This is a genomic window from Streptomyces sp. NPDC026575, assembly GCF_055567415.1.
This window is the reverse complement of sequence record NZ_JBVHQM010000027.1, coordinates 1-57,671: the sequence shown is the minus strand read 5'-3', so window position 1 is coordinate 57,671 and position 57,671 is coordinate 1. Positions and strand designations below refer to the sequence as shown.

Genomic DNA, 57,671 nt, shown 5'->3' with positions numbered 1-57,671 from the left:
GCGAGATCCATGACCGTCTCTACTGACGACGTACTGCTTGTCCACGGCGGCACCCCGCTGGAGGGCGAGATCCGGGTTCGCGGTGCGAAGAACCTCGTACCCAAGGCCATGGTCGCCGCCCTGCTCGGCAGTGGTCCCAGCCGCCTGCGCAACGTCCCCGACATCCGGGACGTCCGCGTGGTGCGCGGGCTGCTGCAGCTGCACGGCGTCACGGTCCGCCCGGGTGACGAGCCCGGCGAGCTGGTCCTCGACCCCTCGCACGTGGAGAGCGCCAACGTCGCCGACATCGACGCGCACGCCGGCTCCTCGCGGATCCCGATCCTCTTCTGCGGCCCGCTGCTGCACCGCCTCGGCCATGCCTTCATCCCGGGCCTGGGCGGCTGCGACATCGGCGGCCGCCCGGTGGACTTCCACTTCGACGTGCTCCGCCAGTTCGGCGCGAAGATCGAAAAGCGCGCCGACGGGCAGTACCTCGAAGCCCCGCAGCGGCTGCGCGGCTGCAAGATCCGCCTGCCCTACCCGTCGGTCGGCTCGACCGAGCAGGTGCTGCTGACGGCCGTTCTGGCCGAGGGCGTCACCGAGCTGTCGAACGCCGCCGTGGAGCCGGAGATCGAGGACCTGATCTGCGTCCTGCAGAAGATGGGCGCGATCATCTCCATGGACACCGACCGGACCATCCGGATCACCGGTGTCGACAAGCTCAACGGCTACACCCACCGCGCCCTCCCCGACCGCCTGGAGGCCGCCTCCTGGGCGTCCGCGGCGCTGGCCACCGAGGGCAACATCTACGTCCGCGGCGCGCAGCAGCGGTCGATGATGACCTTCCTCAACACCTTCCGCAAGGTCGGCGGCGCCTTCGAGATCGACGACGAGGGCATCCGCTTCTGGCACCCGGGCGGCTCGCTCAACGCCATCGCCCTGGAGACCGACGTCCACCCCGGTTTCCAGACCGACTGGCAGCAGCCCCTGGTGGTCGCGCTGACCCAGGCGTCGGGGCTGTCGATCGTCCACGAGACGGTCTACGAGTCCCGGCTCGGCTTCACCTCCGCGCTCAACCAGATGGGCGCGCACATCCAGCTCTACCGCGAGTGCCTGGGCGGCTCCGCCTGCCGCTTCGGCCAGCGCAACTTCCTGCACTCCGCGGTCGTCAGCGGCCCGACCCGGCTCCAGGGCGCCGACCTGGTCATCCCCGACCTGCGCGGCGGCTTCTCGTACCTGATCGCGGCGCTGGCCGCCCAGGGCACCTCCCGGGTCCACGGCATCGACCTGATCAACCGCGGCTACGAGAACTTCATGGAGAAGCTGGTCGAGCTCGGCGCCAAGGTGGAACTGCCGAACGGCGCGCTGCGCAGCTAGCGGCCCGCCGGCCGACGCCGCACGAGGGGCGGTCACCCGAGCCGGGTGGCCGCCCCTCGCGCGTCCCGGGACGCCGTCCGACGGTCTCGCGGCGGGCGCCGGGGACGTCCGGCGTTGCGGGTGCGACGGGCCGGACGGCCACGCGCGGCGCGCCCTGCCCGGCGAGGGCCGCAGCGCGCCGCACGGCGGTCCCGGCCGCCCCTGGTGGCCCGCCGCCTCCACGGCGCCCGGCCGCGCCGCCCAGACGGCCGTGGCGGGCTCGGAGGGGGGCGCCTCCCCGGCGGACCGACCCGCCCCCGCGTATGCACAAGGGCGGCCACCCCTGGAAGGGGTGGCCGCCCTGTTGTGCCGTGCGGAGGGCCTTACTTGCCCTTGGCGGCTTCCTTGAGCTTGGAGCCCGCGGAGACCTTCACGCTGTAGCCGGCCGGGATCTGGATCGGGTCGCCGGTCTGCGGGTTGCGCGCGGTGCGAGCGGCACGGTGGGTGCGCTCGAAGGTGAGGAAGCCGGGGATGGTGACCTTCTCGTCGCCCTTGGCGACAACCTCGCCGGTCACCTCGGCGAGGGCGGCCAGAACGGCGTCGGCGTCCTTGCGGGTCACCTCGGCGCGATCGGCCAGAGCGGCCACCAGCTCACTGCGGTTCATGTTTGTACTCCCGTGTTCTTCTTGCCAATGAGGCGTGCCACGCGGCATGAGCCGCATGTAGGGCACAGCGAAGCCGATGCTGCCAGGGTCCTCGGACACTCTCCGGACCCAGGTCTGGTGCCAGACCCTCTCGCCCGGTTACGCATCCTGCCCCTACCTGCGGCGGTAAAGCCAATCCGGCACCCAGCAGGGTCACACGAAAAGCGCCACTGACTGCACGTGGTGACGCTCCGTGCCGATCCCGCTCCGTACCGGCCCCAGAAGGCGGCGGCCACACATTTGTCCGCCACACCCTATGGGGCCCCCAACGAGGGCGTGTCGCGCGACGCGCCGTTCTCAGAGCGCCGTGGTGGCCGTCACAGCCGCGTCGCCGCCCTTGGCCGCGTTCCGCACCGCACCGGCCACCGCGCCCGCGACCTTCTCGTTGAAGACGCTGGGGATGATGTAGTTCGGGTTGACCTCGTCCTCCAGGACGACGTCCGCGAGGGCGCCGGCCGCGGCCAGCATCATCTCGGTGTTCACCGTACGGGAGTGGGCGTCGAGCAGGCCCCGGAAGACGCCGGGGAACACCAGGACGTTGTTGATCTGGTTCGGGAAGTCGGAGCGGCCGGTGGCCACCACGGCGGCGGTCTGCCGGGCGATGGCGGGGTCGACCTCGGGGTCGGGGTTGGCAAGTGCGAACACGATCGCGCCGTCGGCCATCTTGGCGACATCGTCGCCGTCCAGGACGTTGGGCGCGGAGACGCCGATGAAGACGTCCGCGCCGACCACGGCCTCCTTGAGGGTGCCGGTGACGCCCTCGGGGTTGGTGTTGTCGGCGATCCAGCGCAGCGGCGAGTCGGGGTCGGCGTCGACCAGGTCCGTGCGGCCGGCGTGCACCACGCCGTGGATGTCGGCGACGACGGCGTGCCGGACGCCGGCGGCGAGCAGCAGCTTGAGGATGGCGGTGCCGGCCGCGCCGGCGCCGGACATCACGACGCGGACGTCCGCGATCTTCTTGCCGACGACGCGCAGCGCGTTGGTGAGCGCGGCGAGCACCACGATGGCGGTGCCGTGCTGGTCGTCGTGGAAGACCGGGATGTCCAGGGCCTCGCGCAGCCGCGCCTCGATCTCGAAGCAGCGGGGGGCGGAGATGTCCTCCAGGTTGATGCCGGCGAAGCCGGGGGCGATGGCCTTGACGATCTCCACGATCGCGTCGGAGTCCTGGGTGTCCAGGCAGATCGGCCAGGCGTCGATGCCGGCGAAGCGCTTGAAGAGCGCCGCCTTGCCCTCCATGACGGGCAGCGCGGCCTTGGGGCCGATGTTGCCCAGGCCCAGCACCGCGGAGCCGTCGGTGACGACCGCGACGCTGTTGCGCTTGATGGTCAGGCGGCGGGCGTCCTCGGGGTTGTCGGCGATGGCCTGGCAGACCCGGGCGACGCCGGGGGTGTAGATCATGGACAGGTCGTCGCGGTTGCGGATCGGGTGCTTGGACGACATCTCGATCTTGCCGCCGAGGTGCATCAGGAACGTACGGTCGGAGACCTTGCCGAGCGAGACGCCCTCGATGCCGCGCAGCTGCTCGACGATCTCGTCGGCGTGGGCGGTGGAGGTCGCCGCGATCGTGACGTCGATGCGGAGCTTCTCGTGTCCGGACGCGGTGACGTCGAGGCCGGTCACCGAGCCTCCGTGGGACTCTACGGCCGTGGTGAGCTGGGAGACCGCGGTTCCGCTCGCGGGCACCTCCAGCCGGACCGTCATCGAGTAGGAGACGCTGGGCGCCGTTGCCATGGCCGACTTCCTCTGCTTTCACCGTGTCGCTGGATCGCGTCCGATCGTCGCACCTACCGCTGAGTACGTGGTAGCCGCCCCGTATTGCGAACGTTTTGTTCGCGCGCGGTAGGTGTAGCCGGAAAACGACTTCCACCATACGAGAGATGATCGGGCGGACGGAACCCCTCCGAGGCAGGCGTGAGTTCCGCCACGCGAAACATCAGCACCGCCACGCGAAAACGCGCGAAAACGGCTGCGGGCGCCTCTCCCAGTGGAGAGACGCCCGCAGCCGACGTTGGCGACACCGACCCGCCATGCTCGCCTCGCGGCAAGTGGTCGCTCGTAGCGACGATGGTTGGGCCCGGGGGCTTGGATCGAGCCGGTGCCGTCACCCAGGCTAACAAACCATCTCCGGAAGCGAATCCCGTCGCGGGGCACCGATTTCAAGACCGCCCGTACGGCGGTCCGCACCCCTAGGGCCTGTCCGATGGGTCCTGGCCGGGCCCGCAACGCCTGGCACGGCACCTCGCGGCGTTGCCGAATCATCCCGACAGCTCCGCTATCGAGACGCTCCGGCGCCTTGCGATGCACCGCACCAGACGCCGCGGCCTTTCCGACCCCGACCCATCGGACAGGCCCTAGTCCCGCAGCAGGTCGGGCACCCCGGCCGCGTCCGGCTGGTCGCGGTCGACGGAGAGCACGGTCAGCTGCCGGGTGGCCCGGGTGAGCGCCACGTAGAGCACCCGCAGGCCGGCCGGGGACTCGTCGGCGATCTCGGCCGGCGAGACCACCAGCGTGGCGTCGTACTCCAGGCCCTTGGCCTCCAGGGAGCCCAGCGCCACCACGCGGTCGCCCAGCGGGGCCAGCCAACGGCGGGCCTGCTCGCGGCGGTTCATCGCCACCACGACGCCGACCGTGCCGTCCACCTCGCCCAGCAGCCGCTCGGCCTCCGCCACCGTGGCCGACGCCAGCGCCTCCTCTGCGCCGCGGCCCGCCCGGTCCCCGTCCGCGGCGACCGCGAAGCGGGGCTCGATACCCGTGGAGCGGACCGCCTTGGGCGACTGCATGCCGGGCATCGCCAGCGCCAGCACCCTGCCGGCCAGGTCGGCGATCTCCGCGGGGTTGCGGTAGTTCACGGTGAGCGTGAAGCGGCGGCGCGGGCGGGTGCCGAGCGCCTCGCGGCGGGCGAGGTCGGCCTCGTCCGGATCGGACCACGACGACTGCGCCGGGTCGCCGACGACGGTCCAGGTAGCGTGCCGCCCGCGGCGGCCGACCATCCGCCACTGCATCGGCGTCAGGTCCTGCGCCTCGTCGACGATGACATGGGCGTAGTCGGTGCGCTCCTCCTCCAGCCGCTCGCGGCGGCCGCGGCCGCCGCCGCTGCGGTCCGCGAAGGTCGTCAGCTCCTCCAGGCCCGACAGGTGGTCCAGCGGGTCGGCCTCGCGCGGGCGGGGCGGGCGCGCGGGCGCGCCGAGGATCAGCTGCAGCTCGTCCAGCAGCGCGATGTCGTGCACCGACAGCGGGCCCTGGCCCCGCTCGTCCAACCGCCGCAGGGAGCGGGCGAGTTGGCGCACCTCGCGCGGGTTGAGCAGACGGCGCGCGAAGCGGCCCAGCAGCCGCTCGTCGGCCATCGACGCCAGTACCGCGCGCGGGGTCAGCTCCGGCCACCAGGACTGGAGGAACTCCTGGAAGTCCGTCTCGGCGGTGATGTCCTCGTCGAAGCCCTCACGGGCCTCGGCGGCCAGCTCGGGGTCGGTGTAGCGGCGGCCGGCGCCGGACTTGGCCCACAGGGCGTCCAGGATCAGCCGGCGGGCGCGCGGGCGCAGCAGGTTGACCGGGGCGGTGCCGCCGAGGGCCGACTGCCGGATGGCGTGCAGCTCGTCGGCGTCCAGCTCGATACGGCCGCCGAAGGCGACGACCCGCAGCCGGGCCGGGGCGGGCCGGGCGGATCCGCCGCGGGTGCGGCGGCCCGGGGCGGCCTCGGGGGCGGCCGCGGCCAGGTCCTCCAGGGACAGCTGGGCGCCGCCCGCGGCCGGTGCCGGCTCCGCCGCCGGTGCCGCCAGCTCCAGCGCCCCGCGGGCGGCCTTGCGCAGCAGCTTCTGCATCCGCGAGGAGCCCTTGACGCGGGCGACCGCCGGCGGGTCGTAGGCGGTCGCCTCGGCGCCGTCGACGAGCGAGCCCAGCGCCCGGATGGCCACCTGGCCCTCCTCGCCGAGGGAGGGCAGCACGCCTTCGGTGTAGGCGACCAGCAGCGGCGTCGGGGAGACGATCAGGATGCCGCCCGCGTAGCGGCGCCGGTCCTGGTAGAGGAGGTAGGCGGCGCGGTGCAGGGCGACCGCGGTCTTGCCGGTGCCGGGCCCGCCCTCGACCTCGGTGACGGAGGCGGCGGGGGCGCGGATGACCATGTCCTGCTCGGCCTGGATGGAGGCGACGATGTCCCGCATGGTGTGGCTGCGGGCCCGGCCGAGCGCCGCCATCAGCGCGCCGTCGCCGATCGCCGGCAACTCCCGGCCGTCCAGCGTCGCGGTGACCTCCGGGCGCATCAGATCGTCCTCGACGCCGAGGACCCGGCGGCCCTTGGAGCGGATCACCCGGCGGCGGACGACCCGGCCGGGGGCGACCGGGGTGGCGCGGTAGAAGGGCGCGGCGGCCGGCGCCCGCCAGTCGATGACCAGCGGGGAGTAGTCCGCGTCGAGCACGCCGAGGCGGCCGATGTGCAGCGTCTCGGCGATCTCGGCGCGGTTGTCCTCGATGGCGCCGTCGGCGGGCTCGACGGAGGTGTAGGCGCCGTCCGGGCCCTTCTTGCCGTCCTTGCCGAGGAGCAGGTCGATCCGGCCGAAGAGGAAGTCCTCGTACTCGGAATTGAGGCGGTGGAGATGGACGCCGGCCTGGAAGACCTGCGCGTCGCGCTCGGCGAGCGCGCCGGGCGTGCCGACCTGGCCGCGCTTGGCGGCGTCGTCCATCAGGAACTCCGCCTCGTGGATCTTCTCCTCAAGGCGCCGGTAGACGCGGTCCAGATGCGTCTGCTCGGCTTCGATCTCGCGGTCGCGAACGGAATCCGATGCGTGATCCGGTGCGTGCGTGGCGTTCTGCGCGGCCACCCAGGCCCCCTTCTGCTGTGCGTAGGGCAGCCGTCAACCGTACGCGAACCAGGGACCGCGCGCACCTGGTGAAAGGGACAAAGTCGGGCGGATTTGGTCGGATGTTGATTCAGGCCGGTACATCGGGCGCCTCAGACCTTCACGGTGGCCAGCCGCCTGCCCTCCAGCGTGTTGATCTCGAAGTGGTCGATGTCGCCGCGGCCGAGGGCCGCGCCGCCGGCCGCGTAGAGGGGCTCGCGGTTCCACTTCGCGGCGCTGCCCTCGATGCCGTAGCCGCCCTTGGGGACCGCCCAGGTCGTGACGGTCTGCCGGCGGCCGTCCTTGCCGACCGCGACCAGGTCGCAGCTGAGCGGCCCCTTGACGTTGGCGAGTTCGAGGACGACCTGGGTGCCCCAGGTGCGGGGCGCCATGGACACGCCCGCCGAGACCTTGGTGACCGGGTCGACGGAGCGGACCTGCTCGCCCTCGGCGTACTGGGCCCGGACGGCGCTCGCCAGCGGCGGCGCCGGCTTCTCCGGCTCGCCGCCCTTCAGGGAGAGCGCGGCGAGCGGTCCGCCGACGATCAGCACCGCGGCGGCGGCGACCAGGAACAGCCGGCGCCGGGCGCGGCCGCGGCGCGCCACGGTGACCTCGTCGAGCAGCCCCTCCAGCACTCCGGGGCCGGGCACCGCGGTGATCGTCTCCACAGTGGGGGCGGACGCCTTGAACTCGGCCAGCACCGGCGGCAGGCCCATCAGCTCCTCCAGTTCGGCGGCGCACCGGTCGCAGCCGACCAGATGCGCCTCGAACCGTTCCGCGTCGGCGGCGTCCAGGACGCCCAGCGCATAGGCGCCGACGTCGGTGTGCCGGTCCGGCTGCGTGGGCGGGGTCACTCCGTCACTCCTCGTTCCTCAAGCGAGAGCCGCAGGGAGCGCAGCGCGTAGAAGACCCGGGACCGCACGGTCCCGGCCGGCACGCGCAGCACCTCCGCCGCCTCGCTGACCGTACGCTCCTTGAAGTACGTCTCGACAAGGGCCTCTCGGTGCGCCTGGCTCAGGTCGCCCAGCGCCTCGGAGATCGTCATCAGCCGCAGCGCCCGGTCGATCACATCGGTGGCGGGCATCATCTCCAGTGGCGTCGGATCGACCTCCTGGGGCCTGGCCTTGCGGCTGCGGTGCCCGTCGATCACGATCCGCCGCGCGACGGTCACGAGCCAGGGCCGGATCGAGCCGGTGGCGCGCTGCAGCTGCTCCGCGTTGCGCCAGGCCCGCACCAGCGTCTCCTGCACCACGTCCTCCGCGCGGTGGCGGTCGCCCGCCACCAGACGCAGGACGAAGGCGAGGAGCGGGCCCGCGTGCTCGTCATAGAGGGCTCGCATGAGCTCCTCGTCAGGTGTCGTCCTGTCTGCCACGACGGCATCCTTACGCACTCCAACTCCCGGGTCGATAGCGCGGATCGCCCAAGATCGCCGGGGACCTGGCCATGAATCGGACTTGCGGTGAGGAGTACGGACGCTACGGGCGGGGTGTTCAGCGGTCGGCCGAAATATTTCTCGCGGCGGGGGCGGGGGCGGGGACCTCGGCCCGGGACGGTGCGGCGGGCGGTGCGGCGGGTGCGGTCTCGGTCCGGCGCACCCTCGTGCGCCGGCGGTGCCGCGCCACCCGCGCCCGGTTGCCGCAGACCTCGCTGGAGCACCAGCGGCGGCGCCGGCCGCGCGAGGTGTCCAGGTAGACCAGCGAGCAGCTCTCGCCCGCGCACTGGCGCAACTGCCCGCGCGCCGCCGCGTCGGTCAGCAGCCCGACCGCGTCGCGGGCCACCGCGGCCAGCAGCCCGGCGCAGTCCGGCGGGCCGGTCAGCGCACGGGCCAGGGCGCCGTCGGCGGTGCGCACGGCGCGGGCGGCGGGCGGCTGCCCGGAGGCGGCCGCGGAGTTGAGCAGCGTCAGGTCGCCGTCCGCCGCCCGGCCCCGCAGTTCGTCGTGCACCACCCGGCGCAGCAGAGCGCGCAGCGCCCGGAAGCGGGCGACCCAGCGGCCGTCGACGCCCTCCAGCGGCGCGCCGGGCGGCACCAGCCCCGCGCCGACCAGCCAGGCCGCCAACTGCTCGGGGCCGGTGAGGCGTTCGGCCGGGGCACCGCCGGCCGTGGCCACCAGATCCAGGCAGATCCGCCCGCAGTCGAACCGCAGGTCGCAAGGCGCCGCCATGTGCCTGTCACTCCTTAGGGCCTACTCCGGCGGGCCGGGGCCGAAACCGGGCCCGGGAACCCGCCACGCGTGTGCTCCCAGAGTGCCCGGCGCGCGGTCCGGCCGGAACCCTCCGGAAGGCGGCCGCCGCCCGGCCGCCGCGACGGCGCCCCGCCGCGGGCGGACGACGGGCCGTTCGCGCAGGCGCCCCCGCAGATCGGCGAGACGCCCCCTACGCGCCGTCGTACTTGTCGGTGTCGGCGTGCGGATCGACCGACAGCCGGTAGCCCCGCTTGACGACCGTCTGGATCAGCTTGGGCGCGCCCAGCGCCACCCGCAGCCGGGCCATCGCGGTCTCCACCGCGTGCTCGTCGCGGCCCGCGCCCGGCAGGGTGCGCAGCAGCTCGGCGCGGGAGACCACCCAGCCCGGTCGGCGGGCCAGCGCGCGCAGCAGCGCCATCCCGGCCGGCGGCACCGGCCGCAGCGCGCCGTCCACCACGGCGGCCCGCCCGCGGATCTCCAGCCGCCGCCCGGCCACCGGCAACGGCCGTACCCGGCCCGGAAGTTCCCGGCACAGCAGCTGCACCAGCGGCCCGAGCCGGAAGCGCTCCGGCTGGAGGGTGGCGACGCCGGCCGCCTCCAGCGGCAGCCCGGTCACCGGCCCCACGCACGCCGGCAGCACCTCCTGCCGCAGCGCCGTCAGCACCTCCGGCTGGATGCCGCGCTCCGCGGCGCGGTGGAGCAGCGAGACGGCGGCCGGCGCGCTGGTGAAGGTCACCGCGTCCACGGCGCCGCAGACCACCGCGTCCAGCAGCCGGTCGACCGGACCGATGTCCTCCGGCGGCATCCAGCGGTAGACGGGGACGCCGACCACCTCCGCGCCGCCGGCCCGCAGCGCCTCGACGAACCCCGGCAGCGGCTCCCCGTGCAGCTGGACGGCGACCCGGCGGCCGCCCACTCCCTGGGCCAGCAGCCGATCGAGCACCTCGGCCATCGACTCGGAGGCCGGTGACCACTTCTCGGTCAGCCCGGCGGCCCGGATCGCGCCGCGCACCTTCGGTCCGCGCGCCAGCAGCTCCACACCGGCCAGCCGGTGCAGCAGCGCCTCGCCCAGGCCCCAGCCCTCCGCGGCCTCGATCCAGCCGCGGAAGCCGATGGCGGTGGTCGCCACGACGACGTCGGGGGCGCGGTCGATCAGGTCCCGGGTCGTGGCGAGCAGTTCGGCGTCGTCCGGCAGCGGGACGATGCGCAGCGCGGGGGCGTGCAGCACCTGCGCGCCGCGCCGCTCCAGCAGCGCGCCCAGCTCCTCGGCCCGCCGGGCGGCGGTCACCCCGACCGTGAACCCGTCCAGCGGCCGGACCGCCGTCCCCGCCTCCGGCTCCGTCCGCCCCTGTTCGTCCTGCTTGTGCTGCTGATCGTGCATGGTGGCCCGCTCCGCCCAGAGAGGTTGTGCTGCGTGCTCGCGCACCGGCCGCCGCGGCTCGGGCGGCACGGCGTGCCAGGGTGCCAAGGCTGCCAACGGCACGTGACAGGCTCGGTCCTCCAGTATTTCCCCGCGGTTACGTACGCGGCGCGCGGCGGCCGGCCGCGCGCCGCGTACAAGGCCCCGCGAGGGGCGCGACACGGCGGCCTGGATACGACCGCCGACCGCGCCGACCGGCTCAGACCTCCGCGTAGACCGGGCGCCGCTCCCCGTCGGCGGCCGCCGCCGTCGCCGCCGGTGCCGTACGCCGTGCGCGGGCCGCGGGGCGCAGGTAGACCGCCCAGGTCACCGCGGCGCACACCACGTAGCAGGCCAGGAACGACACGAACGCGGGCGTGCCCGAACCGGTCGCCGCGAACGACTGGCGGAAGGCGAGGTTGATGCCCAGCCCGCCCAGCGCGCCGACCGCCCCGATCAGCCCCATCGCCGCGCCCGACAGCCGCCGCCCGTGGGCCTCGGCCGCCTCGCCCACCAGTCCGCGCCGCAGCGCCTGGCCCTGGAAGATCCCCGGGATCATCTTGTACGTGGAGCCGTTGCCGAGGCCCGACAGCACGAACAGCGCGATGAACCCGACGAGGAACACCGGCAGCGACCGCGCCGCCGAGGCGTAGATCACCACGCCGGTGGCCAGCCCCATCGCCGCGAAGTTCCCCAGCGTGATGCGGGCGCCGCCGAACCGGTCCGCGAGCCGCCCGCCGACCGGCCGGATCAGCGACCCCAGCAGCGGCCCGATGAACGTCAGCGACGCCGCCTGAAGGGGTGTGCGGGCGAACTGGATCTGGAGCACCAGGCCGAAGGCGAAGCTGTAGCCGATGAACGACCCGAAGGTGCCGATGTACAGCAGCGACATCACCCAGGTGTGCGGCTCCCGGACGGCGTCGCGGGCCGCTCCGGTGTCGTTCGTCACCGGGGCGAGGTTGTCCATGAACCGCGCCGCGAGCACCGCCGCGAGCACGATCAGCGGCACGTAGACGGCCAGCACGACCCGCGGGTGCCCGGCCCCGGCGGTCCCGATCACCAGCAGCCCCAGCAGCTGGATCACCGGCACCCCGATGTTGCCGCCGCCGGCGTTCAGGCCCAGCGCGAAGCCCTTCTCGCGCAGCGGGAAGAAGGAGTTGATGTTCGTCATCGACGAGGCGAAGTTCCCGCCGCCGACCCCCGCCACCATGGCGACCAGCATGAACGTGGTGTACGAGGTGCCCGGCTCCATCACCAGCGCGGCCGCCGCGGTCGGCACCAGCAGCATCGCCGCGCTGATCACCGTCCAGTTGCGCCCCCCGAACAGCGCCACCGCGAAGGTGTAGGGCACCCGCAGCACCGCGCCCACCAGCGTCGGCATCGCCACCAGGAAGAACTTCCCGGCCGGATCGATGCCGTACTGCGGCCCCATGAACAGCACCATCACCGACCACATGCTCCAGATGGAGAACCCGATGTGCTCGCAGAGCACGGAGAACACCAGGTTCCGCCGGGCGACGCGCTCGCCGGTCTCCCGCCAGAACCCCTCGTCCTCCGGCTCCCAGTGCTCGATCCACCGCCCGCCGCGCCGCGTGCGTGCCTCGTTACCGCCGTGGTCAGGACTGTCGTTACGGGTGCCCGCGGCCTCGGCCGTCATCGCGCCTCCCAGGGAGTCGGGTCATCTGCCCCGAAGGTAGGGACGGCCGGTTTCCGGTGCCGTGGCAGGGAGGTGACCGCCGGGAAACCTTGCGCTCACCGGGAGCGGGGACGGCACGTGAGCGACGGCGGACACCACGGCGTACGCACCGGCGGCAAGCGCCCCGAAATGCCTCGCATGCTCCCTTTCACCACTCGTTCGGGGCAATGGCAATTGACGTGGACACTGTCAGGATTTCGGTCCCATGCGCCGCTTCCCGCCCTCGGCACGGACCGTGCCCGGCGGTGCGCGGCGCCTGGTGTCCCGTCACCGCGCACCAAGTGGAGTGCTCCCCCACCGTGGATTTCCTCGTCTTCCCCGATCACCCCGCCGGCGACGCGCTGTGCCGCCTCCTGCCGACCGGCCCGCCCGCGCACGTCCTCGCCCACCCCTCGGGGCGGCCCTGGATCGTCGGCCACTGGAGCGCCGACGAGGCGGTGACGGCCGAGGCGGGCCCGCGCCGCGCGGTGCTGCTGGGCACCGCCTCGGCGGACCCCGGCGCACTGGCCCGGCTGCTGCCCGGCCCCGGCCACCTCGACGGCGTCGGGCAGCGCGCCCGCCGCATCCCGGGCAGTCACGTCCTGCTGACCGCCGCCGAGGGCGATCTGCGCTGCCGGGGCGACCTCGCCACCGTCCACCAGATCCACCACGCCCGGATCGGCGGCGTCACCGTCGCCGGCAACCGGCCCCAGGACCTGGCCGCGCTCGCCCGCGCCGCGGCCCGGACGCGCGCCCCGTCCGGCGCCCCCGGTGCCGGTCTGATCGACGAGGAGTCGCTGGCGCTGCGCCTGCTGTTCCCCTTCGCGCCGCTCCCCCTCTCCCTGCGCCCGCTGTGGCGCTCGGTACTCGCCGTCCCCCCGGGCCACCACCTCACCCTGTACGCCAACGGGCGCCACAGCGTGGCCCGTTGGTGGCAGCCGCCGGAGCCGGACGTCCCGCTGGAGCAGGCCGCGCAGACCGTGCGCCGGGCCCTGACCGAAGCGGTCGGCGCCCGCGCCCACCGCGTGGCGCGGGCCGCCGGTGCCGCGTCCGGGAGCCGCGGCACGCTCAGCACCGACCTCTCGGGCCCCGCCGACTCCGCCGGCCTGTGCTTCCTCGCCGCCCGCGAGGACGTCCCCCTGCTCACCGCGTCCTGGGGGCCCCGCCACCGCGGCGGCGACCCGGCGGGCGGCGCCCGCGCCGCGGCCCGCCCCGGCGCCGTACCGCACCAGCGCACCCAGCCGACCGGGCGCGAGGGCTGCCGGCGGTCCTGCCCCTGCGACGGCGCACACCTCACCGTGCCCTACGCCGGCGCCCCCACCTGGTACACCCCGCCCGACGACCCCGACCACACCACCCCCGCCGACCCGGCCGCCCCGCTCGCCGCCTTCCGCGAGGCCGCCCGCCTCACCCACCTCGCCCGCCTGCTCGCCGCGCGCGGCTCCCGGCTGCACCTGGCCGGCATCGGCGGCGACGCGCTCTTCGCCCACCGCCCGGCGGCCCTGAACTCCCTGGCCCGCAGCGACCCGCGCACCGCGGCCCGGCGCGCCTGGACGGCCCACCACCTGTGCGAATGGAAGGCCCGCGACACCCTGCGCACCCTGCTGGGCGGCCGCTCCTACCCGCGGTGGCTGGCCGCCGGCGCACCGCGGGCGGCCGCCACTGGGCCCCGGACCACCGGCGCCGACTGGGAGATCCGGGCGGCCCTGCCGCCCTGGACGCACCCGGACGCCGTCGCCACCGTCCGCCGGCTGCTGCGCGAGGCCGCGGCCGAGGCCCCCGAGCCCCTCGCCCCGCTGCGCTCCCAGCACGAGACCCTCCGCGCCGCCGTCCGCGCCGGGGAGACCGTCCGCGGCCTCGGCGCCCTGGCCCTCGCCCACGGCATCGGCTACGAGGCGCCGTTCCTGGACGACGCCGTCATCGAGGCGGCGCTCACCCTGCGGCTCGCCGACCGCGCCCGGCCCGGCGTCCACGCCCCGCTGCTGACCCGCGCCCTGCGCGGCATCGTCCCCGGCGCGGTGCTCTCCCGCGACACCGCGGCCGGGCCGGACGCCGAGGTGCGGGCGGGGCTGCGCGCCCACCGGGGCGCCCTGGCCGCCGTGTGCGACGACTCGCTACTGGCCGGGCGCGGCCTGATCCGGCCCGACGTGCTGCACCGCCACCTGACCGCCCTCCGGCCGGACCCGCATGCCCCGGCCGCCCTGGACCCCACCCTCGCCACCGAGTACTGGCTGCGCGCGCAGGCCCCCGTCCGCACGCCCGCAGCCGAGGTGCCGCGCCCGGCCCTCAGCTCCCCGGCGCGGCCGGTGCGTCCCGCGGCCCGGCGCTGACCGCCCCGGCCACCCCCATCACCGCCGCGTCCTCCGGCGGCAGCCATCCGCCGGAGGGGACCGACAACCACCCGCCCCGCCGGGCGAACTCCCCGGCCACCGCCCGCAGCGCGGCCAGCCCGGGGTGCCGCAGCCCCCGCCGCCACACCATCGACACCGGCGACAGCGGTACGGGGTCGACCAGCGGCCGCAGCACCATCCCCGGCACCTCGATGAACTCCGCACTCGCCAGCACCGACCACCCGCGCTTGCGCACCACCCGCACGAACTCCTGCGACCCCTCGATCTCCGGGAACGGCTCGGCCATCGCGATCCCGCGCCCGGCGAAGAGGCGCGCCGCCAGATCCGTCCACTCCGCCGTCTGCGGGTTCCCGGCCGCCGCGTACAGCGTCTCGCCGGCCAGCTCCGCGAGCCGGACCGCACGGTCACCGGCCAACGGATGGTCCGCGCGCAGCAGCACCGCCATCGGCTCCAGCCGCACCGGCTGGTGGGCGAGGCCGGCCCGGACGGCGGGCGGCAGGCCCGCGTACCGCCCGAAGGAGACATCGAGCCGCCCGTCCGCGAGCTGTGCCGCGGCGCCCGTCAGCCCGCTGTGGAAGCGGGCGATCAGCTCGCAGCTGTCCGGGACCCGGTCCCTGGCCTCCTGAAGCACCCGGTGGGCGGTGCCGATCGGGACCCCGACGTCGACCAGCAGCGGCCGCTCGGGGGCCGGGCCGAAGGCCGCCGCCAGCTCCTCGTGCGCGGCCAGCACCCGCCGCGCGTACGGCAGCAGCCGCTCGCCGTCCGCGGTCAGCGCCACCTGGCGGGTGGTGCGCACGAACAGCGCCGCCCCCAACTCCCGCTCCAGGCGCCGGATATCGCGGCTGAGCGCCTGCTGGGCGACGTAGAGCCGCCCGGCGGCGCGGGTGAAGTGCAGTTCCTCGGCGACGGCGACGAACGCCCGGAGCAGACGCGGATCGATGGCGGACGGCATCCGGCCATCCTGGCAGTGCCCGCACCCGCCGCACCCCTCGCCCCGATTGACAACACAGGCGCGTCAATGGGCGCCGATCAGGTGTTGGACCGGGAGCGGGGTCCGCCCCGACCGTAGAGGCATGATCCTCTTCCTCGCCGCCCGACCGGTGGTCTCCCCCGCGCCCGGCAACGCTCGTGCGGCAGGCCCCCGGCCGCCGGTCCGCCCGGCCCCGCGCCGCCGCACCCGGCCCGGCCCGCTCGCCCCCTACCGCCGGATCTTCGCCGTCCCGGGCACCCGCGCCTTCACCGCCGCCAACCTGATGGCCCGTCTGCCGATGGGGATGCTCAGCGTCAGCGCGGTGCTGATGATCGCCGGTGCGCGCGGCTCCTACGCGCTGGCCGGTGCGGTCACCGCGACCGGGCTGGCGGCGACGGCGCTCGTCGGGCCGTGGACCGCCCGGCTCGTCGACCGCCACGGCCAGGCCCGCATCGCCGTCCCGGCCACCGCACTCGCCGTCCTCGGCTCGCTCTCGCTGCTGCTGTGCGTACGCCACGGGGCGCCCGACTGGACCCTGTTCGCCTCGTACGCCGCCACCGCCACCACCCCCAACACCGGCGGGATGTCCCGCGCCCGCTGGGCGCACCTCTTCCGCGACGACCCGGCCGCCCGGCACACCGCCAACTCCTTCGAGCAGGCCGCCGACGAGCTGTGCTTCATGCTCGGGCCGGTGCTGGCGACGCTGCTGTGCACCGCGCTCTTCCCGGAGGCCGGCACGGCGGTGGCCGCGGCGCTGCTGCTGACCGGCGTCCTGCTCTTCGCGGCCCAGCGCCGCACCGAACCACCGGTGGCCGCACGGGCGGTGGGCGGCACCCCGGCCGGCACACGGGCCGCCCAGGACCGGTCCCTGCGCGGTGCGGGCCTGGCGCCGCTGCTGCTCACCTTCCTGTGCACCGGCGCGATCTTCGGCTCACTGGAGGTCGTCACCGTCGCCTACGCCGACGACCACGGCATCCGCTCCGCCGCGGGCGGCCTGCTGGCCCTCCAGGCGGCCGGATCCGGTGCCGCCGGACTGCTCTACGGCCTGCTGCGCCCGGCGGCCCGCGCCGCGCACCGCTTCGCGCTGTGCGTCGGCGCGATGGCCGCCCTGATGCTGCTGCCCGCGCTCGCCGCTTCGACCGGACACCCGGCGGTGCTGGCGGCGGCCCTCCTGGCGGCCGGTATGGCCACCGCGCCGACCATGGTCACCGGTATGGGGCTGGTCCAGTCCCGCACCCCCGAGGGCCGGCTGAACGAGGGGATGACGCTCGCCGTGACGGCCCTGCTGGGCGGCATCGCGGCCGGTTCGGCGGGCGGCGGCTGGGCCGTGGAGCACCTGGCGGGCCCCGGGCCCGGCTACCTCGTGCCCGCCGCGGCGGCCGCGCTCGCCCTGGCCGCGGCCCTGCTCACGCGCCGCCGCCGCTGATCGGGCCGGTGTGCCGCAGCCGCCGCGGGAAGGTCTCCACGACCGGGCCGTACCACCCGCCACGCGTACTCCACCGCGTCGGCACCGGCCATCGGCTCCCGCCTGGTGGCCTCGGGCAGCTGCCCGAACACGCCGTCCGACAGATCCAGACCGGACGTGCGCCTGCGGATCGCCTCGATCCGGTCGGCCGGAACGCAAAACGGCCCAGGCCCCGCTCGTCCTGTCGGACAAACGGGGCCTGGGCCGTCACATGGGAATTGTGGAGATGGCGGGAATCGAACCCGCGTCCAACGGTGCGGAACCAGGGCTTCTCCGAGTGCAGTCCGCTGCGATTTTCTCGGCCCCGGAGATCACACGGACAAGTCTCCGACGGGCTCAGTCACTGTTTGATTTCCTTCTACACCCCGTGACCGGGTCTAGAAGTTTAGTCCCCTAGCTGATGCCAGGATCCGGGTCGGGAACATCCCCGGGCTGACACTTCGCAAGTCGCTACTTAGGCAGCGAGGGCGAAGGAATCGCGCTTGGTGTTGGCGATTATTGGTTTCGGCATATGGTTTACGAGATCATTGCCGCTTCCTCGACTCGCTTCCCCTGCTTCGACATCCGCTGTCGAAACCGATCATCCCCATGTTGCGGTGTTCAATTAAAAAACTGCATCAAGGTGGTGCCTGCGCCCCTCGTGGGGTGCGGAGCCATCGTACGTGAACAACGCATGAGGTCGCCAGCGTATTTCCCCGCGGCCGGACGGCCGGACCGACCGGCCCGCGCACCTCAGGCCCGCTGCCGGCGGCGGGCCGCCGACACCGCGCGCTCCGCCTCGCGGCGGTCCTGCTGCTCGCGGAGCGTCTGCCGCTTGTCGTACTCCTTCTTGCCCTTGGCCAGCGCGATCTCGACCTTGGCCCGGCCGTCCTTGAAGTACAGGGCCAGCGGCACGATCGTGTGCCCCGACTCCTGGCTCTTGGCCTCCAGCTTGTCGATCTCGGCGCGGTGCATCAGCAGCTTCCGCTTGCGCCGGGCCGCGTGGTTGGTCCAGGTGCCCTGGGCGTATTCGGGGATATGTACGTTGTGCAGCCATGCCTCATTGCCGTCGATCTGGATGAAACCGTCCACCAGCGACGCCCGGCCCTGGCGCAGCGACTTCACCTCGGTGCCGGTCAGCACCAGGCCGCACTCATAGGTGTCCAGAATGTGGTAGTCGTGCCGCGCCTTCTTGTGCTGCGCCACGAGCTTGCGCCCGGAGTTGCCCTTGTCCTTAGTCTGCTTGCTCATAGTGCCGCCATTTTCGCACTAAGCGCCGGTCCCGAGGCCACTCAATACTGTGCGGGCCCGCTTCTCGGCATGATCGCCGACGACGAGGTCGGGGGTGATGCCGGCGCCGTCCACGACCCGGCCGGACGGAGTGCGGTAGTGGCCCACGGTCAGCTCGGCCACCGAGCCGTCGGCCAGCCGGCTGGGCATCTGCACCGAGCCCTTGCCGAAGGTCGGCGAACCCACCACGACCGCCCGGCCCCGGTCCTGCAGCGCGCCGGCCAGCAGCTCGGCGGCGCTCATCGTCCCGCCGTCGACCAGCACGACCAGCGGCAGGCGGGTGTTGCCGCCGCGCTCGGCGTACAGGGCGCGCTGGCTGCCCCGTACGTCGTACGTGGCGACCAGGCCGCCGTCGAGGAACGCGGAGGCGGTGGCGACGGACTCGGTGACCAGGCCGCCGGTGTTGCCGCGCAGGTCGAGCAGCAGACCGCCGTGCGCGGACGCCCGGCGCACCGCGCGGCGGACCTCGTCGCCGGTGCCCTTGGCGAACGCGGAGATCTTGACCCGGGTCGCACCGTGCGCTCCGGCGGGCCGGTCGGTGACGACGTTCTGGGTCCGCAGCCGGGTGCGGTGCAGGGTCACGCTCCAGTGGCGGGCGCCGCGCTCCAGATCCAGCCGTACGGGTGTGCCGGCGGCCGACCCGCCGGAGGCGCGCGGCGCGGACCCGCGCAGCCGGGCGACGATCTCGGTGACCGGCCGCCCCCGGGTGGCCCGGCCGTCGACGGCGTGCAGCCGGTCGCCCACCTCGATACCGGCCCCTTCGGCCGGACCGCCGGGCTGGACCCGGGACACCTCGACTCGGCCGCCGGCGGTCTGCCGCACCCACAGGCCGACGCCGACGTACGCCCCGTCCAACTGGTCCTCGAAGGACTCGAACTCGCCCGGTGTGTAGATCGTCGACCAGCGGTCGCCGCTGCGACTGACGACCTCGGCGGCCGCCTGGGAACCGGACTTCCCGTCCTCGATGGCCTCGCTCGCGGCCCGCTCGACGGCCGCGCGGTCGGCGGTGGCGGCGTCCGGTGCGTGCGCCTCGAAGGCCGTGCGGTCCGCGGCCGTACGGCCCGTGCCGCCGTCGGCCCCCTCGCTCCAGGTGCCGGTCGCCGCGCCGGTGGCGAGCACGCCGGCGAGAAACAACGTCAGGGCCGCCCCGCGGCGAATGCGGCGGGGCCGGTCGTACGAACACGGGCCCGACATGCCGGTGAGTCTAGGGGACAAAGGGGCGCCGCACGGCGAGTTGACCGTACGGCGCCCTTGGCAAAGCTCACACGTTGAGGTACTTGCGGCTCACACCTTGAGGTACTTGCGCAGCGCGAAGAACGCGGCGAGCGCGGGCATCAGCAGACCGATCAGCAGCACCAGCGGCAGGACCGCCACCACCGAGTCCCAGCCGATGAAGTTGATCACCTGGATCTTCTCCGCCAGCCAGTTGTTGACCAGGATGTACTTGCCACCGACGATCAGCACGCAGGCGAAGGCCGCGCCGAGCAGGCCCGCGATCGCCGCCTCCAGGATGAACGGCATCTGGATGTAGAAGCTGGACGCCCCCACCAGCCGCATGATCCCGGTCTCCCGCCGCCGGCTGAACGCCGACACCCGGACGGTGTTGACGATCAGCATCAGCGCAACGACGAGCATCAGCCCCATCACGCACAGCGCGGCGATGTTCATGCCGTTGAGGAGGTTGAACAGCGGCTCGACGGTGTCCCGTTGGTCCTGCACCTCCTGGACACCGGGCCGCTCGGAGAACGCCGACTTGATGACCGTGAACTTCGTCGGGTCCTTGAGCTTGACCCGGAAGGACTCCGGCAGCTGGTCGGGCGTCACCAGGCCGGCCACCGGCGTGTCGCCGAACTGCTCCTTGTAGTGCTTGTACGCCTGGTCGCTGGACTCGTAGGTCACGCTCTGCACGATCGGCAGATTCTTCAGCTCGGTCTTGATGTCGTCCTTCTGCTGCTGGGTGGCCGCACCCTTGGCGCAGTTGGCACCGGTTTCGGCGTCGTTCTTGTTGCAGAAGAAGATGGAGACGTTGACCTTGTCGTACCAGTAGCCCTTCATCGTGCTGACCTGGTCGCGCATCAGCAGCGAGGCGCCGAACAGGCCCAGCGAGAGGGCTACGGAGACGATGACGGCGAACGTCATCGTGAGGTTTCGGCGGAGACCGACGCCGATCTCCGACAGGACGAACTGGGCGCGCATGGCGTCCTTTCAGTACTGGGGGCCGTACACGCTTAGTGCTGGTAGCCGTACACGCCGCGCGACTGGTCGCGGACGAGCCGGCCCTTTTCGAGCTCCATGACCCGCTTGCGCATCTGGTCGACGATCTGCTGGTCGTGGGTGGCCATGACCACCGTCGTACCGGTCCGGTTGATCCGGTCCAGCAGCTTCATGATGCCGACCGAGGTCTGCGGGTCGAGGTTGCCGGTGGGCTCGTCCGCGATGAGCAGCATCGGGCGGTTGACGAAGGCCCGCGCGATGGCGACGCGCTGCTGCTCACCACCGGAGAGCTCGCCCGGCATGCGGTCCTCCTTGCCGCCCAGGCCGACGAGTTCGAGGACCTCGGGGACCGTCTTGCGGATCTGGCCGCGCGGCTTGCCGATGACCTCCAGGGCGAAGGCGACGTTCTGCCCGACGGTCTTGTTGGGGAGCAGCCGGAAGTCCTGGAAGACCGTCCCCACCTGGCGCCGCATCTGCGGGACCTTCCAGTTGGAGAGCTTGCCGAGGTCCTTCCCGAGCACGTGCACATGGCCATGGCTGGCCCGTTCCTCGCGCAGCAGCAGCCGCAGGAAGGTGGACTTGCCGGAGCCCGAGGAGCCCACCAGGAAGACGAACTCGCCCCGCTCGATTTCGAGCGAGACGTCCCTGAGTGCGGGACGGTTCTGCTTCGGGTAGGTCTTGGAGACGTTGTCGAATCGGATCACAGATGCACCACGGTCGACCTGGATAGGGGCACGGTTGCCGAGTTGCGGCGCCCGTCGGTGTGCGTGACCATACGCGAACCTCGCAGCACGGTGCAGGCGGCGTGGAGGGTTGGTGCGGTTATTCACGGCACCTACAGGACAAAAGGCGCACAATCCCGCGGGGCGCGCCGTTCCGCCCAGGAGCTGGCACAGTGGTAGAGGGAACCAATGCGCCGTCCGGTGCGTTGGTGCAGTGGAGAAGGAGGTCGCATGACGTACGACCGACTGGTGTGCGCCAACTGCGCGGCCCCTGTGAGTGAGGGCCGCTGCCCTGTGTGCCGGGCGAGCAGAGAACGGCTCCAGCAGCAGGCGGGCGGTATCTTCGCCCAGCTCAGCCCCGCGATGCTGGTGGCTTTGATGATCGCGCTGTTCGCGGTCGGTGTGCTGCTCCACCAGGCCGTCTGACCCCACCCGGAGCCATCACGGTACGGAGGCGGGGCACTCCGCCCGGTAGCGGACCTTGAAACGAACGTACGAGGGGCCCGGGACGCGGCTGCGTCCCGGGCCCCTCGTGGTGCCGCGTCAGCGTCAGGCCGCTGCCGCGCCGCCGCCGTTCTTGTTGATCAGACGGGGCAGCATACGGAAGCCGACACCGCCCGCGATCATCGTGGCCGCACCGATGAGCAGGAAGGTGGTACCGGAGGAACCGGTCTCCGCCAGCTCGCCGCCCTTGGCCTGCTGCTTGGCCTGGCCGGGGGTGTCACCGATCTGCTCCTTGCCCTGGCCGGGCTGCTCGATCGGCTTGGAGCCCTCGTTGTCGGTGCCGGTGCCGGTGGAGTCACCGCTGGTGCCGGTGCCGCCGGTGCCCACGCTGCCGTCGGTGCCGCCGTCGTTGCCACCGGAGGTGTGACCGCCGGAGTTGCCACCGGAGTTGCCACCGGAGTTACCGCCGGAGGTGCCACCATCGGTACCGGCGCTGGTGCCGCCGTCAGTACCACCATCGGTACCGGCGCTGGTGCCGCCGTCAGTACCACCGTCAGTACCACCGTCGGTGCCACCGTCAGTACCACCATCGGTACCACCGTCGGTGCCGCCGTCAGTACCGCCATCGGTACCACCGATGGTGGTGCCGCCGTCCTCCGAGCCGCCGATCTCGCCCGAGGTCGTGCCGCCGTCGTCCTGACCGCCGGTGGTGCCGCCGTTGTCCTGGCCTTCGGTGCTGCCACCGTCGTCCGAACCGCCGATGATCCCGCCGATGATGCCGCCGATGATCCCGCCGTCGGAGCCGCCGGTGTCACCCGGGCTGGCCGCGGAGGCGGCGCCGGCCGCGGTGAGCGACGCACCCGCCGCGATCACCGCACCGGCCGCAATGCGCGCTACGCGCAGCCGCGTCTTCTTCGTCATGTACTGCTACCCCCAGTAGCTGAACTCGTCATTGGAGCACCGCTGTACGGGGCGACGAGCCGATGGGGGTGCGTGAGTCTTGGCCACGGAATGCCGACTGGCCACTCTTCCCCCGTTCACACGCGCCCCAGAACATACGCATGCCGCGCTCAGCCTTCCCAGTCGGGCCGACATCGTCAAGGTCGAATAAAGTCCCGATGCCCGAATTGCTGAGAGATGGGCGGTACATGGACATACGACTGTGACCAAACCGCCACAGCAAAAACAACTGCCTCCCCAGGGGAGACAGTTGTTATGCGCGTTTTCCGGCCGGTGCCGCTACTTCTCCTGCTGCTTGCGCCAGCGGATTCCGGCCTCCAGGAAGCCGTCGATGTCGCCGTCCAGCACAGCGGTGGGGTTGCCGACCTCGAACTCGGTGCGCAGGTCCTTGACCATCTGGTACGGGTGCAGGACGTACGAACGCATCTGGTTGCCCCAGGAGTTGCCGCCGTCGCCCTTGAGCGCGTCCATCTTGGCCTGCTCCTCCTGGCGGCGGCGCTCAAGGAGCTTGGCCTGGAGGACGTTCATCGCGGTCGCCTTGTTCTGGATCTGCGAGCGCTCGTTCTGGCAGGAGACGACGATGCCGGTGGGGATGTGGGTCAGCCGGACCGCGGAGTCGGTGGTGTTGACGCCCTGGCCGCCGGGGCCCGAGGAGCGGTACACGTCCACCCGCAGCTCCGACTCGTCGATCTCGATGTGGTCGGTCTGCTCGACGACGGGCAGCACCTCGACACCGGCGAACGACGTCTGGCGGCGGCCCTGGTTGTCGAACGGCGAGATGCGCACCAGGCGGTGCGTGCCCTGCTCGACGGAGAGCGTGCCGTAGGCGTACGGGACGTTGACCGCGAAGGTGGTCGACTTGATGCCGGCCTCTTCCGCGTACGAGGTCTCGTACAGCTCGGTCTTGTAGCCGTGCCGCTCGGCCCAGCGCAGATACATCCGCTGGAGCTTCTCGGCGAAGTCGGCGGCGTCCACGCCACCGGCCTCGGCGCGGATGTTGACGACCGCCTCGCGGGAGTCGTACTCGCCGGACAGGAGGGTGCGCACCTCCAGCTCCTCGACGGCCTTGCGGACCTCCGCGAGCTCCGCCTCGGCCTCGGCGCGGGTCTCCTCGTCGCCCTCGGCCTCGGCCAGCTCGAAGAGCACCTCAAGGTCGTCGACCCGGCCGCGCAGCTCCTCGGCGCGGCGCAGCTGGCCCTGGAGGTAGGACAGCTGGCTGGTCACCTTCTGAGCGCTCTCGGGGTCGTCCCACAGGGACGGCGCCGCCGCTTGCTCCTCAAGCACGGCGATGTCGGCCCTCATCTTGTCGAGGTCCAGGACGGCCTCGATCGACCCCATGGTCGAGGAGAGGGACTTCAGCTCTTCGGATACATCGACGACTGCCACGCACCCAGCCTAACGGCTACCACCGGCAACCTGACCCGCCCCGGCGGACCGGACCCGCACAGGGCGTGTCCCGGCCACCGGGACGCACCCCACCCGGGGTCGTCGCACGGTCACGGAGCGTCCTGCTCGGACTGGTGGACACCCGGTGCGGTGTCACCGGAGTCGTCGCCCCCCGAGGCCAGCCAGCCGCCCAGCCCCGCCGCCACGACCACCACCGCGGCGGCCGCGCCGAGCCTGGTGCGGCGCCGGCGCACCGCCTCCGGCGACGCGCGGTGCCGGGCCGAGCCCGCCCTGCGCTCACCGGCGGCGCGAGGGGCGCGGGCGGTGCCGTGCGCGCCGCCCGCCAGCTCGTCCGGGCCCGGGACCCGCATGCTGGTGTGCGTCTCCCGGTTGGAGTCCGGCGCCGAGCCCTGGACCAGGGGGACCGCGCCGCGCGGCGGCGTGGCCTCGCCCGCCGCCGGGGGGTAGAACGATTCCTCGCGGGACCGCCCGGCCCCGCCCTCCTGCTCGTCCTCCGGCTGCTCGTCGTCCGGCTCGTCGATGTCCAGCGGCGGCATACCGGCCAGTCCGGGCAGCAGCTCGCGCAGCCGGGCGGCGAGCTCCGGGGCGCGCAGGCGGGAGGCGGGCGCCTTGGCCAGGCACTGCAGCAGCAGCTGCCACAGCTCGTCGGGGATGCCGGGCAGCGGCGCCACGCTCTCGGTGACATGGCGGCGCAGCACCGCCCCGGGGTGGCCGCCCCCGAAGGGCGTGAACCCGGCGAGCATCTCGTACAGGACCGTCGCCAGCGCGTAGACGTCCACGGAGGCGCGCGGCGGCAGGCCCTCGATGATCTCCGGGGCGAGGTAGTCGGGCGTGCCGATGACCTTGGCCGAGCGAAGCGGGGCGGAGGTCCCCCCGGCCGGAGGCTGGGGAAGGGTACGGCGCGGCGAGTCGACGAGCCGGGCGATGCCGAAGTCGGTCAGCAGGGCCGGGTGCGCGCCACCGGGGCCGAGCGGGCCCTGCATGTCCAGCAGGACGTTCTCGGGCTTGACGTCGCGGTGCACGATGCGCGCGGCGTGCGCGGCGGCGAGCCCGTCGGCGACGTCCGCGGCGATCGCCACCGCGGCCTCCGGGGCCAGTCGGCGCTCGCGCTCCAGACGGGTGCGCAGGTCCGTCCCCCGTACGAGGTCCATCACCAGCGCCAGGTCGTTGCCGTCGACGACCAGATCGCGGACGCCGACGACATGCGGGTCCTCCAGGCCCAGCAGCGCCGCCCGCTCCTGCACGAAGCGGCCGACCAGCTCCTGGTCGGAGGCGAGGTCCTCACGCAACAGCTTGATGGCCACGGCCCCTTCGGGACCCTCGCCCAGCCATACCGTGCCGGCGCTGCCGCGCCCCAGGATCTGGTGGGCGGTGTACCGGCTGCCGATCTTCCGTGCCAAGACTGCTCCGACGTGTCGGGCCCCCGAGCGTCCTCTGCGGGGGCTGAGGTTGGCGTCAAAGCTACGCGGATGCCACGGGGTTCATTGCCCCGGACGGCGGCAACCTTCACTTCTGTGAGCGAAATTGCCCGCAGAAGTCGACAAATCAACGAAGCCGCCCGCGGAGCCGCCGTGTCGCACACGGGGACCACGGGCGGCCGGCGTCAGCTCCCGAGCTTGTTCACGAACTGCTCGGCGTCGCGGTACATGTGCCCGATCTGCGAGAAGAAGCCGCGGGTCGTGCCGATCCACTCCTGGAGCGGGGTGAGCTCCCAGATCAGCCAGGCGGCCACGAACAGCAGTATCAGGGTGAACAGGCAGCCCTTGAGGCAGCCCAGACCCGGGATCTTCATCGGGTTGGCGCTGCGCTGGCGGGGCTCCCGCCGGGGCCGGGGCTCCGGCGCGGGCGGCCGCTGCGGCTCGTAGCGCTGCGGCGGCGGCTCCTGGCGGCGCTGCGGGGCCTGCGGCCGCTGCTGCGCGTACGGCACCGGAGCGGGCTGCCGGCCGTACTGCGGCGGCTGCTGCGGGGCGGCCGGGCGGCGCTGCGGACGGCGGCGCAGCGGGTCCTGGTCGGGGTCCAGGTACTGCACCTGGGTCTGCTCGTTGCGGTCGCGGGCGGCCCGCATCTGGGACTCCCACGGATGGGGGCCGTCGGGCTCCTGCGGACCACCGGCCGGCGCGCCCATGGGCATCGGCGGCATCGCGCGGGTCGGGTCGGCGTCCCGGCCACCGGGGCCGCCGGTGGACGGCAGCACACTGGTGGCCGCCGCCGGGTCGTACCCTCCGGCGCCCGAGGGAAGCACCTGGGTGGGATCGGCGTCGCCTCCGGCTGCCTGGCCGCCGTCCGGGCCCGTACCGGGGACGGACGCGGGCGCCGGGTCCGGGGCGAGCAGCGCGGCGACGCCGAGCGCCGCCTCGGCCTGCGCGGGGGTGGCGTGCACGCCGATCCCGGAGGCGACGGTGCGCAGCGCACGGGCGAGGTTCTCGGCGCTGGGCCGCTCCTCGGGGCGCTTGCTCAGGCAGCGCTCTATCACCGTCCACAGCGGCTCGGGGAGCGTGCTGGGGCGGCGCGGCTCCTCGCTCAGGTGCCGGTGCAGCACCTCCAGGGCGGTCGCCCCCGCGAACGGGGGACGGCCGGTGACCAGCTCGTACAGCAGGATGCCGGCGCCGTAGACGTCCACCGCGGAGGTCTGCGGGCGGCCCTCGGCGGACTCCGGCGCCACATAGGCGGGGGTCCCGACGAACTCGTGGGTGCGGGTCAGGCCCGGGGAGTCGGCGAGCCGGGCGATGCCGAAGTCCGTCAGCATCGGATGCATCTCGCCGCCGTCGGACCCGGCGAGCAGGACGTTGGCGGGCTTGAGGTCGCGGTGCACCACGCCGTCGGCGTGGCTGGCGGCCAGCGCGTCGGCGATCTGGGCGGTCAGCAGGGCGGCCGCCACCGGGCTGAAGGGCCCGTTGTCGCGCAGATAGCGATGCAGGTCGGGGCCGTCCACCAGGTCCATGACCAGCGCGAGCAGATCGCCCTCGACGACCAGGTCCCGGGTGCGGACGATGTTGGGGTGGGTCAGCCGGAGCAGGACGGAGCGCTCGCGCAGGAAGCGCATCACCACGTCCGCGTCGTGCGCCAGCTCCTCCTTGAGGACCTTGATCGCGACCGTCTCACCGGGCTGTCCTGCCACGGCGGCCTCGGCGCCCGCCGTCTCCCGCTGGCGGGCACGCCAGACGGTGCCCGTGGCGCCGCGTCCCAGCGGCTCCTCGAGCAGGTACTTGCTGCCTACCGGCCGCACGTCATGCGCTCCCTGGTCGTGATGGATCTCTTGCCTGGCCCGCTGGGTCAGCCGCGGCCGTCCGATCCACTGTAGTGCCGTCGCACAAGCTTTTCGGTCCGGCGGACCGGGCGGGGCTTGTGGGGAAGACGCGCGTTTCGGACAGATGGTTGCCCGGCGCCGCCGGCGCCCGCCCGGCTGGCCGCACCACCCGATCGGGGATGGTTCCCAGATGACCATGGCGGCGCGAATCCGGCCGGGCACCGCGTACAAGCAGGCACTTTTTCGTCCTTAGAAGACCAATCAAGATCACTGATGGACGGTCGGCGGGCGTGTTGTCAGCGGCAGGTGCGAGGATGCACCCAGCACGAAGCGGTGGGGGCACGGTCTTTGTCGCGGCGTGCGCTTGGGACTTGTACGTGCCGACGTGCTCGGGCTGGCGGGGGAGCGAGCGGCCCCCTGCCGGAGCCCCGGCAGAAGGGACCGTTGACGGCGATGCAGATCCGGCTGACCGTCCTCGGGCCGCGCAGCGGCCACACCACACGGGCCTGCGACGTGCTCGTGACGGCCCCCGCCGGCACCGCCCTGGCGGCCGTGGCCGGCTCACTCGCCGCCTCCGTGGCGGGCACCGGCGCGGAGTCCGGCGGCGCGGGCGCCGGCAGCGGCCCCGTCGTGCTGTACGCCGGCTCCGAGCGCCTCGACCCGCAGCGCGCCGCGATCGGCGAGCCCCCGCTGATCGACGGCGCGGTGCTCTCCCTCCAGGGCCCCGGCCCCGCCCCCGCCCACGGCCTCCCCCACGGCACCGCACGGCTGCGCGTCGTCTCCGGGCCCGACGCCGGCGGCGTCCATCTGCTGCACGGCGGCCAGATCCGCATCGGCCGCTCCGCCGACGCCGACGTCCCCCTCGACGACCCGGACGTCTCCCGGCTGCACTGCACCGTGACCGTCGAGCCGGACGGCTCGGTGCACGTCGCCGACCTGCGCTCCACCAACGGCACCGCCATCGACGGCGGCGACCTCGGCGAACGGCCCGCCCCGCTGCGCCCCGGCGCCCTGCTGCGCATCGGCGAATCCGCCCTCCGCCTCCAGCCCGCCCCCAGCACCCCCGACCCCGCCCTGCGGACCACCCCCGACGGCGAGGGGCAGCTGCGCGTCGCCCCGGGGACGGGCGGCTCCCGCTCCGGGAGCGGCGCGGACGCCGCGGCCGGCGCATACGGCCACGGCCCTACGGGCGCAGCCCCCGTACCCCCGCCCCGCACCGCACCGCCGACGGGCCCGGCGGCGCGCCGCGACACACCGCTGCGCGGCACCCCCACACAGGACGCCTGGCCGCCGGACGGCACCCCGCACGGCCACGACTACAGCGCCCCGTACGACGGCGCCGCGGCCGCGCCCCCCGACGCCGCCACCGCCCACGGCTTCGGCCACGGCTTCGACCGCACCACCGGGGGATTCGGCCCCGCGTTCCGCGAGGAGCCGGCCCCGGGCGGCCCCGCCGGTGCGCAGAACCCGACCCACGGCGGACAGCGGGCGCTGGCGCCCGCCGACGAGGCGTCCGCCGACGAGATGCCCCGCAAGGGCGGCCGGCGGGGCGGGATCGGCGCATGGGCACGGCGGCTGGCCGGCGGCCGGCCCGCCATGGAGCGCCCGGACGACGCCCGTACCGACTTCGCCGCCCACTACGAGCCGGACGGCACCCCCGCCTCCTCCCCCGCCGGAGCCCCCGGTGGCGCTAAGGACGCCGCGGGCCCCTACGGGCCCGCCGAGCACGAGCGCTGGCCGGACGCCGCCGCGGTCCTGCTCACCGCGCTGGGGCCGGGACCCCGGCTCTGGGAGCGCGGCCGGGACCACCCCGACGCCCTGGCCGTCCGCCTGGGGACGGCCAGCCGCGGCGGCGGCCGGAGCGCCGTACCGGTCGCCGTCGAGCTGCGCCGGGCGGGCTCCCTGGGCCTGGCCGGACCACGCGCCCGGCTCACCGGCCTGGCCCGCTCCGCCGTCGCCCAGCTCGCCGCGCTGCACTCCCCCGGCACCCTCGAAATCGTGCTGATCAGCGCCGACCGGGCGCGCGGCACCGAGGAGCGGGTGGCGGACTGGTCCTGGCTGGGCTGGCTGCCGCACGTCCGCCCCGCCCACGGCCAGGACTGCCGGCTGCTGCTCGCCTACGACCGGGAGCAGGCCGCGGCCCGCACCTCCGAGCTGGTACGGCGGCTCGACGACAGCCCGCTGGGCCCCGGCTGGGCCAGCGCCGAGCGGGCCGAGACCGCCTCCGCCGCCGCCCGCCACCAGGGCCCGTACACCCTGGTGATCGTGGACGGCGACCCCGGCTCCTCCGCACTGCGCGAGACCACCGCCCGCCTCGCGTCCGGCGGCCCGGCAGCCGGAATCCACCTCCTCTGCCTGGCCGAGACCCCGGCCGCCTCCCCCGCCTTCCCGCTGGCCGCGACGTACGAGGCGGCCCGGACGGCGTCACCCGCCTTCGGCGAGTGCGGAGCGGTCGCGGTGCTCAGCGGCGACGTCGCCACGGCGCTGCGCGTGGTCCAGCCGGGCTCCGGGCCGAACGGCACGGTCGCGACGGTCGACGCGGTCTCCGGCGCCTGGGCCGACCGCTTCGCGCGGGCGCTGGCGCCGCTGCGCGAGACCGACACCGCGGCCGCCGCCGGCGGCTCCGCGGTGCCCCGCGCGGCCGTCCCACTGCCCGACTCGGCGCGGCTGCTGGACGAGCTGGGGCTGGCACGCGCCACCCCGGCGTCGCTGATGGCCCGTTGGGCCGCCACCCTGGACACCGACCGGGCCGGCGCCGCGGCGGTGCTCGGCGCGGGACCGCACGGCCCGCTCCACGCCGATCTGGCCGCCGACGGCTCGCATCTGCTCCTGGAGGGCGCGCCGGCCACCGGCAAGACCGAGCTGCTGCGTTCGCTGGCGGCGTCGCTGGCCGCCGCCGACCGCCCGGACCTGCTGTCGCTGGTCCTGGTGGACGGCGGCGGCAGCGAACGCGGCGAGGGCCTGCGGGTGTGCACGGACCTGCCGCATGTCACGACGTATCTCGCCGCCTCGGACCCGGTCCGGATGCGGGAGTTCGCCCAGGCGCTCTCCTCGGAACTGAAGCGGCGGACGGAGATACTGGCCGGCGCGCCCTTCGCCGAATGGCGCGCCAAACACCTCCCCGCACCGCGGATCATCGCCCCCCGCCGCTCGACGGAAGGCGGTCACGGAGAGCAGGAACCAATTACTCTCCGTAATCGTTGCCGAAACAAGGAGGAGGAGAGCGGCACACCGGCGGACTCGTCGACGACCGGCACGCTACGACTCCGCGCCCGCAGCGGAGCCACCCCCGAGGACACCCCCACCGGATCCCCGGTCTCCCCGGAGCCGGCCGCGCCGATGCCCCGGCTCTTCGTCCTCGTCGACGACTTCGACGCCCTGGTCGCCCCGGCCCTGGGCAGCCCCGGCCGCCCCGCCGCCGGTTCCGTCGTACGGGCGCTGGAAGCCGTCGCCCGCGACGGGGCGGCGCTCGGGGTCCACCTGATAGCCGCGACCGGTCACCCGGACCGCACAGCCGAGACCGCGACCAGCGAACGGGCCGGACTGCGCGTCGAACTGGGCGCGGCCGCCGACGCCTCCGAACCGGTACCGACCGGCCGGGGCCGACTGCATCGAGCCGCGGACGGCTCCTCGACACCGTTCCAGGCGGGCCGGGTCACCGGCCGGATACCCCGCACCTCCACGCTGCGGCCGACGGTCGTACCGCTCGAATGGCAGCGGATGGGCGACCCCCCTGCCCGGCGTCCGCTGCGCGAGTTGGGCAACGGCCCGACGGACCTGGCCCTGCTGGCCAGCGCACTCCAGAGGGCGGCGCAGTCCTCGGGGGCACCGTCGGCGCCGCCGCTGGTGTGAGCGCGCGTGAGCGCGGCGGAGTGGAACGCCTCGCCGGTACCCGCGCCGGCGTGACGGCCGGCGTGACGGCTGGTGGGCATCGCTGGAGCTGCTGGAAGCTGCTCGAAGCTGCTGGGTGGGCATCGCAGTGCTGAAGGGTGCCGCCGCTCGCCACCGCGCGGTCGCGCCCGCCCCGTCTCGCTACCGCTGGCTGTGACTGCCGCCCAGGACCACTGATCCCGTAGCCCCCCTCGCGTCGCGTGATCCGGTAGCAACCCCCTCGCGTCGTGTGATCCGGTAGCAGCCCCCTCATGTGATCCCGTAACAGCCCCATCACGAAAGGTGAGTTGGCAGCGAAGGCGGTATTGCGGAGCCCGTGGCCGAGGCGTAGACCTGTCGCACACCACAACCGCACAGAAGCTCGATGGCGTGGCCGCAGGGCACAGGGCACGGCATGGCACGGCACCGGTGCCGCAGCGCAACCGCGGCGCGACGGCGAGCCGCGGGACCGCGGCGCGACGGCGAAGAGCGCCACGGCAACCGCGCCGGAGTACAGCGCCACCGCGACCGCTTCGGAAGTACAGCGCCACGGCACCACCTCACCGCACGGCACCGGTATGGCAGGCGCAGCGACAGGGGGCTACGGGGATGGGCAGACGACTCGACCGTACGGCTGGACGCGCGAGGGCCGCGGTGGTGGCCGCGGGGCTGGCGCTGGCGCTGGCCGCCTGTGGCAGCGGCGGCGGGGCGAAGGGCAGCGGCGGCAGTGGCGGGAGTGGCGGCGGCAAGGGGGGCTCCACCGCCCCGACCGTGCGGCTGCCCAAGCTGAACGGGCAGAAGCTGCAGGTCACCGCGGTCTGGACGGGGCCGGAGCGGGAGAACTTCGTCAAGGTGCTGGACGAGTTCGAGAAGCGCACGGGGGCCGAGGTCGCCTTCGTGCCCAGTGGTGACGACATGGCCGGTTTCATCGGCTCCAAGATCGCCGGTGGCGGCCCGCCCGATGTGGCGATGCTCCAGCAGGTCGGTGTGCTCAACGAGTTCGCCGAGAAGGGCTGGCTCAAGCCGCTCGGCGCGGGCGCCAAGGCGCAGCTCGCCAAGAACTACTCCAAGGGCTGGCGGGATCTCGGCGCCCACAAGGGCACCCCGTACGGGGTCTACTTCAAGGCCAGCAACAAGTCGCTGGTCTGGTACAACGCCCAGGCGTTCGACAACGCCGGCGCCAAGGAGCCGAAGACCTGGCCGGACTTCGTCAAGGCGGCGGAGATCATCTCCGAGTCGGGTGTCGAACCGGTCTCGGTGGGCGGTGCGGACGGCTGGACGCTGACCGACTGGTTCGAGAACGTCTACCTCTCCCAGGCGGGTCCGGAGAAGTACGACCAGCTGGCGCGGCACAGGATCAAGTGGACCGATCCGACGGTCAGGCAGGCGCTCACCACGCTGGCGCAGCTCTTCGGCCGCAAGGACCTGCTGGCGGGCGGCGGTTCCGGTGCGCTGCAGACGGACTTCCCGACATCGGTGACCCAGACCTTCAGTGGCGGTGACGCTCCCAAGGCCGCGATGGTCTCGTCGGCCGACTTCGCCGCCGCCAACATCACCCAGACCAAGGCGAAGGTCGGTACGGACGCCAAGGTCTTCGCGTTCCCGGCGGTGGGCGGCAGGTCCCCGGTGGTGACCGGCGGCGATGTGGCGGTGGCGCTCAAGGACAACAAGGCCGCGCAGGCGCTGCTGACGTTCCTGGCGTCGACGGACGCGGCGAAGATCTGGGCGCAGGCGGGCGGGTTCATCTCGCCCAACAAGGAGCTGGACCGGGCGGCGTACGCCGATGACGTGATGCGGAAGATCGCCGAGGCGCTGATCGCGGCGGGCGACGGCTTCCGTTTCGACATGTCCGATCAGGCGCCCGCGTCCTTCGGCGGCAAGCCGGGGCAGGGCGAGTGGAAGGACCTGCAGGACTTTCTGAAGGATCCGAAGGACATCGCCGGTACGCAGGCGCGGCTGGAGAAGGACGCCGCCAAGTCCTTCGGGCGTTGAGAGAACTCGTGGGCGAGACCACGCCGTTGAGGGCACGTCGTCCGGGCGATGAGAGGGCCTCTTCCGGGCGAGGGGAGGGCGTCGCCCGGGGACCGTCCGGGCGCTGAGAGCCTGCCGCCGACCGCTTCGACCGGGACCGGGGGACCGTCACGATGAGCGACTCGATGAGCGACCAACAGCGCGATCGACAGCGCGCCCCGAAGAGCCGCGTACGGGGCGGTGTCCGGGCCGGCGCGGCCACCCGCCGCTGGATCGCCGCAGTGTTTCTGGCGCCGGCGTTGCTGCTGCTGGGTGCGCTGGTGGTCTATCCCATCGTGTTCTCCGTCTACCGCAGCCTGTTCGACGCGTCCGGTGACGGGTTCGTGGGGCTGGGCAACTACGGGGAGCTGTTCTCGGACGAGGCCATCCGTACGGCGCTGCGCAACAACGTCGTCTGGGTGGTGGTGGCGCCGACGGTGTCGACGGCGCTGGGGCTGGTCTTCGCGGTGCTGACCGAGCGGATCCGGTGGGGCACCGCGTTCAAGTTGATCGTGTTCATGCCGATGGCGATCTCGATGCTGGCGGCCGGGATCATCTTCCGGCTGGTGTACGACCAGGACCCGCAGCGGGGGGTCGCCAACGCGGTGTGGGTGGGGGTGCACGACACGTTCGCCGATCCGGCGCCGTTCCCCGGTGCCAAGCCGCGGCCGCGCGCCGATCTCCGGCCGTCCGGCGGCGGCGCGTTCACCACGCGGTCGGCCGTACGGGCGGGCTCGGCGGTGGATCTGCCGCTGGTCGCGGTGCGGGCGGACGATCTGCGGGGGGCGAAGCCGGCGGCCGCCGCCGTACCGCGGCCCGGGAAGGTCACGGGCACCGTCTGGCTGGACTTCACCCGCGGGGGCGGCGGCCGGCCCGATGTGATCGACGGCGGGGAGCGGGCACTGGCGGGTCTGACGGTGGAGGCGGTCAAGGACGGCCGGGTGGTGGCCTCGGCGACGACGGCGGCGGACGGCAGCTACGCGCTGCCCGCGGAGCAGGCCGGCGGTGCGCGGCTGCGGTTGCCCGCGAGCAACTTCGCCGAGGCGTACGGCGGTGTCGACTGGCTGGGGCCGGCGCTGGTCACCCCGGCCATCATCGGGTCCTATGTATGGATGTGGGCCGGTTTCGCGATGGTGCTGATCGCCGCGGGGCTGGCGGGGGTGCCGCGTGAGCTGCTGGAGGCGGCGCGGGTGGACGGGGCCGGCGAGTGGCAGGTGTTCCGCCGGATCACGGTGCCGCTGCTGGCGCCGGTGCTGGTGGTGGTGCTGGTCACGCTGATGATCAATGTGCTGAAGATCTTCGACCTGGTGTACATCATCGCCCCGGGCTCCAGCATCCGGTCCGCCAATGTGCTCGCGCTGCAGCTGTTCCAGTCGTCGTTCGGCACGGATGTGGACGAGGGGCTGGGCAGCGCGATCGCCGTGTTCCTGCTGCTGCTGGTGATGCCGGTGATGTACGTCAATCTCCGGCGCATACGGAAGGAGCGTCGCCGATGACGACCGTGGACGGTGCCGTACCGGACCGGCGGGCCGGGGCCTCGGGTGGTGGCGGGCGGGCCGGGCGGTCCCTCGCCGCGCGGCTGGTGGCGCGGGCGGGTGGCGGTGCCATGCGGGTCTTCCTGGTCCTGGTCGCGCTGTTCTGGCTGATGCCGTCGGTGGGGCTGCTGCTGTCGTCGCTGCGCGGTCCGCGGCGGATCGCCGAGTCCGGCTGGTGGCAGGTCCTCGCCGAGCCGGCCCAGCTCACCTGGGACAACTACAGCCGGCTGCTGGCCAACGAGAAGGTGATGGGCTCGCTGCTGACGACGGCCTCGATCACGGTGCCGGCGACGGTGCTGGTGGTGGTCATCGGGTCGCTGGCCGGCTATGCGTTCGCGTGGATGGACTTCCCCGGGCGGGACGGCTGGTTCCTGGTCGTCGTGGGGCTGCTGGTGGTTCCGGTGCAGGTGGCGCTGATCCCGGTGGCGAAGCTGTTCGGCGCGGTGGGGCTGTTCGAGACGACGGCCGGGGTGATCGCCTTCCATACGGCCTTCGGGCTGCCGTTCGCGGTGTTCTTGCTGCGGAACTTCTTCGCGGAGATCCCGCGTGAGCTGCTGGAGGCGGGGCGGCTGGACGGGGCGGGTGAGCTGCGGCTGTTCACCCGGGTGGTGATGCCGTTGGGCGGTCCGGCGATCGCGTCGCTGGGGATCTTCCAGTTCCTGTGGGTGTGGAACGACATGCTGGTGGCGCTGATCTTCGCGGACAGCGGCAGCCCGCCGATCACGGTCGCGCTGCAGCAGGAGGTGCGGCAGTTCGGCAACAACATCGATGTGCTGGCGCCGGGGGCGTTCTTGTCGATGGTGGTGCCGCTGATCGTCTTCTTCGCCTTCCAGCGGCAGTTCGTCTCGGGTGTGATGGCGGGCGCGGTGAAGTAGGCCCGTGGGGGGCCTGCCGGGGGGGCGGCCGGGGAACCGGTGCAGAACCGGTGCACGGCCGGTGCCGCGGGGTCTTTTGTTGTTATCCCGCGTTCATGTCGGTCCCCCTACGATGTCGGGCACCGCCGTGAAAGGCATGGTGCGCCGGCGCCTTGTCGTGGAGACTGCCTAGCGGTGCTCGTGCCGGCGTGCGAGCGATGGCGCCTGGGCCCTGCGCGGGTCGCGCCGGTGTGCCGCGGCCATGATGCCGGGCACGTTCATAACTGCAGATATCGCACGGATGCCGCACGGACCCCGCACAGATCCCAGATAACACCCATATCCCCTCACACCCGTACCTCGTATCCCTTATCTCGTCATCCCCTGACCCGAGTGCATTTCGCCCTACGTTCCCGACCGTCTGGAGACGGACCGCACATGACTGCCCCCATCGCAGACCAGAGTGCCGAACAACTCCCGCGCCCCGCCCGGCTGTCCGAGGTCAAAGGCTGGTTCTTCACCGCCGATCAGCTGCTCTTCGACTGGTTCCTGGCGTATCAGCAGGACCGTTCCGAGTCGGGTGACCTGCTCGAACTGGGCGCGTATATGGGCAAGAGCGCGATCTTCCTCGGTGCGCGGCTGCGCCCGGACGAGCGCTTCACGGTCTGCGATCTCTTCGACTCCCCCGCCGAGGACGCCTCCAACTCCAAGGAGATGAAGAAGTCCTACGCGACCCTGACGCGCCGCGCCTTCGAGGCCAACTACCTGTCGTTCCATGACGAGTTGCCCACCATCGTGCAGGGTCTCAGCTCGATCGTGAGCGACCATGTCGAGCCCGGCTCGGTGCGCTTCGCGCATATCGACGCCTCGCATCTGTACGAGCATGTGCACGGCGACATCCTCGCGGTGCGCGAGCTGCTCACCGGCAGCGGTGTGGTGGTGCTGGACGACTACCGCGCCGAGCACTGTCCGGGGGTGGCCGCCGCCACCTGGCAGGCCGTGGCGAACGAGGGGCTGCGCCCGATCTGCATCACCGGCACCAAGTTCTACGGGACGTGGGGCGATCCCGAGCCGGTGCAGAAGGCGCTGCTGGAGTGGATCGCGGCGCGCGGCGACATCTGGCACGAGGTGCAGTACGTCAACGACGCCCCGCTGATCCGGCTGAGCGCCAAGGGCGCCAAGGAGCCCGCCCAGCCGGTCTCGCGCCACCGGGCGGTGCCCGCCGCCCGCGCCGGGCAGCGGCCGTCGGCCGCCCGTCCGGCGGCGTCGGGGGCCCGTCCGGCGTCCCGTCCGCCGGTTCCGACGCGGAGCACGGTGCGCCGGGTGGCGCTGGACGTGCTGCCGCCGATCGTCACCCGGGCGATCGTCAAGGCCCGTAAGCGGGCGCGTACCCGCTGAGGCGGGCGGGCCGGGGGCGCGGCGTCGCCCGTCACCGCGGCGCCGTGTCCGTGAGCCCGCCCACGCGCTGTTCCGGGACCTGCGCCACGAGGACGAAGGCATTGGAGCGCAGCAGCATCCCGGCCGGCCGCGGCAGCGGATGGGAGTAGGTGCGGCGGACGGCCAGGCCGGCGGATTCGGCGAAGGCGCGCAGGAGGTGGAAGTCGGTGAAGCGGACCGGGGCGGGGCCGGCGGCCCGGTGTCCGGCCTCCTGCGGGGTGATCAGCAGGACGCCGCCGCCGGGCCGTACATAGCGGACGTAGGCGCGCAGCAGCTCTTCGACCTGTTCGTCGTCGAGGTGCTCCAGGACGTGCGCGGCCAGCAGTGCGTCGAAGGCGCCGGGCCGGGCGTGCGGGCCGGCGAGGAAGGCGTCGGCGGTGTAGGCGGTCAGTCCGCGGGTGCGGCAGCGCTCCACGGACTGGGGGTCGTGGTCGACTCCGACGCTGCCGGGGGCGCATCCGGCGAGGGTGTCGCCCTGTCCGCAGCCGATCTCCAGTACCCGTCCGGCGCCGATGCGCCGCAGTTGGCGGCGGTAGGGGGTGCGGTCGGGCAGGAGCCGGGCGAGGCCGCTGCGGGCCCGCTCGACCGGCAGCCGGGCGGTGGAGGCGGCCGGGGCGGTGCTGGTGGAACAGGCGGCCGGGGCGGTGCGGGGGTCGCTGCCGGGCGGCTGGGCATCGGGGTTGTCGGTGGCGGTGGAGCTGTCGGTACGGCCGGGCATCGGGACGCGGTCACCTTCCCTGGGGACGCGGCGCGCGGGGCGCCATAACGCTGTGCATCGGGTCTACGGCATCTGACGCGCGCCCGGCGCTACGGCGCGCCGACAGTTGCACACCGAGCGTAAGCACCCGGACACGTACTGTCGATGACGCGTCTCACCCTTTCAGCGCAGATCCGGTGACCGCGCCGCCGGTGGTGAGTTGAACGGTCCGGTCTTGTGCATCACCAGTCCGGAAAGGCTTGGTCCGCGTATGAAGCCTCGGCTCACCGTCGTCGTCCCCGTGCATCGCCTGGAGGGTTCCGAGCGCAATGTGGAGGAGTGCCTGGATTCGGTGGCGGCTCAGACGCTGACCGAACTGGATGTGGTGCTGGTGGACGGCGGTCCCGCGCAGGGGCCGGCCGGTGGGGCGGAGGGCGCGCCCGCCGCGGTCGCCCGCCGGTTCGCCGAGCGGGATCCGCGGTTCCGTATCGTCCACCATCCGGGGGGCGAGGCGGCGGGCGGATGCGGTGCGGTGCGCAACGCCGGTGCCCGGCACGGCTATCCGCACACCGACTACCTGGCGTTCCTCGACGCCGACGACGTGCTGCTGCCGCGCGCCTACGAGGATCTGGTGGGCCTGCTGGACAAGTCCGGTTCGGATCTGGCGACGGGCAACGTCTACCGCCTCGGCCCGGGTGGCCGCAGTCAGTCGGCGCACCACCCGGAGACCTACGGGACGGCGCTGCGCACCCACATCACCGAGGACCTGTCGCTGCTGTCGGACTGCTTCGCGCGCAACAAGGTCTTCCGGCGCGCTTTTTGGGAGCGGCATGAACTGGCCTTCCCCGAAGGGGAGTTGTGTCATGACGCGGCGGTGACGCTGCCGGCGCACTTCCTGGCCAGGACGGTCGACGTGCTGCATGAGCATGTGTGCTACTGGCGGCTGCCGGAGGGGCCGGGCCGGTTGCGGGGGCTCGATGCGGAGGGTGTGCGGGAGCGGTTCGCGGCGGTGGCCACGGTCCGCCGCTTCCTCGCCGATCCGGCCCGTGCCCATCTGAACGCCTATCAGCGCGACTACGACCGGGCGCAGCTGACCGACGGGCTGCTGGATCTGGTCGAGGCGCTGCCGGCCGCGGCCCCGGGGACCCGGACGGCGTTCCTGGACTGCGCCCGGGGCTTCCTGGCGGGTGCCGATCCCCGGTTGTTCCCGGCGCTGCCGGTGGAGCTGCGGATGCGCTGGTATCTGATCCGCGCGGGGCGGATGGCCGATCTGCTGGCACTGCTGGCGCACGAGGCGCGCAACCCGGCGGGGTTCGCGGTGGCCGGTCCGCCGCTGCGCAAGCGGGCGGTGCTGCCGCTGGGCGGCCCGGCGGCGGGCGGCGGGCGCGGCGGGGCGGGAGAGGTCCCGGCGCTGGAGCTGCCGCCCGGTGTGACGCGGCTGGAGCGCGCCGACTTCCCGGTGCGGGCGCAGGTCGCCGAGGCGGTGTGGCGCGAGGGTGTGCTGTGCCTGCGCGGTTACGCCTATATCCGCAATCTGGCCGCCGCGCACCGGCACAGCTATCTGCGGACGGCGGTGCTGTCGTGCGGCCGGCGGCGGATCCTGCTGCCGCTGCGGCCGCTGCTGATGCCGGAGGCGACCGCCGAGTCCGGTCAGGAGCAGCACTGCTACGACTGGGCGGGTTTCGAGGTGCGGCTGGATCCGGCGCGGCTGCGGCGGGGCGGGCGCTGGGAGGAGGGCGAGTGGCGGGTCGGGGTGCTGCTCACCTCGGCGGGCGTGGTGCGGGCGGCGGCGCTGGGTGCGGCGCCGACGGGGTCGGGTGCCGCGCCGGGCGCCTTCGACGTGGCCGACGAGGGTGCGGCGGGGCGGGTGCGGATCACGCCGGGGTACGTGCAGGGGCGGCTGGGGCTGTCGGTGGCGCGCCGTACCCGGCGGCTGGTCGGGCAGCGCGTGGCGGGCGGGGCGCTGGAGGTGACGGTGGCGGCTCCGGGGCCGGCGCCGTCGGCGCTGCGGCTGACGCATCAGGGGACGGGGACGGTGGTGTCGTTCCCGGTGGAGACGGCCGCGGCCTCCGGGGAGGCGGCGGACGCCGGGGAGGCGGCGGACGCCGGGGAGGCGGCGGGCGCCGGGCCCGGGCGGCTGACCGTCCGCATCCGGCTGGACGCGCTGGCCGCGGCGCGGCCGGTCCGCGACGGCGCGCCCGCGGCGATCGCCCCGGTGCACACCGAGAGCTGGTCGCCGGAGCTGGTGCTGGCGGGCGGCGGCACCGAGGCGATCGCCTGCGAGGTGGGTCTTGCGCCGGTGGCGTATCCGCTCTCGCACGGCCGTGAGCTGGTGGTGGCGGCCTCCGCGGCGGGCGACGTCGTGCTGCACGACCGGACCCCGCAGCCGTATCTGGACCGGGTGCTGTGGCGCCCCGACGGCGCGCTGCTGGTGGCGGGCGGGCTGCCGGCCGCCGCGCCGCACGCCACCGAGCTGGTCCTCAAGCACGCGGCGCACGCGGCCGAGTTGGCGTTCGCCACCACCCACGACGAGGGTCGGTTCCATGGCACGCTGCCGCTGGGGGCGCTGCCTTCGCTCGCCGGTCCGGTGCCGCTGCGGGAGGGCCGCTGGAGCCTGCATCTGCGGGAGCGGGGGGCGCCGGGCTCGCCGCTGGACGCGCCGGTGCGGATCGCGCCGGCCGTCTGGGAGGGGCTGCCGGCCGGCTGCACGGTGGGCGGCAAGCCGCTGACCCTGGACCGGCTGCGGGACGACGAGGCGCTGGTGATCGCGGGTCCGGCGCTGCCGGTCACCGACCGGGGCCCCTACCGGCGCCGGCTGCTGCGCGAGCAGCACTATGCGCTGCACCGCTCCCGCCCGTTGCGTGACACCGTCCTGTACAGCAGCTTCGGGGGCCGCGCGTACGGGGATTCGCCGCGGGCGGTGCACGAGGAGCTGGTGCGCCGGGGTGCGGAGGTGGAGCATCTGTGGGCGGTGCGCGATGCGCAGGCCGCGGTGCCGAAGACGGCGCGGGCGGTGGTGGTGGGCAGCGCCGAGTGGCACGGGGCGCTGGCGCACAGCCGTTGGGTGGTCACCAACACCCATCTGCCGCGCTGGTTCACCCGGCGCGGCGGCCAGCGCATCATCCAGACCTGGCACGGCACTCCGCTGAAGCGGATCGGAGCGGATCTGGCGGGCACGCTGTGCGCGGGGCTGGCGCATCTGGCGCCGCGGCCGCGGGTGAGCCGGCAGTGGAGCGTGCTGCTGTCGCCGAACGCGCACAGCACGCCGGTGCTGCGGTCGGCGCTGGGCTATTCGGGGCGGCTGCTGGAGACCGGTCTGCCGCGTACGGACGCGCTGTTCGCCGCCGACCGGGACCTGAGGGCGGCGGCGGTGCGGGAGCGGCTGGGGATCGCGCCGGACCGGAAGGTGGTGCTGTACGCGCCGACGCCGCGGGACGATCTGGCGTACGACGCGGGTCACCACCGGCTGCATCTGCCGCTCGATCTGGAGCTGGCGCGGCGGGAGCTGGCGGACGGCCATGTGCTGCTGGTGCGCGGTCATCCGCTGGTGGCGGACCGGCTGCCGGGCCATCACGCGCCGTTCGCCGTGGACGTCTCGGGCTACCCGGACGCCACCGAGCTGCTGCTGGCCGCGGACGTGCTGGTCACCGACTACTCGTCGTTGGCCGCGGACTTCGCCAACACGGGCCGCCCGATGCTGTTCCTGACCCCCGATCTGCCGCACTACCGCGATGCGCTGCGCGGGTTCACGCTGGACTTCGAGGCCCGGGTGCCGGGACCGCTGCTGACGTCGACCGGCGAACTGATCGACGCGCTGGGCGACTTGGAGGCGATCGCGGCGGCCGGTGCGGACGCGTACGCGGACTTCCGGGAGGCGTTCTGCCATCGGGACGACGGCGGGGCGGCGGGCCGGGTCGCGGATCTGATGGAGCGGTGAGGCTCCGAGGGGGTGGTGGTGCGAGCGAGCGGTGGGCGGGCCGGTGCGCGGCAAGGTGAGGGCACGCGGATCGGCATCGCACGGCGTTCGCGTCGTTACAGCATGTGCGGGTTCCCTCACGGGCGTCCGTACACCCGGCTCCCGACTCCGTCCGGTCATGGGATGGCAATGAGGCGGAAAACCGAGGCGGCGGGTGCAACCGCTCGGCGGGATTCGCCCTCTGACCCATCGGATATGGGTACGGACCCCGCTCGCGCCAAGTGATGCTGTCGACACGAAATGTAGATTTAGTGACTGTGAAAGAAGCCCTAGAGCCTCAGCCAGGGCCCACCATCACGCCATCCGCGCAGGTCAGCATCGTCGTCATCGCCTTCAACGATGCCGTCCATGTCGGCGATGCGGTGCGCTCGGCGCTCGCGCAGGAGACACCCGGGGAGACGGCCGCCGAGGTGATCGCGGTGAACGACGCCTCCACCGACGGCACCGGCGCCGCCCTGGACGCCCTCGCCCGTACCGAGCCGCGGCTGCGGGTCGTCCACCGCAGCGAGAACAGCGGCGGCTGCGGCACTCCCCGCAACGACGGTCTGCGCGCCGCCACGGGGCGGTTCGTGATGTTCCTGGACAGCGACGACGTGCTGCCGCCGGGCGCGGCGCGGGCGCTGCTGGCCGCCGCGCTGGAGCACGACGCGCCGGTGGCGGCGGGGGCCTGTGTGCGCCGTGAGCTGCCGGCGCGGCGGGACATCCCCTGGCTGCCGGCGCTCTACCGCGAGGCGGCGGTGCACGAGCCGGCCGCGTCCAGTCCCCAGCTGGTCCGCGACACCCTGTGCGTCAACAAGCTCTACGACCGGGCGTTCCTGGCCGAGCACGGCATCGTCTTCCCCGAGGGCCGCTTCACCTACGAGGACTTCGTCTTCACCGCCCGGGTGCTGGCGGCGGCGCCGCGGATCGCGACCATCCCCGACAGCGTCTACATCTGGCATGTGCGCCGCTCGGCCGCCAAGCAGTCGATCTCCCTGGACCGCAAGGACGTCGCCAACTGGCAGGCGCGGATCGAGGCGCACCGCACCAGCGTGCGGATCTTCCTGGACGCCGGGCACAAGGCGCTGGCGCAGGCCGCGGCCACCAAGTTCCTCGATCACGATCTGCGGATGTACGTCCGCGAGCTGCACACCCGCGGCGGCGACTACCGCGCGGAGTGGTGGCGGCTGACCCGCGACTATCTGGCGGGCTTCGACGAGGCGGAGCTGCGGGCGGCGCGGGCCCCGGCCCGCTGGCTGGCCCGGGTCGTGCTGGCCTCCCCCGTTCCGCGCGACCTGGACCGGCTCACGCAGCTGGCGGGGCGGCCCGGCCGGCTGCTGCCGCCGTACGCGGAGGCCGACGGGCGGGCGGTGTGGTCGGCGGACCTTCCGGGGATCGAGCTGGAGGCGATCGGCACCAAGCCGCTGCACCGGCTGCCGGTGACGGTGGACGCGGAGCCGGTGGTGGCCGGCCGCGGTGTGCTGCGGCTGCGGGTCCATGATCTGTACGGGCGGCTGGCGGCGGCCGGTCCGGAGAGCATCGACGTCGAGCTGCGGCGGCGGCGCGACGACCGCCGCGGCCCGGTCCACACCGCGGCGCTGACGCCCGCGGCGGGCGTCGCCGGGGCGGAGACCTGCTGGTCGGCGGAGGTCGTGCTGGACATAGAGGCGCTGGCCGAGCGCGGCAGCGGCCGTGCCGATCCCGAGCCGTGGGATCTGATGGCGCAGGTCAGCTGTGCCGACGGCGCCGGTTTCCGGGCCGCTCTGCGGGCCACCGGGCCGGGGCTGCGGCGCCGGGTCCTGCCCAGCCGGCGGCATGCCGTGCTGCTGGTGCAGCCGTATGCGACGACCGGCGGCGCGCTGTCACTGCGGGTCGCGTCGGGGCTGCGCAGCGTGTGGCGGATCGCCGCCCGCCGGCTGCGCCGCTGAGCGCCGCCCCTTTCGTTGTCCGACCCCGAGCCTAGGATTGGCGCTATGTCTTACTTGATCACGGGTGGTGCCGGCTATATCGGCTCCCATGTCGTACGGGCCCTGCGGCAGGCGGGGGAGCGGGTCGTGGTGCTGGACGACCTGACGACGGGCGTGGCCGCCCGGCTGCCCGAGGGCGTCCCGCTGGTCGTCGGCTCGACCCTCAACCGCGCCCTGCTCGACGAGACGATCGCCGCGCACGGCGTGACCGATGTGGTGCATCTGGCCGCCAAGAAGCAGGTCGGCGAGTCCGTGGAGATGCCGCTGCTGTACTACCGGGAGAACGTGCACGGTCTGCAGACGCTGCTGGAGGCGATGGCCGCGGGCGGCGTGGGCCGCTTCGTGTTCTCCTCCTCCGCCGCCGTCTACGGCATGCCGGACGTCGACCTGGTCACCGAGGACACGCCCTGCGCGCCGATCAACCCCTACGGCGAGACCAAGCTGGTGGGCGAGTGGATGGCCCGTGCGGCGGGCCGGGCGCACGGCATCAGCACGGCCTGTCTGCGCTACTTCAACGTCGCCGGCGCGGCCACTCCCGAGTTGGCCGACACCGGTGTGTTCAACATCGTGCCGATGGTGTTCGAGAAGCTCACCGAGGGCGCCGCGCCGCGGATCTTCGGCGACGACTACGACACCCCCGACGGCACCTGCATCCGCGACTACATCCATGTCGCCGACCTCGCCGACGCCCATGTGGCGGCCGCCCGCAAGCTCGCCGAGCCGGGCCCGGTACGTGATCTGACGCTGAACATCGGCCGGGGCGAGGGCGTCTCGGTGCGCGAGCTGATCGGCCTGATCACCGAGATCACCGGCTATGAGGGCGTCGTCCCCGAGGTGACCCCGCGGCGCGCCGGCGACCCGGCCCGGGTGGTGGCGGCCGCCGACCGGATCGGCGCGGAGCTGGGCTGGAAGGCGCACCACGACGTCCGCGACATGATCACTTCGGCGTGGGCGGGGTGGCTCCACCACCACCCGCAGGGCTGAGGCGGCATCCCGCCGCCGGTGCGGTCAGCCGGCGGCGGGTTTGCGGGCGGTGAGGTACGCCTGCGGGGCCGACTCCCCCAGCGCCTCCTCCGGCTCGCGCAGCAGCCGGGACCGTACGTCCAGCCCGGCGCCCGCCAGCAGTTCGGCTATCCGGTCGGGCTGCCGCCTGCGGAAGTCGAGCGAGACGGGGTGGCCGAAGGGCCGTGCCAGGTGCAGCGGCTCGTCGCCGGCCTGGAAGGCGACGAGCAGATGGCCGCCCGGGGCGAGCTTCCGGTGGAGCGCGGCGAACAGCTCCGGGAGCCGCTCCAGGGGTGTGTGGATGATCGAGTACCAGGCGACGATGCCGCCGAGGGAGCCGTCCGGCAGGTCCAGGTCGAGCATCGAGCCGACGTCGAAGCGCAGGCCGGGGTACTCCCGCCGGGCGAGGACCACCATCTCGGGGGACAGGTCGACGCCGGAGACGGGCAGGCCCAGGGCGTCGAGGTGCGCGGTGACCCAGCCGGGACCGCAGCCGAGGTCGGCGACGGGCCCGGCGTCCTCGGCCCGCACGGTCGCGGCGAATGCGGCGAGCACGGCCAGGTCCCAGTGCCTGGTGGCCATGGCGTCGCGGAAGTGCTCGGCGTAGTCGGCGGCGATGGTGTCGTAGAAGGTGCGGGTGTCGGTCAGGAACTCCGGTTCTTCGATCATGGCCGGGCACCCTACTCCGCGGGGTGCGGGCGGGGTGCCGCGGCTCGGTGGGTCAGGTCAGCGGGTGCGAGGTCCGGCCCGACGCCTCGTCGATCTCGTCGTGTGCCTTCGTCAGCAGCTTCATCGCCAGTTCGTTGAGCGCTCTGGCTCCCGCGACCTCTTCGCCGACCCTCGGCTGGTTGGTGTCGGCGGGGTGGCGGCTGGCGTACCCGTGCGCGCGGACCTCGGTCCCGTCGGGGAGCCGTACGAGCGCGGCGGCGCGGGTGCGGTGGGTGTCCTCCTCGAATTCCAGCTCTACATGCCATCCGACAGCGGTCTGCAACATCGCGATCACCTCCGAAACCGCTGTTACCAGAGTGCGCCCGGCGGCGGACCGGCGCACGGTGTGCCCAGGTGGAGGTGGAGGTGGCCGTGCGGCCGGGAGCAAAAGAGGGTGGCGACGGCGGGGCCGGCCGGGCCGCGGGCGACGGTCCGCGGTGCGAGGCCGGCGGCGTCCCGGCCGTCCGGCGGGGTGGCGGGGCCGGCCGGTGTCTCCGGTACGAGCCATGCCTCGCGCCGCAGGGCGGGTCCGGTGGTGCCGGCGCTGCCGTGTGCGGTGACGGCGACCTTGAGTCCCCAGGTGCCGTCGGGCAGCGGACGGCCGTCGGCCGCGGTCGCCGGGTCGACCTCGGCCCGCCAGTGCTCGCCCTCGCAGCGGGCCGGTAGGCGGTAGTGGCCGCCGCTGCCGTGCAGCAGGATCTCGACGGCGCCGCCGCCGAGGTGGGGCAGGGCGGCGGTGCCGCGCAGCCGGACCGCGCCGCCGCTCCACCGCCAGCCGGTCAGCCGCTGGCGCAGCACCATGCGGTCGGTGAGGTCGTAGCAGGTGTCGGGCAGGGCCCGGTCGGGGTCGCGGAAGTAGGGGTAGCGGGCGAAGACCCGTCCGTCGGTGTCGATGTGCGGCGGCTGCGGCGGGGCGGTGGTGTCGGCGCGGACGACGGCGGTCAGTTCGTCGTCGAGTGCGCCGCGCAGGCAGTGGGCGCGCAGGCGGAGGCCGGGCGGCAGGGCGGCCAGGACCCGGTCGGTGAGGTAGCGGTCGACGAGGGGGCGGGCGGCGGCGGCCATGGCGCGGCGGCCGGCCGGGTCGCGGGCGAGGTAGGGGGCCGCGAAGGGCATGAGGATCTCGCCGTGGAAGTGGCGGACCATCAGGGTGTCGCGGTCCGGGCCGGGCGGGACTTCGGCGGCGACGCCGGCGAGGACGCCGCCGATGTAGTCGAGGTACTCGCACCAGTCGGTGTCCTGGCGGCTGGCGTTGCTGTCGTCGGGCCGGCCGTGGAGGTAGTAGCAGTCGTAGTCGGCGACGACGGAGACGGTGCGGGCGCGCAGCAGGGCGGTGATCCCGAAGGGGAGGTCCTCGGCCAGGAGGCGGCCTTCGGTGAAGCGCAGCCGGTGGTGTTCGACGAAGGAGCGGCGAAAGAGCTTGTAGGCGGCCAGGGTCCAGTAGACCGGGGAGTCGAAGGGGGTGACGGCGGCGGCGGTGGTGCGCAGGTCGACGGGGGCGGCCCGGCCGTCGGCGCCGACGATGCGGCCGTAGACGATGTCGGAGTCGTGGGTCTGGGCCATGCGGGTGAGCCGGGCCAGTGCCTCGGTGCCGAGGTGGTCGTCGGAGTCGAGGAAGAAGAGGTAGTCGCCGGTGGCGCGGGCGAGGCCGACGTTGCGGGGGCGGCCGGCGCCGCCGGAGGCCGGCTGGTGGACGACCGTCAGGTTGGGGTGGTGGCGGGCGCGTTCGGCGAGGTACTGGGCGCTGCCGTCGGTGGAGCCGTCGTCGACCGCGATCACCTGGATGCGGCGGGGGTCGAGGGTCTGGGCGAAGACCGAGCCGAGGCTGCGGTCGAGGTAGGGCCGGGTGTTGTGCACCGGTATGACCACGGAGACGGTGGGCGGCCCGGCGGTGGCCGCGGCCGCGGTGTCGTCGGATGCCGGCATGGCGCCCTTTCGTCGGTCGGTGTCGTCGCGGTCGGCCGGGGTCCGGCCCGGCGTGTTCGCGTCGTGTGGTCCCGTACCGCCTCGCATGCGGGGGCAATCCCCCGAAAGCCCCGCGTCCCAACGGAGCGAAACGGACTATTAAGACATATAACGTTGAGTGAATGTTCGCCGAGTGTGGAGGAGTGCCGGTGGCTCCGACGCCCGCCACCCCGCAACAGGCCCTCCGGCCCCGGGAGGTCGCCCGGCCCCTTCCCCCGAGTGGACACCCGGACCCGGTGCGCGGGGCCCTGGGCCGGCTGGCCGCGCCGGGGCTCGCGGCGGTGCTGTCCATGGGGGCGTACTGCCTGGCGCTGGCCCTCTACGGCAGCTACCCCTTCGGGCCGCGCTCCCGGGCCGTCAACGACCTGGGCAACCAGTTCGTGCCCTTCCACGCCCGGCTGTGGGACCTGCTGCACGGCCACACCACCGGGGACCTGTTCTTCAACTGGAGCAGCGGCTACGGCGTCCCGTTCCTCGCGGACTTCTTCACGTATCTGATGAACCCGTTCTCCTGGCTGGTCGGGCTCTTCCCCCGCGAGCTGACCGATCTGCCGGTCTTCCTGGTCACGCTGCTGAGCATCGGCCTGGCCGCCGCCTTGATGACCGTCTTCCTGGGGCGGCTGCACCCGGGCCCCGGAGTGCTGCGGGCGCTGGTGTCGGTGGGGTACGGGCTGTGCGCCTGGGTGCTGAACGACGGGTTCGCCGATCCGATGTGGATGTGGGGGCTGGTCGCGCTGCCGATGACCGGGATCGCGGCGGAGTGGTGCCTGCGCCGGACCCGCTGGGCGGCCGGCACCGGGCTGGTCGCGCTGGCCTGGGCGGGGAACTTCTACACGGCGGCGATGGCGACCCTGGCGACGGCCCTGGTGTTCGGGCTGCGGCTGCTGACGGCGCCGGGGACGGCCGCGGCCGACCGGCTGCGGGCGCTGGCCCGGGCGGTGTCCATGGCGGCATGCGGCATCCTGCTCGCGGCGCCGGTGCTGACCGTCTCGCTGGAGGCCAGCCGGGCCGCCCAGCCGGCGCCCGAGGCCCGCTACGGCGACCGGCCGGCCCCGCTCTACCAGTTGGCGCAGCTGCTGCCCGGCGGCCACGGCGGGGCGCCGGCGCCCAATGTCTCCATCGGGGTGGCGGGGCTGCTGCTGCTCGCCGCGTTCCCGTTCGTGCGCGGGGTGCCGGCGCGGGTGCGGATCGGCTGGTACGCCCTGGCGGCGGGCGTGGGCGCCTCGTTCGTCTGGGAGCCGGCGATCCTGCTGTGGCACGGCTTCGCGCTGCCCAACGGCAGTCCCTACCGGGCCGCCTTCGTGCTCAGCGGCATCCTGGTGATGATCTCCTGGCTCGCGCTCGCGCACCGCCCGCGGATCGGCGAACTGGCCGCGGGCGGGGCGCTGGTCGCGCTGCTGGCGTGGCTGAGCCGCGACCAGGGGGCGGCCGGCACCGCGACCTGGATCCTGGTGGCCGGCGGGGGCGGTGCGATCCTCCTGGGGCTGGGCGCGCTCGCGGCGCTGCGCGCGCCCGGTGCGCGCCGGGCCGCCACCGCCGCGCTGACCGCCGCCGTCCTGCTCACCTCGGCGTACACGGCCTTCTCGGTGACGGCGGTACGGGACAAGATCGCGTGGTTCCGGCCCAAGCCCACGCTGGACCCGGTGTCGCTGGCGGCCCGGGACGTACTGGCTGCGCGCGGCGACTGGCCGCGCGGGCGCACCGACCCCGGCCCGCACGAGTTCGCCAACAACGATCCACTGCTGATCGGCGGCGAGGGCGGCTCGTACTACAGCAGCTATGTGCCCGCGGCCACCGCCCGCGCGCTGCGCGACCTGGGCGCGGGCTGGTACATGAGGGGCCGTCACACGCTGAGCTTCGAGGACCCGGTGGGGCAGGCGATCATGGGTGTGGGCAGCTATCTGTCGCCGGGCCCGGACCGCCGCCGGCCGTTCGTGGCGCACCGCGCACGGCCCTGGGCCCCGCTGCTGACCGTCCGCGACCGGCTGCCGGGTCCGCTCACCGGCGAGCGGGGTGTCTTCGCCCGCCAGGAGCGGATGCTGGGCGCCCGGGTCTACGAGGTGCCGGACCTGGCGCCCGCCGCGGGCCCGGCCCCGGCGCCCGCCCCCGGCGGCTGGCTGCTGCCGGACGCGGCGGACCACGGGGGCGCGGGCACCGCCTTCCGGGCCCGGTGCGCCCCGGGCGGCACCGTCGTATGGTCCGCGCCGTGGTTCTTCGGGCAGGTCGACGGGCTGGGCCGGCACACCAAGGGCATCGGCGCCCGGGACCGCACCGCCAATCCGGTGCGGACGCTGGGCCGGGTGCCCGCCGACGGCACGGTCGTGGTGCGCTTCACCGGCCGGGGCCGCCAGCTGGTGCCCGAGCACGCCCTGGGGTGCCTGTCGCGGGCCCGGCTCGCGGCGGCGGTGCGCGCCCTGCGGGGGCCGCGCGAACTGACGGCCGGCGGGCACGCCCTGACGGCCTTGCTGCCCCGGGGCAGCAAGGGGCACGCGGTGCTGGCGGTGCCGGCCGTCGCGGGGTGGGGCTGCTCGGTGGACGGCGGGCCGCTGGGGGCCCCGTCGTCGTTCGGCGGGCTGCTGGCCGTCCCGCTGGGCTCCGGGGCCCGGCGGCTGACGTGCGCGTACGAACCGCCGGGCCTGAAGCCGGGGCTGGCGGCGAGCGGCGCGGCCGCGCTGGCGCTGGCCATGGTCGCGCTCGGGGGACGTCTACGGAGCCGCCCACGGCTTCACTCCCACCAGGAGGTTGGCCGATGAGGCTGTCCGTCGTCGTCCCCTGCTACAACGAGGAGGCCGTGCTCGGCCGCTTCGACGCCGCGATCCGCGCGGTCCTGGAGCGCCTCGCCGTCCCCTACGAACTGGTCTACGTCGACGACGGCAGCACCGACGGCACCCTGGCCCGACTCCGCGGCCTCGCCCAGCAGCACCGCGGCACCACCCGCTACCTGTCCTTCAGCCGCAACTTCGGCAAGGAGCCCGCGATACTGGCCGGCCTGCGGGCCGCCACCGGCGACGCGGTGATCATCATGGACGCGGATCTGCAGCATCCGCCACCGCTCGTGGAGAAGATGCTCGACCTCTACCAGCTCGGCCACGACCAGGTCGTCGCCCGGCGCAGCCGGGACGGCGACCGGCGGCTGCGGACCGCGCTCAGCCGGCTGTACTACCGTGCCGTCAACAACTGGGTCGAGGTCGAACTCGCCGACGGCGTGGGCGACTTCCGGCTGCTGTCCCGCAAGGCCGTGGACGCGCTGCTGTCGCTGCCGGAGTACAACCGCTTCTCCAAGGGCCTGTTCTCCTGGATCGGCTTCGACACCATCACCTTCGACTACCGCAACGCCGCCCGGGAGGCCGGCGAGACGAAGTGGCGCCTGGGGTCGCTGGTCAACTACGGCATCGACGGCATGTTGTCGTTCAACTGCCGCCCGCTGCGGGCGGCCATCTACGCCGGGCTGGGCCTGGCCTCGCTCGCCGCGCTCTACACCCTGTGGGTCATCGGCGCGGCCGTCGCCGGCGGGGTCACCGCCCCGGGGTATGTGACGCTGGTGGCGATCATCGTGGGGCTGGGCGGGCTGCAGATGGTGATGCTGGGGCTGATCGGCGAGTACATCGGGCGGATCTACTACGAGGCCAAGCGGCGGCCGCACTTCCTGGTCAAGGAGAGCAACAGCGCCGCCCCGGCGCCCGAGCCGGCCGGCGCCGCCACCGCCGGCTCGCAGAGCGGCTGATGCCCGCCGGGGAGCGGGCCGCCGTCGGCTGGGGCCAGATGGTGCGCTTCACGGCCGTCGGCGGGGTCAACACGGCGACGTTCTACGCCTGCTATCTGGTGCTGCACCGCCTGCTGCCGTACTTCGCGGCCTACACCGCGAGCTTCGCGCTGAGCATGGTCTGCTCGTTCTTCCTCAACGCCCGCTTCACCTACCGCACCCGTCCGACGTGGCGGAAGTTCCTGCTGTTCCCGCTGACGCAGGCCACCAACTACGGGGTGCAGAGCGCGGGGCTGGTGGCACTGGTGAGCTGGCTGGGGGTGAGCACGACGGTGGCGCCGCTGGCGGCGGCCGGCTGTGCGCTGCCCTTCACCTACCTGCTCTCCCGGCGCATCCTGCTGCGCCCGCCGGCCCGGGCCGGCTCCTAGGGGGTGCCCCTCCGGTCTCCGTGGGCCCGCCAGGGCCCGAACGGCGCGCTCTGCCCGGCGGCGGTCTGGCGGGTCGCATACAGCCGGCCGTCGTTGCCCAGGACGACGACCACCGCGCGTCCGGCGGCGTCCTGGGCGGCCCCGGCGGCCGCCGAGTGCGCCACCCGGCCGCGCTGCCAGGGCTCGGGCGCGTCCCGGGCCATCGCCGTCCGCAGCTCGCCGTCGTCGTCGCGGGCCGCGAGCACCATCCGGTCGCCGCCGCCGACCGGCGCCGCCGCCACCCGCCCGTAGCCGCCGACCGCCTCGCACTGCGCCGACACCCGCCATCCGCCGATGGTCCGCTGCCGTTCGGCGATCAGCACCTGCGCGGTGTCCGCGCGGCGGTAGGCGAGCCGGACCACGCCGCCGGCCAGCGGTACGGCGCTGACGGGGCCGGCCGGCCCGGGCAGTCCGGTGGCCGCGGCGGGCCGGGGCGTCTGCCCGGCCCGCTTCGACACCCAGTGCTGCACGGTCCGGGCGCTCGGCGCGACCAGGTGGATCAGCCCGTCGGAGTCCACGCACGCGTCGATGTCGTCGACGATCCCCGGGGACGCCTGGAGCGCGCTGACCGGGCCTTCCAGCCGCTCCCAGGGCGAGAAGGGCCCCGGGAGCGGCGCGGCGCGGTGGGCGATGTTGCCGTCCCAGGTCCGTACGAAGACGTGCACCGCGCCGTCCGGGGTGGCCACCGCCGCCGGGAAGCCGATCTCCAGCGACCGGACCGGGTCCGGGTCCGGGGAGCCCAGCGGCTCCCAGCGCCCGAAGGCGGGCCCGCCGTCCGCCGCGGTGCCGCGCTGCACCGCCGTCACCACCTCACGGCTGTGCTCGGTGTGAGGGCCCGGCAGCAGGGTGCGGGAGGCGAACAGCTGCAGCGCGCCGTCGGACCGGCGCACCGTGTGGATCTGCCCCTGCAGCAGCTCCCCGCCGGCCGGCAGCGGCGGGCCGAAGCGGCCGCTGCCCGGCCGGGTCTCGGCCCAGCGGTACGCCGCGCCGCCCAGCACCGCGAAGGCGGTGAGCCGGCCGTCGTGGGCGGCGTGGAGCCAGGCGTTGGAGCCGGGGGCGCGCAGCCGGGTGGAGCGGGTCCAGTTGCGGGCGGTGCCGCTGAGCGCCGAGCCGCCCACCTTGCGGTCGCCGCAGCCGGCCGGGTCGCCGCAGCGGCGGCGGTCGGCCCAGCCGTACACGGACAGCACCCGGGCCTTGCGGCGGGCGGTGGCGGCGTCGACGTCGTGGGGCAGCGCGCCGGCCTCGTAGCCGAGGTAGTTCTCCACGATGGCCGGGCGGTGCGGTGCGCCGCCCCGGTGGGCGGCCAGCGCGGCCTGCGCGAAGTAGGCGGAGGCGATGTGGTCCTGGTGGTCGTAGTAGCGCGGGCCGGCCAGCCGGGGGTCGCGGTCCTCGGTGGCCGGCGGGCGCTTCGGGGAGTGCGCCGCGTTCGGGTCCAGGGTCCGTACGACGGTGGGCCGGACCCGGTCGAGCACCGCTGCCAGGGTCTGGACGACCTGGTCACGGGTGTAGTGGAACTGCCGCGCCACGGGGGTGCCGGCGGGCCGCAGCGTGGGCAGGGTGCGGGCGGCGCCCAGCCACAGGCCGCGCAGGCTCGTGGTGCGGGCCTGCCATACGGCCCGGGCCTCCACCAGCTGGAGGAAGACCAGCCGGTGGTGCGGGGCGCCCTGCAGGGTGTGGACCTCCACCTGGAAGCCGGGCAGCAGCGACACCGCGGCGACCTCCCACGGCGCGGCGGGGTTGCCGGTGGCCATCGCGGCGTGCGCGGCGCGCAGCCCGTTGGTGCGGGCCCGGGCGAAGGCGGCCCGGTCCTCGGGGACGCTGCCGGGGTGGAGGGCGGCCGGGCTGACGTTGCGTCCGTCGGCCTCGCCGCCGGTGAGGCAGACCGTCACCGAGCGCGCCCCGCAGCGCAGGGACTGCTCCAGATCGGGGTTCATGAAGAACAGTCCGTCGTCGGCGTGCGCGATGACCTGGACGAAGCACTGGTCCGCGGGGTCCACCAGCATCCGTCCGGGGCGGGCCGGGGCGGACGGGTGGCGGTCCGTCAGGCGCCAGGAGCGCAGGGCCGTTCCCGCGGCCGCGGCGAGCGCTCCGCCGCCGGCGGCCTGGAGCAGCCGGCGGCGGGCGATGCGGGACGGGGGCGCGGATGACACTCCCTCAGTATTCGGTCGGGCCGGCGATCCCGCTCGCCCGAAAGTTCACTACTTGACCACTTACGTGATGAGCACCACAGAACTTTCAGGTTACGAACAACAACCTTTTTGGGTTAACGCGGGTCAGAAGGCTGACAATGCAAGGGACCCCTTTGGGGCTTTTTTGCGTTCTGTACTCAGCTCGCCACGAGGAGTAAGCACCGCATGTCCGAGACAGACCTCGACGCCGTACCCCGTTTCAGCATCATCGTCCCCGTATTCAGAGTGCAGGGCTTCCTGCGCGAGTGCATGGACTCGGTGCTGACGCAGGACCACACGGACTTCGAGCTGATCGCCGTCGACGACTGCTCGCCCGACCGCAGCGGCGCCATCCTGGACGAATACGCCGCCCGCGACGACCGCGTCCAGGTCCTGCACCTGCCGGAGAACGTCGGCCTGGGCCTGGCCCGCAACGCCGGCCTGGAGAAGGTCCGCGGCGACTACATCCTCTTCCTCGACAGCGACGACACCCTCGTGCCCGGCGCGCTCAGCGCGCTGGCCCAGCGGCTGGACGCCACCGACGACCCCGAGATCCTGATCTTCGACTACGCGCGGACCTACTGGGACGGCTCCGCCCGCCGCAACGCGCTCGCCGAGCTGCTCGACGAGTCCGGCGCGCCGGTCTTCTCGCTCGCCGAGCGCCCCGAGATCCTCGATCTGCTCCAGATCGTCTGGAACAAGGCATACCGCCGCGACTTCGTCGAGGAGCACGGCTTCGAGTTCCCGGTGGGCTACTACGAGGACGCCCCCTGGACGTTCTGCACGCTGATCACCGCCGCGCGGATCGCCGTCCTGGACCGGGTCTGCCTGCACTACCGCCAGCGCCGCCAGGGCGGCAACATCCTGCGCACCACCAGCCGCAAGCACTTCGACGTCTTCGACCAGTACGCGCGGGTCTTCGCCTACCTCGACGCGCACCCCGAACTGTCGCGCTGGCGCCCGCACATGTTCCGCAAGATGATCGACCACTACCTGACCGTGCTGGACAAGCCCGGCCGGCTGCCGCACAACGCCCAGGCCGAGTTCTTCCACCGCGCCGCCCGCGACTACCGCATGCGGGTCCCGGCCGGCTTCGTCCGCCCCACCGGCATGGCCGGCGGCAAGTACGCGCTGCTCGCCAAGGACGCCTACCCCGCGCTGGCCGGCCTCAAGGTCGCCGGCAAGGTGCAGCGCACGGTGCGCAAGCACGCGGGCAAGAAGGTCAAGCAGGCCAAGAAGAAGGCCATGGACCTGCGCTACCAGGCCCTGCTGCGCCAGCCCCTGGACGACAGGCTCGCGGTCTACTCCGCGTACTGGAACCGCCTGCCGTCCTGCAACCCGCTGGCGATCTACGAGAAGGCCAAGGAGCTGGCCCCCGACGTCCACGGCGTCTGGGTCGTCAAGGCGCACCTGGCCGACCAGGTCCCCGAGGGCGTCGACCACGTGGTGCTGAACTCGCCGCGCTACTGGGAGGTCATGGCCCGCGCCAAGTACTTCGTCAACAACGTCAACTTCGCCGACGGCGTGGTCAAGCGCGAGGGCCAGGTCCATCTGCAGACCCACCACGGCACGCCCCTGAAGTCGATGGGCGTCGACCAGAAGCGCTACCCGGCCGCCGCCAAGGGCATGAGCTTCCGCAAGCTGCTGGCCCGCGCCGACCGCTGGGACTACTCGGTCTCCTCCAACCAGCACACCACCGAGCAGTGGGAGCGCGTCTACCCCTGCAACTTCGAGTCGGTGGACGCCGGCTACCCCCGCAACGACGTCTACTACCGCGCCGGCGCGCAGGACGTCCTGGACATCCGCGAGCGCCTGGGCATCGCCCCCGGCAAGACGGCCGTCCTCTACGCGCCGACCATGCGCGACTACCAGGTCGGCTATGTGCCCCGGCTCGACCTGGAGAAGATCTCCCGCGAGCTGGGCGAGGACTTCGTCCTGCTGGTGCGCACCCACTACTTCTACGACCAGAACGCGGGCCTGCAGGAGCTGCAGGAGCGCGGCGCGCTGATCGACGTCTCCGGCCACCCGGTCGTCGAGGAGCTGTGCCTGGCCGCGGACGCGCTGGTCACCGACTACTCGTCGATCATGTTCGACTACGCCAACCTCGACCGGCCGATCATCAACTACACCGACGACTGGGACACCTACGTCCGCTCCCGCGGCGTCACCTTCGACCTGCTCTCCGGCAAGCCGGGCGACACCCCCGGCGTGCTCGCCACCACCGAGGACGAGCTGATCGAGGCGTTCCGCAGCGGCCGCTGGGACGACCAGCGGGCCACCGAGCTGCGCGCCGCGTTCCGCGCGCGGTTCTGCCAGTGGGACGACGGAAACGCCGCCGAGCGCGTGGTGCGCCGGGTCCTCCTCGGCCAGGAGACGCTCCCCGAGCCGCTGCCGCAGGACGAGCGCACCGTCGCCCCGTCCCCGCGCGCCGCGGCCGCGGCGGCCGGCCTGGTCAAGCTGCCGTCCCCGCGCACCGCGGCGGACGACGGCGTGACGGCCCCCGGCGGCCCGGACGTCGAGATGGCGGGCTGAGACCACCGGCCCTGCGCGCACGGACGCCGCAGGCCGACGCACAGACGCCCGCACGCACCACTGCCCCGGCCGGCTCTCCCGGCTGGGGCAGCGGTGCGTTGAGGGCTTCGCGCGGGGGCGTGTCCACGGGGGCGTGTCACGCGGGCGCCTCACGGGAGTACCCGCCCTGCCCCTCCTCGGCGCGGCCCCGCCGGGTTCGTGCCGCGAGCCACACCGTTCCCACCGCAGACCAAGGCCCCCGCCACGGCCCACGGGAACTACCGCCTGCGGCCCACGGGAATACCCGCCCCGCCCTCCTCGTTGTGGCCCCGCAGGGGGCCCTCGCACCCCCTACGGGATGCGTTCGCCCCCGCCCTAGGGGCCCCGCCCTACGGGAGCCCTCAGGGGCGCACCCGGCCGCCGCTCACTCCGCCCCGAGCGCCGCCACCACCGAGCCCGACAGCGCGTCGAGGTAGCCCTTGGGCAGCGCGTCGCGGACGACCAGCAGCCGCCAGTACAGCGGCCCGGTCAGCAGGTCCAGCGCGAGGTGGGCATCGACGTCCCGCGGCAGCTCGCCGCGCTCCACCGCCCGTGCCACCACCGCGGCCGCCACGCCCTCCTGGCTCTCGTGCAGCGCCGTCTTCAGCGCCTGCGCCAGCTCCGGGCTGCGGGCCGCCTCCGCCAGCAGGTCCGGGATGATCTGCGAGGCCATCGGGTGTTTCAGCGCCCGGGCCGCGACCTCCAGCAGCATCCGTACGTCCCCGCGCAGCGAACCGGTGTCGGGCGCCGGCAGCCCGGCGGCGGCCACCGCGGAGACCACGTCCAGCACCAGGTGCAGCTTGGAGCGCCACCGCCGGTAGACGGCGGTCTTGCCGACGCCCGCCCGCCGCGCGATGCCCTCGATCGACATCCGGGCGAAGCCCACCGCGGCCAGCTCCTCGAAGACCGCGGCGCGGATCGCCTCGGTCTTGTCCTCGCGCAGTACGGCGGCGCCCGCCGGGGCCCGGCGCGCCGCGGACCCGCTCCCGCTGCCTTCTTTTGCCATGCCATGAGCTTAGCGTCACGACGCTACGGTTGCGTTTCGACGTGAGCTCCCTTTAGTGTCGGCGTCGCGACGATACGGACCCGTTCCGTCGCTGGACCCGTTCTGCGGCCCCCGTACGCAAGCGAAAGCGGCCCTCATGCCCCAGACCCTCGCTCCCCCGGCCCCGGCGCCCGCCCGGGTGCCGGGAGCCGGCGCAGCCTCCGATCCCGAGCTGCGCGCACTGGCCGAACGCCACGGCCTGACGGTGAGCGGCGCCCGTCCCCCGCTGGCCGAGTACACCCGGCAGCTGTGGCACCGGCGGCACTTCATCGCCTCGTTCGCCAGCGCCAAGCTGACGGCGCAGTACACCACCGCCAAGCTCGGCCAGCTCTGGCAGGTGATGACGCCGCTGCTCAACGCCGGCGTCTACTTCCTGATCTTCGGTGTGCTGCTCGGCACGAGGAACCACGTCCCCGACTACGTCCCGTTCCTGGTGACCGGCGTCTTCGTCTTCACCTTCACGCAGAACTCGGTGATGGCCGGTACGCGGGCGATCTCGGGCAACCTCGGTCTGGTGCGGGCGCTGCACTTCCCGCGCGCCTGTCTGCCGATCTCGTTCTGCCT

At 73.8% G+C, this 57,671-nt stretch carries 40 protein-coding genes and 1 other RNA gene; 17 read left to right on the top strand and 24 right to left on the bottom strand.

The genetic code is table 11. From position 1 onward, the window contains the following. Window positions 1-9 precede the first annotated feature (9 nt). Window positions 10-1,356, top strand: coding sequence for a UDP-N-acetylglucosamine 1-carboxyvinyltransferase (gene murA, locus ACZ4NB_RS30420; protein ID WP_467666262.1), 1,347 nt, complete (start codon window positions 10-12; stop codon window positions 1,354-1,356). A 362-nt stretch (window positions 1,357-1,718) separates the two neighbouring features. On the opposite strand, the gene ACZ4NB_RS30415 is transcribed toward murA, so the two are convergent. The 8 genes from ACZ4NB_RS30415 to ACZ4NB_RS30380 form a co-directional block, all read right to left on the bottom strand. Beyond that, complete coding sequence (locus ACZ4NB_RS30415; RefSeq protein ID WP_006605312.1) at window positions 1,719-2,000, bottom strand: HU family DNA-binding protein; 282 nt, start codon at window positions 1,998-2,000, stop codon at window positions 1,719-1,721. 336 nt (window positions 2,001-2,336) lie between these two features. Beyond that, window positions 2,337-3,770, bottom strand: a complete 1,434-nt coding sequence (locus ACZ4NB_RS30410; protein WP_467666261.1) for an NAD-dependent malic enzyme — start codon at window positions 3,768-3,770, stop codon at window positions 2,337-2,339. A 620-nt stretch (window positions 3,771-4,390) separates the two neighbouring features. Then, entirely contained in the window at window positions 4,391-6,853 is a 2,463-nt protein-coding gene (locus ACZ4NB_RS30405; RefSeq protein ID WP_467666260.1) for a HelD family protein, read from the bottom strand. A 131-nt stretch (window positions 6,854-6,984) separates the two neighbouring features. Next, window positions 6,985-7,725 carry an anti-sigma factor family protein gene (locus ACZ4NB_RS30400; RefSeq protein WP_467666259.1) on the bottom strand — a complete coding sequence of 247 codons (741 nt, stop codon included), beginning with the start codon at window positions 7,723-7,725 and terminating at the stop codon, window positions 6,985-6,987. Then, window positions 7,722-8,261 carry a sigma-70 family RNA polymerase sigma factor gene (locus ACZ4NB_RS30395; RefSeq protein ID WP_393499281.1) on the bottom strand — a complete coding sequence of 180 codons (540 nt, stop codon included), beginning with the start codon at window positions 8,259-8,261 and terminating at the stop codon, window positions 7,722-7,724. Before ACZ4NB_RS30395 ends, ACZ4NB_RS30400 begins: the two co-directional genes overlap by 4 nt. A gap of 100 nt (window positions 8,262-8,361) precedes the next feature. Beyond that, the gene (locus ACZ4NB_RS30390; RefSeq protein WP_467666258.1) at window positions 8,362-9,033 is read right to left on the bottom strand and encodes a CGNR zinc finger domain-containing protein; all 672 of its coding nucleotides are present in this window, start codon (window positions 9,031-9,033) and stop codon (window positions 8,362-8,364) included. A 211-nt stretch (window positions 9,034-9,244) separates the two neighbouring features. Beyond that, window positions 9,245-10,435, bottom strand: coding sequence for a uroporphyrinogen-III synthase (locus tag ACZ4NB_RS30385; protein ID WP_467666257.1), 1,191 nt, complete (start codon window positions 10,433-10,435; stop codon window positions 9,245-9,247). A 238-nt stretch (window positions 10,436-10,673) separates the two neighbouring features. After that, window positions 10,674-12,110, bottom strand: a complete 1,437-nt coding sequence (locus ACZ4NB_RS30380) for a nitrate/nitrite transporter (protein WP_467666256.1) — start codon at window positions 12,108-12,110, stop codon at window positions 10,674-10,676. A gap of 338 nt (window positions 12,111-12,448) precedes the next feature. On the opposite strand from ACZ4NB_RS30380, the gene ACZ4NB_RS30375 reads away from it, so the two are divergent. Continuing rightward, window positions 12,449-14,458: an asparagine synthase-related protein gene (locus tag ACZ4NB_RS30375; RefSeq protein WP_467666255.1), complete on the top strand. Its 2,010-nt coding sequence runs from the start codon at window positions 12,449-12,451 to the stop codon at window positions 14,456-14,458. Here the strand turns inward: ACZ4NB_RS30375 and ACZ4NB_RS30370 are convergent. Next, on the bottom strand, window positions 14,415-15,431 hold the full coding sequence (locus tag ACZ4NB_RS30370) for a LysR family transcriptional regulator (RefSeq protein ID WP_467666254.1): 1,017 nt from the start codon (window positions 15,429-15,431) through the stop codon (window positions 14,415-14,417). The genes ACZ4NB_RS30375 and ACZ4NB_RS30370 overlap by 44 nt on opposite strands. Window positions 15,432-15,552: 121 nt before the next feature. Here ACZ4NB_RS30370 and ACZ4NB_RS30365 point away from each other — a divergent pair, with 121 nt between their 5' ends. After that, window positions 15,553-16,875, top strand: coding sequence for an MFS transporter (locus ACZ4NB_RS30365; protein ID WP_467666253.1), 1,323 nt, complete (start codon window positions 15,553-15,555; stop codon window positions 16,873-16,875). Window positions 16,876-17,132: 257 nt separating this feature from the next. Here the strand turns inward: ACZ4NB_RS30365 and ssrA are convergent. From ssrA to ftsE, 5 genes are all read right to left on the bottom strand, one after another. Continuing rightward, window positions 17,133-17,502, bottom strand: a transfer-messenger RNA (tmRNA) gene (ssrA, locus tag ACZ4NB_RS30360). Between the two features lie 144 nt (window positions 17,503-17,646). Beyond that, window positions 17,647-18,144, bottom strand: coding sequence for an SsrA-binding protein SmpB (smpB, locus tag ACZ4NB_RS30355; protein ID WP_467666252.1), 498 nt, complete (start codon window positions 18,142-18,144; stop codon window positions 17,647-17,649). Between the two features lie 18 nt (window positions 18,145-18,162). After that, complete coding sequence (locus ACZ4NB_RS30350) at window positions 18,163-19,377, bottom strand: S41 family peptidase (protein ID WP_467666251.1); 1,215 nt, start codon at window positions 19,375-19,377, stop codon at window positions 18,163-18,165. A 90-nt stretch (window positions 19,378-19,467) separates the two neighbouring features. After that, window positions 19,468-20,379 carry a permease-like cell division protein FtsX gene (ftsX, locus tag ACZ4NB_RS30345; protein ID WP_467666250.1) on the bottom strand — a complete coding sequence of 304 codons (912 nt, stop codon included), beginning with the start codon at window positions 20,377-20,379 and terminating at the stop codon, window positions 19,468-19,470. Window positions 20,380-20,411: 32 nt separating this feature from the next. Further along, window positions 20,412-21,101, bottom strand: a complete 690-nt coding sequence (gene ftsE / locus ACZ4NB_RS30340) for a cell division ATP-binding protein FtsE (protein ID WP_393499307.1) — start codon at window positions 21,099-21,101, stop codon at window positions 20,412-20,414. 249 nt (window positions 21,102-21,350) lie between these two features. On the opposite strand from ftsE, the gene ACZ4NB_RS30335 reads away from it, so the two are divergent. Continuing rightward, window positions 21,351-21,545 (top strand): hypothetical protein, encoded by a 195-nt coding sequence (locus ACZ4NB_RS30335; protein ID WP_384437887.1) that lies wholly within the window; start codon window positions 21,351-21,353, stop codon window positions 21,543-21,545. A 123-nt stretch (window positions 21,546-21,668) separates the two neighbouring features. Here ACZ4NB_RS30335 and ACZ4NB_RS30330 read toward each other — a convergent pair whose 3' ends face one another. From ACZ4NB_RS30330 to ACZ4NB_RS30315, 4 genes are all read right to left on the bottom strand, one after another. Continuing rightward, window positions 21,669-22,484 (bottom strand): hypothetical protein, encoded by an 816-nt coding sequence (locus tag ACZ4NB_RS30330; RefSeq protein WP_467666249.1) that lies wholly within the window; start codon window positions 22,482-22,484, stop codon window positions 21,669-21,671. A gap of 318 nt (window positions 22,485-22,802) precedes the next feature. Beyond that, window positions 22,803-23,909 carry a peptide chain release factor 2 gene (gene prfB / locus ACZ4NB_RS30325; RefSeq protein ID WP_384437893.1) on the bottom strand — a complete coding sequence of 369 codons (1,107 nt, stop codon included), beginning with the start codon at window positions 23,907-23,909 and terminating at the stop codon, window positions 22,803-22,805. Between the two features lie 110 nt (window positions 23,910-24,019). After that, a complete protein-coding gene (locus ACZ4NB_RS30320) occupies window positions 24,020-25,330 on the bottom strand; it encodes a serine/threonine-protein kinase (protein ID WP_467666248.1) in 1,311 nt (436 codons plus the stop codon). A gap of 203 nt (window positions 25,331-25,533) precedes the next feature. Then, window positions 25,534-27,156: a serine/threonine-protein kinase gene (locus ACZ4NB_RS30315; RefSeq protein WP_467666247.1), complete on the bottom strand. Its 1,623-nt coding sequence runs from the start codon at window positions 27,154-27,156 to the stop codon at window positions 25,534-25,536. A gap of 474 nt (window positions 27,157-27,630) precedes the next feature. Between ACZ4NB_RS30315 and ACZ4NB_RS30310 the strand changes: the two genes are divergently transcribed. The 5 genes from ACZ4NB_RS30310 (at window position 27,631) to ACZ4NB_RS30290 (ending at window position 36,844) form a co-directional block, all read left to right on the top strand. Further along, window positions 27,631-31,029 (top strand): FtsK/SpoIIIE domain-containing protein, encoded by a 3,399-nt coding sequence (locus ACZ4NB_RS30310; protein ID WP_467666310.1) that lies wholly within the window; start codon window positions 27,631-27,633, stop codon window positions 31,027-31,029. 627 nt (window positions 31,030-31,656) lie between these two features. After that, window positions 31,657-33,039, top strand: a complete 1,383-nt coding sequence (locus ACZ4NB_RS30305) for an ABC transporter substrate-binding protein (protein WP_467666246.1) — start codon at window positions 31,657-31,659, stop codon at window positions 33,037-33,039. A 164-nt stretch (window positions 33,040-33,203) separates the two neighbouring features. After that, window positions 33,204-34,553, top strand: a complete 1,350-nt coding sequence (locus ACZ4NB_RS30300) for a carbohydrate ABC transporter permease (RefSeq protein ID WP_467666245.1) — start codon at window positions 33,204-33,206, stop codon at window positions 34,551-34,553. Next, window positions 34,550-35,467: a carbohydrate ABC transporter permease gene (locus tag ACZ4NB_RS30295; RefSeq protein WP_467666244.1), complete on the top strand. Its 918-nt coding sequence runs from the start codon at window positions 34,550-34,552 to the stop codon at window positions 35,465-35,467. The genes ACZ4NB_RS30300 and ACZ4NB_RS30295 overlap by 4 nt, the downstream gene beginning before the upstream one ends. Window positions 35,468-35,884: 417 nt before the next feature. Beyond that, window positions 35,885-36,844, top strand: coding sequence for a class I SAM-dependent methyltransferase (locus ACZ4NB_RS30290; RefSeq protein ID WP_467666243.1), 960 nt, complete (start codon window positions 35,885-35,887; stop codon window positions 36,842-36,844). A gap of 31 nt (window positions 36,845-36,875) precedes the next feature. Here ACZ4NB_RS30290 and ACZ4NB_RS30285 read toward each other — a convergent pair whose 3' ends face one another. Continuing rightward, window positions 36,876-37,601 (bottom strand): class I SAM-dependent methyltransferase, encoded by a 726-nt coding sequence (locus tag ACZ4NB_RS30285; protein WP_467666242.1) that lies wholly within the window; start codon window positions 37,599-37,601, stop codon window positions 36,876-36,878. Window positions 37,602-37,851: 250 nt separating this feature from the next. Here ACZ4NB_RS30285 and ACZ4NB_RS30280 point away from each other — a divergent pair, with 250 nt between their 5' ends. From ACZ4NB_RS30280 to galE, 3 genes are all read left to right on the top strand, one after another. Next, window positions 37,852-41,517, top strand: a complete 3,666-nt coding sequence (locus ACZ4NB_RS30280; RefSeq protein WP_467666241.1) for a bifunctional glycosyltransferase/CDP-glycerol:glycerophosphate glycerophosphotransferase — start codon at window positions 37,852-37,854, stop codon at window positions 41,515-41,517. A 296-nt stretch (window positions 41,518-41,813) separates the two neighbouring features. Further along, the gene (locus ACZ4NB_RS30275; RefSeq protein ID WP_467666240.1) at window positions 41,814-43,463 is read left to right on the top strand and encodes a glycosyltransferase family 2 protein; all 1,650 of its coding nucleotides are present in this window, start codon (window positions 41,814-41,816) and stop codon (window positions 43,461-43,463) included. A gap of 45 nt (window positions 43,464-43,508) precedes the next feature. Continuing rightward, window positions 43,509-44,486, top strand: coding sequence for a UDP-glucose 4-epimerase GalE (gene galE / locus ACZ4NB_RS30270; protein ID WP_467666239.1), 978 nt, complete (start codon window positions 43,509-43,511; stop codon window positions 44,484-44,486). A gap of 24 nt (window positions 44,487-44,510) precedes the next feature. Here the strand turns inward: galE and ACZ4NB_RS30265 are convergent, their stop codons facing one another. The 3 genes from ACZ4NB_RS30265 to ACZ4NB_RS30255 are packed head-to-tail and all read right to left on the bottom strand — an operon-like array spanning window position 44,511 to window position 47,135. Further along, on the bottom strand, window positions 44,511-45,170 hold the full coding sequence (locus ACZ4NB_RS30265; protein ID WP_467666309.1) for a class I SAM-dependent DNA methyltransferase: 660 nt from the start codon (window positions 45,168-45,170) through the stop codon (window positions 44,511-44,513). 55 nt (window positions 45,171-45,225) lie between these two features. Next, the gene (locus tag ACZ4NB_RS30260; RefSeq protein WP_467666238.1) at window positions 45,226-45,498 is read right to left on the bottom strand and encodes a DUF1876 domain-containing protein; all 273 of its coding nucleotides are present in this window, start codon (window positions 45,496-45,498) and stop codon (window positions 45,226-45,228) included. A gap of 23 nt (window positions 45,499-45,521) precedes the next feature. After that, complete coding sequence (locus tag ACZ4NB_RS30255; protein WP_467666237.1) at window positions 45,522-47,135, bottom strand: glycosyltransferase family 2 protein; 1,614 nt, start codon at window positions 47,133-47,135, stop codon at window positions 45,522-45,524. A 188-nt stretch (window positions 47,136-47,323) separates the two neighbouring features. On the opposite strand from ACZ4NB_RS30255, the gene ACZ4NB_RS30250 reads away from it, so the two are divergent. Genes ACZ4NB_RS30250 through ACZ4NB_RS30240 form a run of 3 tightly spaced genes read left to right on the top strand, consistent with a single transcriptional unit; the run spans window position 47,324 to window position 51,305 of the window. Continuing rightward, window positions 47,324-49,927, top strand: coding sequence for a YfhO family protein (locus ACZ4NB_RS30250; protein WP_467666236.1), 2,604 nt, complete (start codon window positions 47,324-47,326; stop codon window positions 49,925-49,927). Continuing rightward, the gene (locus tag ACZ4NB_RS30245; protein ID WP_467666235.1) at window positions 49,924-50,898 is read left to right on the top strand and encodes a glycosyltransferase family 2 protein; all 975 of its coding nucleotides are present in this window, start codon (window positions 49,924-49,926) and stop codon (window positions 50,896-50,898) included. The genes ACZ4NB_RS30250 and ACZ4NB_RS30245 overlap by 4 nt, the downstream gene beginning before the upstream one ends. Then, window positions 50,898-51,305: a GtrA family protein gene (locus ACZ4NB_RS30240; RefSeq protein WP_467666234.1), complete on the top strand. Its 408-nt coding sequence runs from the start codon at window positions 50,898-50,900 to the stop codon at window positions 51,303-51,305. The genes ACZ4NB_RS30245 and ACZ4NB_RS30240 overlap by 1 nt, the downstream gene beginning before the upstream one ends. On the opposite strand, the gene ACZ4NB_RS30235 is transcribed toward ACZ4NB_RS30240, so the two are convergent. Continuing rightward, window positions 51,302-53,494 carry a PIG-L family deacetylase gene (locus ACZ4NB_RS30235; protein WP_467666233.1) on the bottom strand — a complete coding sequence of 731 codons (2,193 nt, stop codon included), beginning with the start codon at window positions 53,492-53,494 and terminating at the stop codon, window positions 51,302-51,304. The two genes, ACZ4NB_RS30240 and ACZ4NB_RS30235, sit on opposite strands and share 4 nt — an antisense overlap. A gap of 204 nt (window positions 53,495-53,698) precedes the next feature. On the opposite strand from ACZ4NB_RS30235, the gene ACZ4NB_RS30230 reads away from it, so the two are divergent. Beyond that, window positions 53,699-56,044: a bifunctional glycosyltransferase/CDP-glycerol:glycerophosphate glycerophosphotransferase gene (locus ACZ4NB_RS30230; RefSeq protein ID WP_467666232.1), complete on the top strand. Its 2,346-nt coding sequence runs from the start codon at window positions 53,699-53,701 to the stop codon at window positions 56,042-56,044. 403 nt (window positions 56,045-56,447) lie between these two features. On the opposite strand, the gene ACZ4NB_RS30225 is transcribed toward ACZ4NB_RS30230, so the two are convergent. After that, window positions 56,448-57,068: a TetR/AcrR family transcriptional regulator gene (locus ACZ4NB_RS30225; RefSeq protein ID WP_467666231.1), complete on the bottom strand. Its 621-nt coding sequence runs from the start codon at window positions 57,066-57,068 to the stop codon at window positions 56,448-56,450. Between the two features lie 136 nt (window positions 57,069-57,204). Here ACZ4NB_RS30225 and ACZ4NB_RS30220 point away from each other — a divergent pair. Next, window positions 57,205-57,671: ABC transporter permease (locus tag ACZ4NB_RS30220; protein WP_467666230.1), on the top strand; the 467-nt coding region annotated here is incomplete at its 3' end.

Coding starts and splice junctions, on each gene's coding strand:
- murA (WP_467666262.1), top strand. CDS start 10: ATGACCGTCTCTACTGACGACGTACTGCTTGTCCACGGCGGCACCCCG.
- ACZ4NB_RS30415 (WP_006605312.1), bottom strand. CDS start 2,000: ATGAACCGCAGTGAGCTGGTGGCCGCTCTGGCCGATCGCGCCGAGGTG.
- ACZ4NB_RS30410 (WP_467666261.1), bottom strand. CDS start 3,770: ATGGCAACGGCGCCCAGCGTCTCCTACTCGATGACGGTCCGGCTGGAG.
- ACZ4NB_RS30390 (WP_467666258.1), bottom strand. CDS start 9,033: ATGGCGGCGCCTTGCGACCTGCGGTTCGACTGCGGGCGGATCTGCCTG.
- ACZ4NB_RS30385 (WP_467666257.1), bottom strand. CDS start 10,435: ATGCACGATCAGCAGCACAAGCAGGACGAACAGGGGCGGACGGAGCCG.
- ACZ4NB_RS30380 (WP_467666256.1), bottom strand. CDS start 12,110: ATGACGGCCGAGGCCGCGGGCACCCGTAACGACAGTCCTGACCACGGC.
- ACZ4NB_RS30370 (WP_467666254.1), bottom strand. CDS start 15,431: ATGCCGTCCGCCATCGATCCGCGTCTGCTCCGGGCGTTCGTCGCCGTC.
- ACZ4NB_RS30365 (WP_467666253.1), top strand. CDS start 15,553: ATGATCCTCTTCCTCGCCGCCCGACCGGTGGTCTCCCCCGCGCCCGGC.
- smpB (WP_467666252.1), bottom strand. CDS start 18,144: ATGAGCAAGCAGACTAAGGACAAGGGCAACTCCGGGCGCAAGCTCGTG.
- ACZ4NB_RS30350 (WP_467666251.1), bottom strand. CDS start 19,377: ATGTCGGGCCCGTGTTCGTACGACCGGCCCCGCCGCATTCGCCGCGGG.
- ftsX (WP_467666250.1), bottom strand. CDS start 20,379: ATGCGCGCCCAGTTCGTCCTGTCGGAGATCGGCGTCGGTCTCCGCCGA.
- ACZ4NB_RS30335 (WP_384437887.1), top strand. CDS start 21,351: ATGACGTACGACCGACTGGTGTGCGCCAACTGCGCGGCCCCTGTGAGT.
- ACZ4NB_RS30330 (WP_467666249.1), bottom strand. CDS start 22,484: ATGACGAAGAAGACGCGGCTGCGCGTAGCGCGCATTGCGGCCGGTGCG.
- ACZ4NB_RS30310 (WP_467666310.1), top strand. CDS start 27,631: ATGCAGATCCGGCTGACCGTCCTCGGGCCGCGCAGCGGCCACACCACA.
- ACZ4NB_RS30305 (WP_467666246.1), top strand. CDS start 31,657: ATGGGCAGACGACTCGACCGTACGGCTGGACGCGCGAGGGCCGCGGTG.
- ACZ4NB_RS30300 (WP_467666245.1), top strand. CDS start 33,204: ATGAGCGACCAACAGCGCGATCGACAGCGCGCCCCGAAGAGCCGCGTA.
- ACZ4NB_RS30295 (WP_467666244.1), top strand. CDS start 34,550: ATGACGACCGTGGACGGTGCCGTACCGGACCGGCGGGCCGGGGCCTCG.
- ACZ4NB_RS30290 (WP_467666243.1), top strand. CDS start 35,885: ATGACTGCCCCCATCGCAGACCAGAGTGCCGAACAACTCCCGCGCCCC.
- ACZ4NB_RS30285 (WP_467666242.1), bottom strand. CDS start 37,601: ATGCCCGGCCGTACCGACAGCTCCACCGCCACCGACAACCCCGATGCC.
- ACZ4NB_RS30280 (WP_467666241.1), top strand. CDS start 37,852: ATGAAGCCTCGGCTCACCGTCGTCGTCCCCGTGCATCGCCTGGAGGGT.
- galE (WP_467666239.1), top strand. CDS start 43,509: ATGTCTTACTTGATCACGGGTGGTGCCGGCTATATCGGCTCCCATGTC.
- ACZ4NB_RS30260 (WP_467666238.1), bottom strand. CDS start 45,498: ATGTTGCAGACCGCTGTCGGATGGCATGTAGAGCTGGAATTCGAGGAG.
- ACZ4NB_RS30255 (WP_467666237.1), bottom strand. CDS start 47,135: ATGCCGGCATCCGACGACACCGCGGCCGCGGCCACCGCCGGGCCGCCC.
- ACZ4NB_RS30245 (WP_467666235.1), top strand. CDS start 49,924: ATGAGGCTGTCCGTCGTCGTCCCCTGCTACAACGAGGAGGCCGTGCTC.
- ACZ4NB_RS30240 (WP_467666234.1), top strand. CDS start 50,898: ATGCCCGCCGGGGAGCGGGCCGCCGTCGGCTGGGGCCAGATGGTGCGC.
- ACZ4NB_RS30230 (WP_467666232.1), top strand. CDS start 53,699: ATGTCCGAGACAGACCTCGACGCCGTACCCCGTTTCAGCATCATCGTC.
- ACZ4NB_RS30225 (WP_467666231.1), bottom strand. CDS start 57,068: ATGGCAAAAGAAGGCAGCGGGAGCGGGTCCGCGGCGCGCCGGGCCCCG.